This window comes from Nocardia shimofusensis NBRC 100134, assembly GCF_001613125.1.
GTDB lineage: Bacteria > Actinomycetota > Actinomycetes > Mycobacteriales > Mycobacteriaceae > Nocardia > Nocardia shimofusensis.
Genome location: NZ_BDBT01000013.1, coordinates 114,724 through 157,011 on the forward strand (window position 1 = coordinate 114,724; position 42,288 = coordinate 157,011).

Annotated in this window: 46 protein-coding genes and 1 riboswitch (1 of these 47 only partly in view); of the genes, 20 read left to right on the forward strand and 26 right to left on the reverse strand. The window is 70.0% G+C overall.

Translation table 11 applies throughout. The annotated features are described in order from the left end of the window. Positions 1–81, reverse strand: the 5' end (the start) of a protein-coding gene (locus tag NS3_RS16510) for a M20 family metallopeptidase (RefSeq protein ID WP_067860573.1). 1,134 nt of this gene lie to the left of the window's left edge; the window shows 81 of its 1,215 coding nt (coding positions 1–81); it begins with the start codon at positions 79–81; its stop codon lies beyond the left edge, outside the window. A gap of 104 nt (positions 82–185) precedes the next feature. Here NS3_RS16510 and NS3_RS16515 point away from each other — a divergent pair, with 104 nt between their 5' ends. Then, positions 186–965 (forward strand): purine-nucleoside phosphorylase, encoded by a 780-nt coding sequence (locus NS3_RS16515; RefSeq protein WP_067860575.1) that lies wholly within the window; start codon positions 186–188, stop codon positions 963–965. Next, the gene (locus NS3_RS16520; RefSeq protein WP_067860577.1) at positions 966–2,480 is read left to right on the forward strand and encodes a phospho-sugar mutase; all 1,515 of its coding nucleotides are present in this window, start codon (positions 966–968) and stop codon (positions 2,478–2,480) included. Between the two features lie 10 nt (positions 2,481–2,490). Here NS3_RS16520 and upp read toward each other — a convergent pair whose 3' ends face one another. Continuing rightward, positions 2,491–3,114 carry a uracil phosphoribosyltransferase gene (upp, locus tag NS3_RS16525; protein ID WP_067860579.1) on the reverse strand — a complete coding sequence of 208 codons (624 nt, stop codon included), beginning with the start codon at positions 3,112–3,114 and terminating at the stop codon, positions 2,491–2,493. 217 nt (positions 3,115–3,331) lie between these two features. Here upp and NS3_RS16530 point away from each other — a divergent pair, with 217 nt between their 5' ends. The 5 genes from NS3_RS16530 to NS3_RS16550 are packed head-to-tail and all read left to right on the forward strand — an operon-like array spanning position 3,332 to position 6,740. Continuing rightward, entirely contained in the window at positions 3,332–3,649 is a 318-nt protein-coding gene (locus NS3_RS16530) for a hypothetical protein (RefSeq protein WP_067860581.1), read from the forward strand. Between the two features lie 4 nt (positions 3,650–3,653). After that, on the forward strand, positions 3,654–4,775 hold the full coding sequence (locus tag NS3_RS16535) for a C40 family peptidase (RefSeq protein ID WP_067860583.1): 1,122 nt from the start codon (positions 3,654–3,656) through the stop codon (positions 4,773–4,775). Beyond that, positions 4,772–5,113, forward strand: a complete 342-nt coding sequence (locus NS3_RS16540) for a hypothetical protein (RefSeq protein WP_067860585.1) — start codon at positions 4,772–4,774, stop codon at positions 5,111–5,113. Before NS3_RS16535 ends, NS3_RS16540 begins: the two co-directional genes overlap by 4 nt. Beyond that, entirely contained in the window at positions 5,110–5,457 is a 348-nt protein-coding gene (locus NS3_RS16545; RefSeq protein ID WP_067860587.1) for a YbaB/EbfC family nucleoid-associated protein, read from the forward strand. The genes NS3_RS16540 and NS3_RS16545 overlap by 4 nt, the downstream gene beginning before the upstream one ends. Positions 5,458–5,483: 26 nt before the next feature. Continuing rightward, positions 5,484–6,740 carry a SatS C-terminal domain-containing protein gene (locus NS3_RS16550; RefSeq protein ID WP_067860589.1) on the forward strand — a complete coding sequence of 419 codons (1,257 nt, stop codon included), beginning with the start codon at positions 5,484–5,486 and terminating at the stop codon, positions 6,738–6,740. A 26-nt stretch (positions 6,741–6,766) separates the two neighbouring features. Here the strand turns inward: NS3_RS16550 and NS3_RS16555 are convergent, their stop codons facing one another. From NS3_RS16555 to NS3_RS16565, 3 genes are all read right to left on the reverse strand, one after another. Then, entirely contained in the window at positions 6,767–7,867 is a 1,101-nt protein-coding gene (locus NS3_RS16555) for an adenosine deaminase (RefSeq protein ID WP_067860591.1), read from the reverse strand. 160 nt (positions 7,868–8,027) lie between these two features. Then, positions 8,028–9,311, reverse strand: a complete 1,284-nt coding sequence (locus NS3_RS16560; protein WP_067860594.1) for a thymidine phosphorylase — start codon at positions 9,309–9,311, stop codon at positions 8,028–8,030. Between the two features lie 78 nt (positions 9,312–9,389). After that, positions 9,390–9,791 carry a cytidine deaminase gene (locus NS3_RS16565; RefSeq protein WP_067860672.1) on the reverse strand — a complete coding sequence of 134 codons (402 nt, stop codon included), beginning with the start codon at positions 9,789–9,791 and terminating at the stop codon, positions 9,390–9,392. A 294-nt stretch (positions 9,792–10,085) separates the two neighbouring features. On the opposite strand from NS3_RS16565, the gene sdhC reads away from it, so the two are divergent. From sdhC to NS3_RS16585, 4 genes are read left to right on the forward strand one after another with little or no spacing between them, the layout of a single operon-like run. Beyond that, a complete protein-coding gene (gene sdhC, locus NS3_RS16570; RefSeq protein ID WP_084495615.1) occupies positions 10,086–10,484 on the forward strand; it encodes a succinate dehydrogenase, cytochrome b556 subunit in 399 nt (132 codons plus the stop codon). 5 nt (positions 10,485–10,489) lie between these two features. Further along, entirely contained in the window at positions 10,490–10,921 is a 432-nt protein-coding gene (locus NS3_RS16575; protein ID WP_067860596.1) for a succinate dehydrogenase hydrophobic membrane anchor subunit, read from the forward strand. Positions 10,922–10,937: 16 nt separating this feature from the next. Beyond that, positions 10,938–12,737 carry a succinate dehydrogenase flavoprotein subunit gene (gene sdhA, locus NS3_RS16580; RefSeq protein WP_067860598.1) on the forward strand — a complete coding sequence of 600 codons (1,800 nt, stop codon included), beginning with the start codon at positions 10,938–10,940 and terminating at the stop codon, positions 12,735–12,737. Continuing rightward, positions 12,737–13,510, forward strand: coding sequence for a succinate dehydrogenase iron-sulfur subunit (locus tag NS3_RS16585; RefSeq protein ID WP_067860600.1), 774 nt, complete (start codon positions 12,737–12,739; stop codon positions 13,508–13,510). The genes sdhA and NS3_RS16585 overlap by 1 nt, the downstream gene beginning before the upstream one ends. A 143-nt stretch (positions 13,511–13,653) precedes the next feature. Here NS3_RS16585 and NS3_RS16590 read toward each other — a convergent pair whose 3' ends face one another. Next, entirely contained in the window at positions 13,654–14,337 is a 684-nt protein-coding gene (locus tag NS3_RS16590; protein ID WP_084495617.1) for a JAB domain-containing protein, read from the reverse strand. A gap of 344 nt (positions 14,338–14,681) precedes the next feature. On the opposite strand from NS3_RS16590, the gene NS3_RS16595 reads away from it, so the two are divergent. Continuing rightward, positions 14,682–15,410, forward strand: a complete 729-nt coding sequence (locus NS3_RS16595; RefSeq protein WP_067860602.1) for a DUF998 domain-containing protein — start codon at positions 14,682–14,684, stop codon at positions 15,408–15,410. Between the two features lie 113 nt (positions 15,411–15,523). Beyond that, positions 15,524–16,834, forward strand: a complete 1,311-nt coding sequence (locus NS3_RS16600; RefSeq protein ID WP_067860604.1) for a D-alanyl-D-alanine carboxypeptidase family protein — start codon at positions 15,524–15,526, stop codon at positions 16,832–16,834. Between the two features lie 98 nt (positions 16,835–16,932). Here NS3_RS16600 and yhjD read toward each other — a convergent pair whose 3' ends face one another. The 3 genes from yhjD to NS3_RS16615 are packed head-to-tail and all read right to left on the reverse strand — an operon-like array spanning position 16,933 to position 20,036. Further along, positions 16,933–17,955 (reverse strand): inner membrane protein YhjD, encoded by a 1,023-nt coding sequence (gene yhjD / locus NS3_RS16605; RefSeq protein WP_084495637.1) that lies wholly within the window; start codon positions 17,953–17,955, stop codon positions 16,933–16,935. 46 nt (positions 17,956–18,001) lie between these two features. Then, the gene (trpS, locus tag NS3_RS16610; RefSeq protein WP_067860606.1) at positions 18,002–19,033 is read right to left on the reverse strand and encodes a tryptophan--tRNA ligase; all 1,032 of its coding nucleotides are present in this window, start codon (positions 19,031–19,033) and stop codon (positions 18,002–18,004) included. Between the two features lie 22 nt (positions 19,034–19,055). After that, the gene (locus NS3_RS16615; protein ID WP_245649652.1) at positions 19,056–20,036 is read right to left on the reverse strand and encodes an oxygenase MpaB family protein; all 981 of its coding nucleotides are present in this window, start codon (positions 20,034–20,036) and stop codon (positions 19,056–19,058) included. 110 nt (positions 20,037–20,146) lie between these two features. Between NS3_RS16615 and NS3_RS16620 the strand changes: the two genes are divergently transcribed. Next, positions 20,147–20,785 carry a TetR/AcrR family transcriptional regulator gene (locus NS3_RS16620; RefSeq protein WP_067860608.1) on the forward strand — a complete coding sequence of 213 codons (639 nt, stop codon included), beginning with the start codon at positions 20,147–20,149 and terminating at the stop codon, positions 20,783–20,785. A gap of 48 nt (positions 20,786–20,833) precedes the next feature. On the opposite strand, the gene NS3_RS16625 is transcribed toward NS3_RS16620, so the two are convergent. From NS3_RS16625 to NS3_RS16640, 4 genes are read right to left on the reverse strand one after another with little or no spacing between them, the layout of a single operon-like run. Beyond that, on the reverse strand, positions 20,834–21,307 hold the full coding sequence (locus NS3_RS16625) for a barstar family protein (RefSeq protein WP_067860610.1): 474 nt from the start codon (positions 21,305–21,307) through the stop codon (positions 20,834–20,836). Continuing rightward, complete coding sequence (locus tag NS3_RS16630) at positions 21,307–21,810, reverse strand: guanyl-specific ribonuclease (RefSeq protein ID WP_067860612.1); 504 nt, start codon at positions 21,808–21,810, stop codon at positions 21,307–21,309. The genes NS3_RS16625 and NS3_RS16630 overlap by 1 nt, the downstream gene beginning before the upstream one ends. After that, entirely contained in the window at positions 21,807–21,992 is a 186-nt protein-coding gene (locus tag NS3_RS16635; RefSeq protein ID WP_067860614.1) for a hypothetical protein, read from the reverse strand. The genes NS3_RS16630 and NS3_RS16635 overlap by 4 nt, the downstream gene beginning before the upstream one ends. After that, positions 21,989–22,771 carry an exodeoxyribonuclease III gene (locus NS3_RS16640; protein WP_084495621.1) on the reverse strand — a complete coding sequence of 261 codons (783 nt, stop codon included), beginning with the start codon at positions 22,769–22,771 and terminating at the stop codon, positions 21,989–21,991. The genes NS3_RS16635 and NS3_RS16640 overlap by 4 nt, the downstream gene beginning before the upstream one ends. A 69-nt stretch (positions 22,772–22,840) precedes the next feature. Here NS3_RS16640 and ephH point away from each other — a divergent pair, with 69 nt between their 5' ends. Continuing rightward, positions 22,841–23,821, forward strand: coding sequence for an epoxide hydrolase EphH (gene ephH, locus NS3_RS16645; RefSeq protein WP_084495639.1), 981 nt, complete (start codon positions 22,841–22,843; stop codon positions 23,819–23,821). Positions 23,822–23,890: 69 nt separating this feature from the next. Here ephH and NS3_RS16650 read toward each other — a convergent pair whose 3' ends face one another. The 4 genes from NS3_RS16650 to NS3_RS16665 form a co-directional block, all read right to left on the reverse strand. After that, positions 23,891–24,742, reverse strand: a complete 852-nt coding sequence (locus tag NS3_RS16650; protein WP_067860618.1) for an SDR family oxidoreductase — start codon at positions 24,740–24,742, stop codon at positions 23,891–23,893. Between the two features lie 30 nt (positions 24,743–24,772). Then, positions 24,773–26,029: an acyl-CoA dehydrogenase family protein gene (locus NS3_RS16655; RefSeq protein ID WP_067860620.1), complete on the reverse strand. Its 1,257-nt coding sequence runs from the start codon at positions 26,027–26,029 to the stop codon at positions 24,773–24,775. A 210-nt stretch (positions 26,030–26,239) separates the two neighbouring features. Further along, a complete protein-coding gene (locus NS3_RS16660) occupies positions 26,240–26,866 on the reverse strand; it encodes a TetR/AcrR family transcriptional regulator (protein ID WP_067860622.1) in 627 nt (208 codons plus the stop codon). A gap of 179 nt (positions 26,867–27,045) precedes the next feature. Then, complete coding sequence (locus tag NS3_RS16665; RefSeq protein WP_067860624.1) at positions 27,046–28,263, reverse strand: NADP-dependent isocitrate dehydrogenase; 1,218 nt, start codon at positions 28,261–28,263, stop codon at positions 27,046–27,048. A gap of 298 nt (positions 28,264–28,561) precedes the next feature. Next, a riboswitch (SAM riboswitch) is annotated at positions 28,562–28,673 on the forward strand. 82 nt (positions 28,674–28,755) lie between these two features. Between NS3_RS16665 and metX the strand changes: the two genes are divergently transcribed. After that, a complete protein-coding gene (gene metX / locus NS3_RS16670; protein WP_067860684.1) occupies positions 28,756–29,859 on the forward strand; it encodes a homoserine O-acetyltransferase MetX in 1,104 nt (367 codons plus the stop codon). Between the two features lie 19 nt (positions 29,860–29,878). Here the strand turns inward: metX and NS3_RS16675 are convergent, their stop codons facing one another. Further along, positions 29,879–30,193: a DUF3017 domain-containing protein gene (locus tag NS3_RS16675; RefSeq protein ID WP_067860626.1), complete on the reverse strand. Its 315-nt coding sequence runs from the start codon at positions 30,191–30,193 to the stop codon at positions 29,879–29,881. Here NS3_RS16675 and NS3_RS29150 point away from each other — a divergent pair. Both NS3_RS29150 and NS3_RS16680 read left to right on the forward strand, forming a co-directional pair. Then, positions 30,174–30,434 carry a hypothetical protein gene (locus tag NS3_RS29150; RefSeq protein WP_157101380.1) on the forward strand — a complete coding sequence of 87 codons (261 nt, stop codon included), beginning with the start codon at positions 30,174–30,176 and terminating at the stop codon, positions 30,432–30,434. The two genes, NS3_RS16675 and NS3_RS29150, sit on opposite strands and share 20 nt — an antisense overlap. A gap of 57 nt (positions 30,435–30,491) precedes the next feature. Beyond that, positions 30,492–30,956 carry a tRNA (cytidine(34)-2'-O)-methyltransferase gene (locus NS3_RS16680; protein ID WP_084495623.1) on the forward strand — a complete coding sequence of 155 codons (465 nt, stop codon included), beginning with the start codon at positions 30,492–30,494 and terminating at the stop codon, positions 30,954–30,956. 12 nt (positions 30,957–30,968) lie between these two features. Here the strand turns inward: NS3_RS16680 and NS3_RS16685 are convergent, their stop codons facing one another. Genes NS3_RS16685 through NS3_RS16705 form a run of 5 tightly spaced genes read right to left on the reverse strand, consistent with a single transcriptional unit; the run spans position 30,969 to position 36,922 of the window. Then, positions 30,969–31,202 (reverse strand): DUF167 domain-containing protein, encoded by a 234-nt coding sequence (locus NS3_RS16685; protein ID WP_245649653.1) that lies wholly within the window; start codon positions 31,200–31,202, stop codon positions 30,969–30,971. Then, positions 31,156–32,172 carry a DUF4349 domain-containing protein gene (locus NS3_RS16690; protein WP_067860630.1) on the reverse strand — a complete coding sequence of 339 codons (1,017 nt, stop codon included), beginning with the start codon at positions 32,170–32,172 and terminating at the stop codon, positions 31,156–31,158. Before NS3_RS16690 ends, NS3_RS16685 begins: the two co-directional genes overlap by 47 nt. Positions 32,173–32,220: 48 nt before the next feature. Further along, positions 32,221–33,084 carry a M48 family metalloprotease gene (locus NS3_RS16695; protein WP_157101381.1) on the reverse strand — a complete coding sequence of 288 codons (864 nt, stop codon included), beginning with the start codon at positions 33,082–33,084 and terminating at the stop codon, positions 32,221–32,223. Positions 33,085–33,138: 54 nt separating this feature from the next. Next, complete coding sequence (locus tag NS3_RS16700; RefSeq protein WP_067860634.1) at positions 33,139–36,456, reverse strand: error-prone DNA polymerase; 3,318 nt, start codon at positions 36,454–36,456, stop codon at positions 33,139–33,141. Positions 36,457–36,466: 10 nt separating this feature from the next. Continuing rightward, positions 36,467–36,922, reverse strand: coding sequence for a hypothetical protein (locus NS3_RS16705; RefSeq protein WP_169811652.1), 456 nt, complete (start codon positions 36,920–36,922; stop codon positions 36,467–36,469). A 254-nt stretch (positions 36,923–37,176) separates the two neighbouring features. Between NS3_RS16705 and NS3_RS16710 the strand changes: the two genes are divergently transcribed. Together NS3_RS16710 and NS3_RS16715 are read left to right on the forward strand one after the other, a co-directional pair. Continuing rightward, positions 37,177–38,112: an SDR family NAD(P)-dependent oxidoreductase gene (locus NS3_RS16710; RefSeq protein ID WP_067860636.1), complete on the forward strand. Its 936-nt coding sequence runs from the start codon at positions 37,177–37,179 to the stop codon at positions 38,110–38,112. A gap of 75 nt (positions 38,113–38,187) precedes the next feature. Continuing rightward, entirely contained in the window at positions 38,188–38,988 is an 801-nt protein-coding gene (locus NS3_RS16715; RefSeq protein ID WP_067860638.1) for a DUF1460 domain-containing protein, read from the forward strand. 138 nt (positions 38,989–39,126) lie between these two features. Here NS3_RS16715 and NS3_RS16720 read toward each other — a convergent pair whose 3' ends face one another. The 3 genes from NS3_RS16720 to NS3_RS29525 all read right to left on the reverse strand — a co-directional run. Next, positions 39,127–40,062: a ferredoxin family protein gene (locus NS3_RS16720; RefSeq protein ID WP_067860640.1), complete on the reverse strand. Its 936-nt coding sequence runs from the start codon at positions 40,060–40,062 to the stop codon at positions 39,127–39,129. Positions 40,063–40,064: 2 nt separating this feature from the next. Further along, positions 40,065–40,823, reverse strand: coding sequence for an alpha/beta fold hydrolase (locus NS3_RS16725; protein ID WP_373865316.1), 759 nt, complete (start codon positions 40,821–40,823; stop codon positions 40,065–40,067). A gap of 124 nt (positions 40,824–40,947) precedes the next feature. Beyond that, positions 40,948–42,288: DNA polymerase Y subunit UmuC family protein (locus NS3_RS29525; protein WP_067860644.1), on the reverse strand; the 1,341-nt coding region annotated here is incomplete at its 5' end.

Genomic DNA, 42,288 nt, shown 5'->3' on the forward strand with positions numbered 1-42,288 from the left:
CGGTCCGGCCGCGAGCACCGCCGCGTCGGCGCGCACGGCGGCGTCGAGACCGGCCGGGTCGGCGGGACGCGGTAGTGGCATGGCACACAGTCTGGCACTGCGGGCGGTGCGCGGCGCGGTACGCCCGGCAGGCGGGTCGCCGCCCCGGCGCGACAAGGCGCCCGGCGGGTGACGATACTGGTGTCATGCTTGCCGAACAGGCCGCCGAAGCGATCGCCGAACGGACCGGAGCGCCGCGCCATCGCGTCGCGGTGATACTCGGGTCGGGGTGGCAGGCCGCCGCCGCCGAACTCGGCACTCCCACCGCCTCGGTACCGATGCCCGACCTGCCCGGCTTCGGGACGCCGACGGCGCAGGGTCATGTGCCCGTGCTGCATTCGGTCCCGGTCGGCGACAACCAGGTGCTCGTGCTGATGGGCCGTCAGCACCTCTACGAGGGGTACTCCCCCGCCGAGGTGGTCCACCCGGTCACCGCGGCCGTGGCGGCCGGTGCGGAGATCATCGTGCTGACCAACGCGGCGGGCGGCATCCGCCCCGGCCTGAGCGTCGGCGAGCCGGTGCTGATCGCCGATCACCTGAACCTGACCGGCCGTTCCCCGCTGGCGGGGGCCGCGTTCGTGGATCTCGTCGACGCCTGGGACCCGCGGCTGCGGGCACTGGCACGCGAGGTCGACCCCGGCCTGACCGAAGGGGTGTACGCGGGACTGACCGGCCCGCAGTACGAGACACCCGCCGAAATCCGCATGCTCGCCACCCTCGGCGCCGACCTGGTCGGCATGTCCACGGTGCTCGAGGCGATCGCCGGTCGCTCGCTCGGGGTGCGTCTGCTCGGGCTCTCGCTGGTGACCAACCTGGCCGCGGGCGTGACCGGTGAGCACCTCTCGCACGCCGAAGTGCTGGCCGAGGGCGCGGCCGCCGCGCCGCGCCTGGGCAAACTGCTGCGCGGCGTGCTGGAACGGCTGTAGATGCTGCGCTTCGGCACCGCGGGCCTGCGCGGTCCGCTGCGCGAGGGCCCCGACGGGATGAACGCCGACACCGTCGCCCGCGCCACCGCCGGGGTGACCGCCTGGCTGCGCGAGCGTTGCCTCGGCGGCGGCCGGGTGGTGGTCGGGCGCGACGCCAGGCACGGCTCGGCGGAGTTCGCGACCGTCACCGCGGAGATCTTCCATGCCGCGGGCTTCCCGGTGACGCTGCTGCCGCAACCGATGCCCACCCCGGTGGTCGCCTACGCGGTGCGCGCGCTGGGCGCGGTGGCCGGGGTGCAGATCACCGCCTCGCACAATCCCGCCTGCGACAACGGCTACAAGCTGTACCTGGACGGCGGCTCGCAGCTGATCGCGCCCGCCGACGCCGAGATCGAACGCTGCATCGAGGCCGCGCGGCCGCCCTTCGCCCGCAGCCCCGTCCAGCCCGCGGACGACACCCTGCTGCGCGACTATCTGGAGCGGGTCGCCGAACTGCCGTCGCGCATCGGCGGCGACGGACCGCGCGCGCCGATCCGGATCGCGGTGAGCCCGCTGCACGGTGTGGGCGGTGAGGTAGTGCTGCGAGCGCTGTCGGCGGCCGGCTTCACCGATGTGCACGTCGTGGCCGAACAGTTCGACCCCGACCCGGATTTCCCGACCGTGGCCTTCCCCAACCCCGAGGAACCCGGCGCCGCGGACCTGCTGCTGGCGACCGCGCGACGGGTGGACGCCGACCTGGCCATCGCCCTCGACCCCGACGCCGACCGGTGCGCCCTCGGCGTGCCGGGCCCGGGCGGATGGCGGATGCTGCGCGGGGACGAGACCGGCGTGCTACTCGCCGACCGGGTGCTCGGCACCGCGGGGCCGGACGCGCTGGTGGCCACCACGATCGTCTCCTCCCGGCTGTTGTCGAAGCTGGCGGCGGCGCGGGGCGCCCGCTACGCCGAGACGCTGACCGGGTTCAAATGGCTGGCCCGCGCCGGTGACGGCCTGGTCTACGCCTACGAGGAGGCGATCGGACACTGCGTCGACCCGTCCGTGGTGCGCGACAAGGACGGGATCTCCGCGGCGGTGCTGGCCGCCGACATGGTGGCCGCTGCCAAGGCCGGTGGACGCAGTCTGCTCGACGACCTCGACGACTACGCGCTGGCCTTCGGTCTGCACGCGGGCGGGCAGGTCTCGCTGCGCCTGGCCGACGCGGATGCCGCGGTGTCCGTGGTCGCCGGCCTGCGCGCGGCCCCGCCGGAGGTGATCGCGGGCGAACGGATGCGCTTCACCGACCAGCTCCTGGTGCGCGGCCGGATGCGCACCGACGCACTGATCTTCGAGGGCGAGCGGTCGCGTGTGGTGATCCGCCCGTCCGGGACCGAGCCGAAACTCAAGTGCTACCTGGAGGTCGTCCTGCCGGTGTCCGGCCGCACGGGCTTGCCGGAGGCCGCAGATGCGGCGCGGCAACGGCTTTCGGAGCTGGCCGCGTTCTGCCGAGCACTCCGACCCGCTCCGGCGCGGGGGTGAGCTCGGGATCTCAGCGCGGCCCGAACTGGCGGTCGCCCGCGTCGCCGAGACCGGGCACGATGTAGGCGTTCTCGTTCAGCCCGTCGTCGATGGCGGCGGTCAGCAGCCGCACCGGCAGCCCGCTGTTCTCCAGGAGGGCGATGCCCTCGGGCGCGGCGACCACGCACAGCGCGGTGATCTCGGTGGCTCCCCGGGCGACGAGCAGTTCCAGGGTGTGGCGCATGGAGCCGCCGGTCGCCAGCATCGGATCGAGCACGAAGACCGGGATATGGGCGAGGTTGTCGGGCAGCGACTCCATGTAGGGCACCGGCCGATGGGTGGACTCGTCGCGGGCGATGCCGACGAAACCGACTCTGGCCTCGGGAATCAGGCCCGACGCGGTGTCGACCATGCCGAGGCCTGCCCGCAGTACCGGCACCAGCAGCGGCGGAGTCGCCAGCCGGATGCCGACGGTCCGGGCGACCGGGGTGGTGATCTCGTAGGTGGCCACCGGGGCGTCCCGTAGTGCCTCGTAGATCAGGATTCCGGTGAGATCGGCGAGCGCCGCGCGGAACGCGGCGTCACTGCTGCGCTCGTCGCGCATCGTTGTCAGCAGAGCAGCGGCCAGCGGGTGATCCACGGTGTGGGTGCGCATGATGGAACGATAAGGTTGTTTGCGATTCACGGCAGGCCATCCGAGGCGGACCGGCCGGGTCGGACCGTCCGGAGCAGGCCGGCCGGGACAGGTCGTCCGCGACAGGCCGAAGGCGTGAATCTTTTTCCAGGGGTGTGGAACCACGCGGCGGGACGGCGCGTCGAAATAGGTGGATGACGTACTCTGCCTGGGAACGAACGGATGGGGGAAGCACATCATGACCAAGATGTCGGCGGACACCGAGGGCATCGTCGCCTATGGCGCGACCGCCGGTGTCATGGCGGGTGAGATGGCCGGAATCGCGGCGGGGGCCGCGGGCGCGTCGCCCGCGTTGCTGGGCCCGATCATGGGTCTCATCGGTGGTGACTTCATGGCCGCCTATGCCGCGGCGCACGCCGGGCACGTGGCCTCGATCGCCCAGCTGTCGGCGGTGCTGTCGAGCATGGGCGGCGCGGCCGCGGCCTCGGCCACCGTCCTCACCGAGACCGACCTGAACAACGCTGCGGCCCTGCGCTCCACAGACTTGGGCGGGTGAACCGGTGATCGACATCAACGTGCTGGTCAAGCCCCTGCTCGACCTGCTCAGCAGCTTCGGCACGGGTGTGCAGCCCAGCGGCGGGCCCGGCGACGCGCTGGTGTCCACCTCCACCGCGCTCGATCAGCTGCACCAGTTCGGCAAGGCGAGCATCAACCAGCTCAATACCGCGTGGGACGGCGTCGCGGCCGACTCGGCCACCTCCAAGGCGCTGCGCGTGCAGACCTCCGCTGCCACCATCTCCGACCGGAGCACGGAGATGGCCACGGTCGTGAATCAGGCTGCCGCGGAAGTGGAAACGGGCCAGAAGGACCTGAACACCATCGTGCAGTCCTTCGTGAACACCGCCACCGCACTCGGCCCCACGGTGGCCACGCCCCAGGGCTTCACACTGCTGGTGGGCTCGGCCATCGATCACCTGAACCAGGGCATCGGTGTGGTCGGGCGGGTGCGCAGCGAACTCGACACCCAGACCGCCGCGATCACCCAGCTGACCCCCGCGCCGTCGAGTCCGGCCGTCGCGAGCCTGCCGGGGGCGATCACCAGCCAGGCGGGCTCCGGCCTGCAGAGTCTGCTGGGCATGGCCGGGCAGGCCGGTTCGCTGGTCACCTCGATGGCGAGCACGCCGTTGAAGCAGGTCTCGCAGGCCGCTACCTCGACTACGCCGGCGGCGACCACGCCGAGCGGTCAGAACTCGAACACCTCGGACTCGTCGAGCGCCACCTCCGACGGCGTGAAGATCACCCTGCCCGACGGCAGCGTGGTGGAGGCGCCCAACGAGAAGGCCGCCAAGGCGGTCACCGCGGCGATCAGCGCCACCGGCACGCCCTACGTCTGGGGCGGCAACACCCCCGGCTCCGGCATCGACTGCAGCGGCCTGACCAAGTGGGCCTACGGCGAGGCCGGCGTCGAGCTGCCTCGACTGGCGCAGGAACAGCACATCGGTCACCCGCAGGTCTCCCCCGGCGAGCTGATGCCGGGCGACCTGGCGGTGTGGGACGGCCACGTCGCCATGGTGGTCGGCAACGGTCAGCTCGTCGAGGCGGGTGATCCGGTCTCGATCAGTAACATCCGAACGGAGAACATGGGTATGGAGTTCTACGGCTTCTACAGGCCCACAGAATGAGCGAACAGCAGATCCCGAACGTCACCGTCGCGGTCAGCCAGAACCGGTCGGGCACCATCGCGGTGCGCGCGACCGATCAGGGCATGCCGGTGGAGATCAAGTTCGAGCGCAGCGAATACCGTTACGGCGCACAGGCTCTGGCCAACGAGATCCTGCGACTGACCCAGCGCTCGGCCATCGCCGCGCGGGCCAAGCGCCGTGAGTTGCTCGCCGAGACGGGCATGCCGGCCGACATGCTGGACAAGCTCGGCCTGCCGACCCGGCAGCAGGCGGTCGACGAACTCGACCGGATCGACGACGCCGACACCGGACCGACCACCTGGATGAGGCCACTGTGAGTGCTGAGATGGACGCCCTGGTCGCCAACGCGACCGCCAAACTGGAGGCACTCGAGGCCGCCCTGTACGGCCTCGGCCAGGTCCGCGGCAGCTTCACCAGCGAGGACGGCGCGGTCGGCGTGGAGGTCGACAGCAACGGCGCGCTGGTGGGTCTGCGGCTGTCGGAGTCGGTGACCACGATGGCCCCGGCCGATGTCGGTCAGCTGATCATCTGGGCGTGCAGGCAGGCCGCCGAGGACGCGGGCGAGCAGCGTTCGAAGGTCGTTGCGACGCTGAACGAGTCGTTCGCTTCGGACACGAAATCGGGTCCGGGCCCGCTCGGGGGCAGGCCGGATAGTGCCTGAGCCGGAAGCTCGATAGGCTTCCGCTCATGGCTTCTGGAGACATCGTCCCGATCGAGCTCGGCCTGACCGACGGCGATCTCGTCACCTTGTGGGCGCCACGCTGGCGTGACGGTGACGACGAGTGGATGGCGTTCCTCGGACACGAGGACACCCTCTACGGATTCGAGTCCGTCGCTGAACTGGCGGCCTTCGTCCGCACCGATACCGACAACGACCTGGTGGACCATCCCGCGTGGAAGGTCGTGGTCGGACTGTCGGCGGTGGAACTGGAGCCGCAGGAGCACCACAGCTTCGACCTCGTCGGCGTCCCCGAGCTCGCCGCGGGCGACCCGGAGCCGGAGGTCGTCGCCGAACTCGAGGACACCCTCGACATGGTGCGCAACCTCGGTGACGTGTGCGAGCTCGACGTGGTCACCAAGTTCTTCAGCTCACACCCGGTGCTCGGCGCGCTGCCGGGCGGGGCGAGCGCGTTCGTCGGACGCGACGGCGAGGAGCTCTGGGACCAGATCGGCGCCGCCATCGCCAAGGACTGGGACGATGTGCTCGACGCCGTCGACTCGGTGGTGAGCACCCCCGACGTCGACGCCACGGCGGTCTCCAACGCCGAGGCCGAACTGCTGGCCGCCGAGGAGAACATCGTCGACGCCGACGACGCGGCCGAGAGCGAGGAGGAGGCCGAGTTCGAGCCGGTCGACCTCGACAAGACCGAGGACGACGCGCAGGATGAAGACGACGACTCGTTCTGGCACGAGGTCGGCATCGACCCGGTGAAGATCATCACCAGCGAGGGCACCCACTTCACGCTGCGCTGCTACCTCGACGACGAGCCGATCTTCCTGGGCACCGAGGGCGCGATCCTGACCTTCGCCTCCGAGCGGGCGCTGGCCCGCTACCTGGCCGACGACCATGAGCACGATCTGGCCCGGGTGAGCACCTTCGGCGAGGTGCAGACCGCCGCCATCGACGGCTCGCTCGAGGTCGAGGTCACCGACGAGAACGTCTACGTGCTGCCCGGCCTGGCCGACGATCTGGCCGCGGGACCGGATGCCGTCGACATCGATCAGCTCGACCTCGCCGTCGAGCTGTTCACCGACGCGGCCGACTACGCCGACGACGATGTGGTCGAGGTCGCGCTGGCCAAGTCCACCCCGCTGGGCTGGTACGTGTCCTACCTGCTCAACCCCGACCCGACCCGGCTGGCCCCGAACCCGCCGTTCCACGCCGAGGCGCAGGCCTGGCGGGAGCTGGAGCGCGCGTTCGAAGCCCGCCTCACGTCCGAGTAGCAGCCCGGCTGATCGGCGGAAGCCGGTCAGCCGATCAGGACCGCGTAACCGGGCTTGATGATGTCGTCGATGATGCGCAGACGTTCCGGGAACGGAACGAACGCCGACTTCATGGCATTGATGGTGAACCGTTCCAGATCGCTCCAGCCGTAACCGAACGTCCGCGACAGCTCGAACATCTCCTTGCTCATGCTGGTGTCGCTCATCAACCGGTTGTCGGTGTTGACGGTGACACGGAAGCGCAATCGGGCCAGCAGGTCGAAGGGATGCTTGTCGAGCGAGGGCACCGCGCCGGTCTGCACGTTCGACGACGGGCACAGCTCCAGCGGAATGCGCTTGTCCCGCACGTAGGAGGCCAGCCTGCCGAGTTCGGCGTCGGCGATCTCGCCGCCGGGCACCCGGATGTCGTCGATGATGCGCACCCCGTGCCCGAGCCGGTCGCATCCGCAGTAGGCCAGCGCCTCGTGGATGGAGGGCAGCCCGAACGCCTCGCCCGCGTGAATGGTGAAGTGGGCATTGCTGGCGCGCATGTACTCGAAGGCGTCCAGGTGCCGGGTGGGCGGGTACCCGGCCTCCGCGCCCGCGATGTCGAATCCGCCGACGCCGCGGTCACGCCAGCGCACCGTCAGTTCGGCGATCTCGCGCGAGCGCGCCGCGTGCCGCATGGCGGTCAACAGGCAGACCACCACGATCGGCTGCCCGGCCGCGGCGGCCTCGGCTTCGCCCTCCCTGAATCCGGCCAGCGTGTGCTCGACCACCTCGTCGAGGCTCAGCCCGCGTTCCAGATGCTGCTCGGGAGCGAAGCGCACTTCGGCATAGACGACGCTGTCGGCGGCCAGATCCAGCACGCATTCGCGGGCGACCCGGCGCAGACCCTCGGGCGTCTGCATGACGGCGACGGTGTGGGCGAAGGTTTCCAGATAGCGTTCCAGCGAGCCGGAGTCGGCGGATTCCCGGAACCAGGCCTCCAGGTCCGCCTCGTTGTCGGCCGGTAGCTCGTCGTACCCACAGTCGGCGGCGAGCTCCAGCACCGTCGCGGGCCGCAGACCACCGTCGAGGTGATCGTGCAGCAAGACCTTGGGCGCTCGGCGGATCGAAGCGAGGGTCGGTGGCGTCGGTCCTGTCATAGCAATACGTTAGCCGCGGTCCCTCGTTTCGGCAGCGGACCGAACCGCTGACACCGAACGGTCACCGCCGCGACCGGATCCGTCCACCTTCCCTGATTGTCACCGACTGCCCACGACGGCACGCGAGCCCCGAAATCGGCCCGGCGTTCGGTGCGACTGGTCATCCGATGCGATCGAGAACGAGCGGCCCTGCGTCCGGCACCCGCTCCCCGATGTCGATCGCCTCCCGCAACGCCGACGTGGCCGCGGGGAACATACGCGGCGTGTCGGTGTGCATGGTGAACAGCGGGTCCCCGGCGCGCACCACCTCGCCGGGCTTGGCGTGCATCTCCACTCCCGCGCCGAACTGCACCGGATCGCCCTGCTTGGCCCGGCCCGCGCCCAGGCGCCAGACGGCCAGCCCCACGCCGAGTGCGTCCATTCTGGTGAGGACCCCGTCACGCTCGGCGCGCAGCGTCTCGGTGTGCGCGGCGCGCGGCAGGGGTGCGTCGGGATCGCCGCCCTGGGCGCGCACCATCGAACGCCAGTGGTCCATGGCACGGCCGGAGGCGAGCACCTGCGCCGGGTCGGCGTCGAGGCCGGCGAGGGCGACCATCTCGGCGGCCAGCGCCAGCGTCAGCTCGACGACGTCGGCCGGGCCACCGCCCGCCAGCACCTCCACCGACTCGGCCACCTCCAGGGCGTTGCCCGCGGTGCGCCCGAGCGGAGTGTCCATGGCGGTCAGCAGAGCGACCGTGCGGACCCCGGCGTCGGCGCCGAGTTCGACCATGGTGGTCGCCAGTTCGGTCGCGCTCGCCGGGTCCTTCATGAACGCGCCCGCGCCGACCTTCACATCCAGCACCAGCGCGGCGGTGCCCTCGGCGATCTTCTTGCTCATGATGGAGCTGGCGATCAGCGGGATCGATTCGACGGTGCCGGTGACATCGCGCAGCGCGTAGAGGCGTTTGTCGGCCGGGGCGAGATCGGCGCCCGCCGCGCACACCGCCGCACCCACGGCCGGGTCCGCGAGGATCTCGCGCAATCGCGCGGGCGACACATCGGCCCGCCAGCCCGGGATCGACTCCAGCTTGTCGAGGGTTCCGCCGGTGTGACCGAGGCCGCGGCCGGACAGTTGCGGCACCGCCGCACCACACGCGGCGACCAGCGGCGCGAGCGGCAGGGTGATCTTGTCGCCGACGCCGCCGGTGGAGTGCTTGTCCACGGTGGGGCGCGGCAGATCGGTGAAGTCCATCCGCTGCCCCGAGGCGATCATGGCGGCCGTCCAGCGCGCGGTCTCGGCGCGGGTCATCCCCCGCCAGAAGATCGCCATCGCCAGCGCCGACATCTGCTCGTCGGTGACCTCGCCACGGGTGAACCCGTCGATCACCCAGTCGATCTGCTCGCCGGACAGGGACCCGCCGTCGCGTTTGGTGGTGATGATCGAAACCGCGTCCAGAGCCGTCACGCGGCCAGTCTGGCACGCGGTGGGGTTTCGCGCGCCGGGGTCACGCGCGGCGGGGTCACGCGCGGCGGGGTTCGTCCGTCAGGGCTGCCCTGCCGCCAGATGGCCGGGCCCGAACGCCTCGGGAAGCAGTTCGCCCAGCGGGCGCGGGCGGTCGGGATGGTCGATCAGCAACTCGGCACCGCCATGTTCGAGCAACACCTGGCGACAGCGTCCGCAGGGGGTCAGAATTTCGCCCCAGGAATCGCAGACCGACACCGCGATCAATCGCCTGCCGCCGGTCACAATCAAGTTACCGACCAGTACACATTCGGCACACAGGGTCAGGCCGTATGAGACATTTTCCACATTGCATCCGCTCACAATTCGGCCGTCGGCACTGAGAGCGGCGGCGCCCACCGGGAACCGCGAGTACGGCGAATAGGCGTGCCGCATTGCTTCAAGAGCCTTGTCGCGCAATGCATTCCAGTCGATTTCGGGCACGATCGACCTCTCCTCGAACGGGTAGCGACAGCGCGCGCACACGACGAAACGCACCCCGTTGAACAGCAATGAAGGTAAACCTAACCCACCGGATGGGCGCGCAACGCACGGCACGCCGAATTAGTTCCGCGAATCGGAGAGGATTAGAGTCCGAGATAGATCGGTTCAGGTTCCCGACAGCGGGCACGTGCTAGAGGAGCAAGGCACAGCCATCTGGGGATTTCGCCCCATCAAGCGCGGTCGGCACCGGGCCTGCAACCGGGTCCATCGACGACGTTGGAGGCAGCGCACTCTATGACCACGATCGAAGCTCCGGCTCAGCCGAAGCGGAAGACGCTCTATCGAGGCGACCCCGGAATGTGGTCCTGGGCGCTGCACCGGATCACCGGTGTCACACTCTTCTTCTTCCTCTTCGTGCACGTGCTGGACACTGCCCTGGTCCGGGTCAGCCCGCAGATGTACAACGAGGCGATCGAGATCTACAAGACGCCCGTGGTCGCGCTCATGGAGATGGGCCTGGTCGTGTGCGTGCTGTTCCACGCGCTCAACGGCGTGCGGGTGATCCTGGTCGACTTCTGGTCGGAAGGCCCGCGTTTCCAGCGTCAGATGCTCTGGGTCGTGCTGGCCGTCACGATCGTGACCGCGGGCGCGGGCATCGGCCGCATGTTCTTCTACCTGCTGACGGAGCACTGATCACGATGAGCGCACCTGTTCTCGGCAAGTCCTACGACCGGCCTGCCAGCCTCGACCTGCCGCGCTCGCCGCGCGCCCGCTCGGGCAACAACTTCGAGAAGTACGCGTGGATGTTCATGCGCTTCTCCGGCCTGCTGCTGATCGTGCTGGTCTTCGGCCACATCTTCATCATGCTGATGATCGACGGCGGCGTGAAGCGGCTGAACTTCGGCTTCGTGGCCGGACGCTGGGCCTCTCCGTTCTGGCAGATCTGGGACCTGGCCATGCTCTGGCTGGCACAGCTGCACGGCGGCAACGGCCTGCGCACCGTGATCGACGACTACTCCCGCAAGGACTCGACCCGCTTCTGGCTCAAGGTCCTGCTGGCCGTCTCGATGATCCTGATCATGGGCGTCGGCACCTACGTCATCTTCACTTTCGACCCCAACATCAGTTAGGAACAGGCCACCTCGCATGAGTGAGTCCAGCGAACGTAACAGCGGCGCCGTCGCAGCCCGTCCTGTTCAGGAACATCGCTACGACGTCGTCATCGTCGGTGCCGGCGGCGCGGGTATGCGCGCGGCCATCGAGGCGGGCCCCCGTGTCCGGACGGCCGTACTGACCAAGCTGTACCCGACCCGTAGCCACACCGGCGCGGCCCAGGGCGGCATGTGCGCCGCGCTGGCCAACGTGGAAGAGGACAACTGGGAGTGGCACACCTTCGACACCGTCAAGGGTGGTGACTACATCGTCGACCAGGACGCCGCGGAGATCATGGCCAAGGAGGCCATCGACGCGGTGCTCGACCTGGAGAAGATGGGTCTGCCGTTCAACCGGACCCCCGAAGGCAAGATCGACCAGCGCCGCTTCGGCGGTCACACCCGCGACCACGGCAAGGCCCCCGTGCGCCGGGCCTGCTACGCGGCCGACCGCACCGGTCACATGATCCTGCAGACGCTGTACCAGAACTGCGTCAAGCACGACGTGGAGTTCTTCAACGAGTTCTACGTGCTCGACCTGGTGCTCACCGAGACCGAGCGCGGTCCGGTCGCCACCGGCGTGGTCGCCTACGAGCTGGCCACCGGCGAGCTGCACATCTTCCACGCCAAGTCGATCGTGTTCGCCACCGGCGGCTCGGGTCGCATGTACAAGACCACCTCGAACGCGCACACGCTGACCGGCGACGGCATGGCGATCGTGTTCCGCAAGGGCCTGCCGCTCGAGGACATGGAGTTCCACCAGTTCCATCCGACGGGCCTGGCCGGCTTGGGCATCCTCATCTCCGAGGCGGTCCGCGGCGAGGGCGGCATCCTGCGCAACGCCGACGGCGAGCGCTTCATGGAGCGCTACGCCCCCACCATCAAGGACCTCGCGCCCCGCGACATCGTCGCCCGCTCGATGGTGCTCGAGGTGCTCGAGGGCCGCGGCGCCGGACCGAACAAGGACTACGTCTACATCGACGTGACCCACCTCGGCGAGGACGTGCTCGAGGAGAAGCTGCCCGACATCACCGAGTTCTCCCGCACCTACCTGGGCGTGGACCCGGTCAAGGAACTGGTGCCGGTGTTCCCGACCTGTCACTACGTGATGGGCGGCATCCCGACCCGGATCCGCGGCGAGGTGCTGCGCAACAACACCGACGTCGTCCCCGGCCTCTACGCCGCGGGCGAATGCGCCTGCGTCTCGGTGCACGGCGCGAACCGCCTGGGCACCAACTCGCTGCTCGACATCAACGTCTTCGGCCGTCGCGCGGGCATCGCCGCCGCCGAGTACGCCGAGCGCAGCGAGTTCGTCGAGATGCCGGAGAACCCGGCGCAGATGGTGCAGGACTGGCTGGCGCTGATCCTGTCCGACCACGGCAACGAGCGGGTGGCCGACATCCGCACCGAGCTGCAGCGCTCGATGGACAACAACGCCTCGGTGTTCCGCACCGAGGACACCCTCAAGCAGGCCCTCACCGACATCCACGCGCTCAAGGAGCGGTACACGCGGATCACGGTGCAGGACAAGGGCAAGCGCTACAACAGCGACCTGCTCGAGGCCGTCGAGCTGGGCTTCCTGCTCGAGCTGGCCGAGGTCACCGTCGTGGGCGCGCTCAACCGCAAGGAATCGCGCGGCGGCCACGCCCGCGAGGACTACCCGGACCGCGACGACGTGAACTTCATGCGGCACACGATGGCCTACAAGGAGGGCACGGATCTGCTGTCCGACATCCGGCTCGATTTCAAGCCGGTGGTGCAGACCCGCTACGAGCCGATGGAGCGTAAGTACTGATGACTGCCGTACTCGAGAAGACCACTCCGTCGAATCCGGCCCCGGTGCCGGAGGGCTCGGTGATGATCACCGTCAAGGTGGCGCGCTTCAATCCCGAGGACGACAAGGGTGCGCACTGGGAGTCGTTCCAGGTTCCGGTCCTGCCCACCGACCGCTTCCTGAACGTGCTCATCTACATCAAGTCCTACCTGGACGGCACGCTCACCTTCCGGCGCTCCTGCGCCCACGGTGTCTGCGGCTCCGACGCCATGCGGATCAACGGTGTGAACCGGCTGGCCTGCAAGGTGCTGATGAAGGACATGCTGCCCAAGGACGGCAAGTCCGTCACCGTCTCCGTCGAGCCGATCCGCGGCCTGCCCGTGGAGAAGGACCTCGTGGTGGACATGGAGCCGTTCTTCGACGCGTTCCGCGCGGTGAAGCCCTACCTGATCGCCACCGGCAACGAGCCGACCCGTGAGCGCATCCAGAGCCAGGCCGACCGCGCCCGGTTCGACGACACCACCAAGTGCATCCTGTGCGCCTGCTGCACCACCTCCTGCCCCGTGTACTGGAGCGACGGCAGCTACTTCGGACCGGCCGCGATCGTGAACGCGCACCGCTTCATCTTCGACAGCCGTGACGAGGGCGCCCGCGAGCGTCTGGACATCCTCAACGATGTCGAGGGCGTGTGGCGCTGCCGCACGACCTTCAACTGCACCGACGCCTGCCCTCGCGGTATCGAGGTCACCAAGGCGATCCAGGAGGTCAAGCGGGCTCTGCTCTTCACCCGCTGATCCCGCTTCTTCGCGACGAAGGCCGCTCGTGTCCGCCAGGACGCGAGCGGCCTTCGTCGTTCTCGGATGCCGGTCGGTCCGGGCGGTGACAGGCTCGGCAGCCCGGCCGCCCAGGACCCGCACGAGCCACGGCGGTTCCGGGTTCAGCTGTCGTCGAAGGACAGCGGTGCGGCGCTGGCCCAGCGTTCGCCGGCCAGCACCACGTGGTCGAGGAAGCGCAGGCCGACGGTGTCCGCGGCGGCCTGCAGCAGTGCGGTGGCGCGGCGGTCGTCGACGCTGGGATGGGGGTCGCCCGAGGGGTGGTTGTGCACGACGGCGAAGCAGCGCCCGTCGTGGCGCAGGACGGTGTTGAGGATTTCCCGGACCGGGACGGCCACCCGGTCGATCGCGCCCTCGGCGACGAAGACGGTGCGGCGCAGCCGATGCTGGGCGTCGCAGATCAGGACCAGCATGCGTTCCACCCGGGCGCCCGCGAACAGCGGTAGGGCGACTCGGGCCAGGTCCTGGGCACCGAGCAGGCGCGGCGCCTGATCCTGTTCGACCCTGGACCGGCTGGCGAGGTGGAAGGCAGCGACCAGGGCCGCCGCTTTGGCCGACCCGACGCCGGTCCGGCGGGCGAGTTCTTCCGGCCGCGCCGCCGCCAGCCCGGTGATCCCGCCGTGGTCGGCGAGCAGTTCGGCGGCCAACTCCAGTGCGCTCGCACCACGCCTGCCCTGCCCGAGCAGCAGTGCCAGCAGTTCGCCGTCACTGAGAGCCTGCGGCCCGAGCGTGAGCAGTCGCTCCCTCGGCCGCTGCGCACTGGGCATCCGCGAGATCGGCACCGACATCCCAACCCCCTGTCGCACACGATGATTCGCCGATCATGCCAGCCCCCACCGACACCGTCGGCGCGCACTCGGTGGCGGACGATCCCCGACGGGCCTGCCGCCCGCTTCGCGCCCGACAGCGTCGAGCCGGCGCGTTTCGCATTCGCGTGACCATCCGCGACACCCCGTTCATCGAAGTCGTGGGGCTGACGCTGCCCGGCTCGTGCGGCATGTCGACCACCGGCACCTACCGACAGCGCGGCTGCCGCACTGCTCCCCGGCCGATGCGAAGGACCTTCGCCTCTCCTGCGCGCTCTGCCCGCAAGCGGACACTGGTCTCGAACACGACGATACGGAGGTGCGCCATGCCGACACCTGTCGGTGCCGAGTCGTCCGACGAGGTCGTTCAGCGGGCATGGCGTGGGGAGGCGACCCGGCAGCCGCTGTTACTCGCCGGGATCGCGGCGGTGGTCGTCTACGTGGTCGGCGACCTGGTCTCCGGCGTGCTGTACGACGGTTACAGCTTCAGGGACCAGGCGATCAGCGAACTGTCCGCCTACGGCTCTCCGGTGCGACCGCTCGCGGTGACGTGGATTGCCCTGCACGGCCTGCTCGTACTCGCGTTCTGCGTAGGTATCCGGTGGTCGGCGGGTGGGAGCGGGGCCCTGCGGTGGACGGCCGGGTTCCTGTTCGCCGCGAGCGTGGTCACCGCGCCGACGCACCCGTTCTTTCCGATGAGTTCGCGCGGGATGGAGACCGGCTTCAACGACACGATGCACATCGTCACGACGATGGCGTTCGGCCTGCTCGTCTTCGGCGCGGTGACCGCCTCGGCCGTGGCGTTGCGCGGGTGGTTTCGGTTCTACGCGATCGCTTCCCTGGTGGTCGTCGTGGTGTCGGCCGGGCTGACGGGACCGCTCATGAGCGATATCGCGAACAACGCACCGACGCCTCGGCTGGGCGTGTTGGAACGCGTCAACGCCTACACCACTTTCGCCTGGATGGTGGTGCTGGCCCTCGTCCTGCTACGGCGCCCCGTCAGCCGGCGGGTACCCGAGCCGGTGGAACCGTCCCGACAGCAGCCGTCCCGGTAGCAGCCGCCGTCATCGGAGCGCGGCCCCTTTCCGGACGCCCGGTCCCGGCCGCCCTCGACGTCGCGATGATGGCACCGGGGTCCGCCCGAGACGCACCGCTAGGCTCGCTGTCGATGAGATCTCGCTCCTGCGCTCCGGCTCACGGGTCACGCGCCGCCCTCACCGTCGCGGCCGTGCTCGCGATGACAGTCCTGGCGGCCGCCGCGCCGGTCGTGGCCGATCCGGCCGAACCGACGCCGCCGACCTCCACCTCGACACCGTTCAGCACGCCGAACACCGACACCTGCCCGCAGAAGAACCTGCCGCGCCCGCCGATCGACGCCTCCGAGGTGCCCGCCCCCGGCGAGCCCACACCGGGTCCCCTGCCGGTGCCGGTGCCCGCGATCGGCGGTGAGCGGATGAGCGAATGCGGCGTCGTGGTGCCCGACGACGCGCCGGAGTTGCCCGCCGACATCTCGGCGACCGCCTGGCTGGTCAGCGATCTCGACACCGGCGCGGTACTGGCGGCCAAGGATCCGCACGGCCGCTACCGGCCCGCCAGCACCATCAAGGTGCTGCTGGCCATCGTCGCGCTGCGCACCCTCGACATGGACCGGGTGGTGGTCGGCACGCAGGAGGCCGCGGACGTCGAGGGCTCCCGAGTGGGCATCGGCCCCGGCGGGCGCTACACCAACCGTCAACTGATGCAAGCGCTGGTCATGGTGTCCGGTAACGACGCCGCGCACATGATCGCCGCGCAGCTCGGCGGCGACGAAGCGGCCGTGGCGAAGATGAACGAGGTCGCGAAGTCGTTGTCCGCCTTGGATACTCGCGTCGCCACACCCTCCGGACTCGACGGGCCGGGCATGTCGACCTCGGCCTACGACCTGTCGGCGCTGTGGCGCGAGGCGATGAGCATCCCGCTGTTCGCCGAGCTGATCGCTACCGAGCAGATCGAATTCCCCGGTTACCCCGCTGATCCGCGCATCCCGGACGACACCGACCACCCCGGCTTCCCGATCGCCAACGACAACCACCTGCTGTTCGACTACGAGGGCGCGCTGGGCGGCAAGACCGGATTCACCGACGACGCCCGTCAGACCTTCGTCGCCGCGGCCGAACGCGACGGGCACCGCCTCGCGGTCACTCTGTTGCAGGCCGACGTGCGGCCGATCCGTCCCTGGGAACAGGCCGCGCGCCTGCTCGACTACGGTTTCGCGCTCTCCGAAGACGCCGAAGTCGCCGCGGTAGGTGCGCTCCCCGGCGCCGAGGTCTTCCTCGACGAGCCGACCGTGGTACCCGCGGCACCGCCGCTGGAAGGCGACCTCGCCGCCCCGCACACCGTCTCGCACGCCGACACCCGGGCGCTGCTGGTGATCGTCGGCAGCGTGGCCGTCGTCGTGCTGTTGCTCGGCGCGTTCCGGGTCAACCGCCGCCACAGGTGATCCGCCCGCCCCAGGCGCCGCGCCGTCCCGGCGGACAGCGAGCCGCTTGCCCGCACTGTGGGGCATTGCCACGGCCCGACGCCGGAACGTGCGCGAATCTACCTGCGCCGTAACCGTGTCAGTGCCAGCATCGTCAGCGCGCCCGCACCGAACGCGGCCGCCCCGATACCCCCGGACGGCCTGACGTCGACGCCCCTCGGCCGGATGACCGCCGGTGCGGGCGGCTCGATCTCGGCGGGCAGTTCGTTCTCCGCCGTGGTGGCCGCCCAGGCGGTCGCGAACAGGATGATCCGATAGGTGATGTAGCTGAACACCATCAGGCCGATGATGGAACCGAAGGTCGCGCCCGCCGGGCTCTGCAGCACCGAGCGCAGATAGATCGAGCCGACGTACTTGAACAGCTCGAAGGCCACGGCGGCAAGCAGACCCGCTTTGGCGGCGCTGGCCAGGGTGACCTTCGTCCGGGGTAGACGGGCGATGATCCAGACGTACACCGCCCAGGTCGCCAGTACCGCCAGCACGATCGAGAGCAGGCGCAGCAGCACGCCCATGCCGAACACATCACCGAGTCCGATCGCCTCGACCACCCGGGCGCCCAGGCCACCCGAGCCCACCGCCGACAGAGCGAGCGAGAGCACCAGCGCGAGACCGAGGCCGATCAGCGCGCCGAGGTCGGAGAGCTTGGTGGTCAGGAAGTTGCCCTCGTCGGGCGGGTCGCCTTCCCACTGGTCGGTGAGCGCCGCGCGCAGGTTCGCCATCCAGCCCAGCCCGGTCCACAGACCGGTCAGCAGGCCGAGGACGCCCACCGTGCCACGCGATTCGACCGCCTGGTCGACGAGATCGTTGATCTGCGTGCCGAATTCGCCGGGAACGTTCTCGACGATCTTGGACTGCAACTCGTCGAAGAGCTCCTGGTTACCCGCCAGCACGAAACCGGCGATGGCGAAAGCCACCATGAGCAACGGGAAAAGCGACAGCACCGTGAAATAGGTGATGCCCGCGGCGTAGTGGTCACCTCGGCTGGACCGGTAGCGGCCCGCCGCCCGGATCACGTGGTCGAGCCAGGGCCGCCGCCCGACGACCCGTTCGATACGGGCCTTGACGTTGTCGATCATCTGCACCGCGCTCACCCCTTCGAGGCCCGCTCCCGCACACGTCGTACCCGGGCTAGCGAGGCAGGAAACCCACCCGGTCGTAGACCTGTGCGAGAGTGTTGCCCGCGATCTCCCGTGCCCGCTCCGCGCCCGCGGCGAGAATGCGGTCGAGTTCACCCTGATCGGACAGGTACTCCTCCACCTGAGCGCGCAGCGGGGTGACGAATTCGACCAGCGCGTCGGCGACGTCGGTTTTCAGGTCGCCGTAACCCTTGCCCGCGTAGTCGCGTTCGAGGGTGACGATCGGGGTCGAGGTCAGCGCCCCGAGAATCACGAGAAGATTGCTGACGCCGGGCTTGAGGTCCGGATCGTAGCGGATCTCGCGTTCGGTGTCTGTGACCGCCGAGCGGATCTTCTTGGCGCTGATCTTCGGGTCGTCGAGCAGGTTGATCAGACCGGCGTCCGAGGCCGCCGACTTGCTCATCTTCGAGGTCGGGTCCTGCAGGTCGTAGATCTTGGCGGTGCCCTTGACGATGTGCGCCTCGGGCACCACGAAGGTCTTCTTGAAGCGGGTGTTGAAGCGCTGAGCCAGGTTACGGGTCAATTCGAGATGCTGGCGCTGATCCTCGCCGACCGGCACCTGATGGGCACGGTAGAGCAGGATGTCGGCGGCCATCAGCACCGGGTAGGTGAACAACCCGACGGTGGCGTTCTCGGCGCCCTGCTTGGCGGACTTGTCCTTGAACTGCGTCATCCGGCCCGCTTCGCCGAAACCGGTGATGCAGCTCAGCACCCAGGCCAGTTCGGCGTGCTCGGGCACCTGACTCTGCACGAACAGCGTCGAACGCTTCGGGTCGATGCCGATCGCCAGCAGCTGGGCCGCGGCCGCCCTGGTGCGGGCACGCAGCTGCTTGGGGTCCTGGCTGACGGTGATGGCGTGCAGATCGGGGATGAAGTACAGCGCGTCGTAGCTGTCCTGCATCCCTACCCAGTACTGCAGCGCCCCCAGGTAGTTCCCGAGGTGGAAGGAGGCACTGGTCGGCTGGATCCCGGACAGCACACGCTGCTTGCGCTCCGCGGCCGGGGCTGATGCAGGACTGGACATGCCTGCGATCTTTCCATGCCACTCAAGCGGAATTCCGCTCCGCCCAGGTGCGCGGATCCACGCCGGGCATGCTCTCCTGTCCGGTCCGCTGCAGACCGGCCTCTCGCTTGGCGGCGACCTGGTACAGCGGCGCGCTCGGACCACGCAGGGCGGTGCGCAGCGGACGCACCCGCCGGATCGGCGTCCGATGCGCGGCCCGCACGCCACGGGCGACCAGCTCGAACTGACGCTGCTCGCGCGCACCCCATTCCAGGCCGTACATCGCCCGGACCGCGGGCGGCAGGCTGCCCTGCACCAGCCGGTAGTACCCCACGCTGACCTGCTGGGCCGGGATCGGCAGCGGATACGGGATGCGCGCGCCCATGAGGTAGGAGCCGACCAGCTCGGCTTCGTCGGTCAGGTGCGGTTCGAGCGAGGCGATGTAGCCGTCGAAGCGCGCACGGAATCCGGCATAGGTGTCCGGGGCGGCCGAGCGCGGCATGCCGAACAGCACCCCCCAGGTGACGTAGTCCTGGTAGAGGCCTTCGCGCTCGCCATCGGTGAGTTCGCGAACGAGGATGTCGTGCATGACCTCGGCGGAGTCCATGGTGAAGGCCATCGTCCAGAACATCAGTTCCGGATCCAGCGCCGAGTAGGGGGTGCCCGCCGGGTTGTGCGCGCCCGCGTCCTCGGGTAGCTGCCCCTTGACCTTGACGTGCCGCTTGCCGGTGTAGGCGAGCGCGCGATCGGCCTCGGCCTTGCTGCCGAGGAACACCGCCTCGAACAGCTTGCCGGTGATCGCCAGCCGGGTGTACGGCGTGGTCCGGTGGTGGGTGTTCTCAGCGGTTCCCACATACAGCAACGGGTGCACCGCGCCGATGACCAGGGCACGCAGGCCGTAGGTGATGCCCACGGCGCGCTTGCGCATCACCCGCCGGATCATCGAGTCATCGGTGAAGTAGCCGGGCTCCGGGGAGCTCGGCGTATCCGACATGAGCTTGTCGGACCTGGGCGCGTGGGACATGGGTGAGCCTCCTCGTCGAGTCATCTGGAAATAGAATCCACCAGATAGCCAATTCTGGCAATACCCCATGCCAAACATGCGCCGAGCGAAAACGTGCCAGAATCGGACGCGTGACTGCGCAGCGGACCTATGGCGGCGTCTCCGCCGAGGAGCGCAGGGCCGCGCGGCGGACCGCGCTGCTCGATGCCGCGCTCGACATCATCGGCACCGAGGGCCTGGGCAAACTGACCGTCTCCGGCCTGTGCGGCCGGGCCGGGCTCAACGAGCGCTATTACTACGAGAGCTTCGACAGCCGCGAGGCCGTGCTGTCGGGGCTGTTCGATCGCATCGCCGAGGAACTGGCACTGACCATCCTGGATACGCTGCGCGACACCACCGACGAGACGACCAGGGGCAAGGCGCACGCCGCCATCGCCGCGGGCATCCACGTGCTCACCGACGACCCGCGCAAAGCGCACGTCGCGCTGGTCGCGGGCATGGCCACCCCGGAGCTGCGGGCGCGTGGCAACCAGACGATCCGGGCGTTCGCGCGCATGGTCGCCGCGCAGGGCGTCGGCTTCTACGGCATCACCGATCCGCTGCCCGACGCGGTCATCGACTTCCGCGCGACCTACCTGGTCGGCGGCCTGGTGCACACGCTGACCTCGTGGCTGCAGGGCGAGATCGACCTCACCCAGGACGAACTCGTCGAGCACACCACCGACGTGTTCGTCCTGCTCGGCGAGGATCTGGCCGGCCGCCTGCGCTGAGCCGCGCGAGCGGCGCCCGCGTCGACGTCGCGCTCGGACCGGGGGCCGTCAGTCCAGAGTCAGCGCGACCGTGCCCGCGACGGGATCGTCCTGCAGGACCACCAGAAAGGCGACGTCACGACGGCGCCAGTGGTCGGCGCAGTCGCGCATCGCCTCGACGAACCACTCGCGCTCGGTGACCTGCTCGGCCAGCAGTTCGGCGGCATCGCGGACCACCGCGACGTAACCGGCGGCCTCGCCGAGAGAATCGTCCAGGTCGCGCAGACATTCGTCGAAGGCGTCCTTGTTCCCGCCGAAGTAGTAGGGGAACTGGAAAGCCGCCGCCCACTCGTCGAAAACCCCGGCGACGGTGCGCATCCGCTCGCCGCGCAATTCCCGCACCAGGAATCCGGCCGGTGCGCGGTAGCGCACCTCCGACAGCTCCGGCGCGGTCACCGGCAGTGCTCCGAGCACCGGATGCGCGCCGGAGTCCGGCTCGGCGTCGATCGGGCGGGCGAGAAACTGCGAGAGCGGTATGGGCATCAGCGCATCCTGGTGAAGGTCTCGTAGTGGTCGCCGGTGTACCAGGCCGAACCGTCGCTGCCGGTGACGATGCGTTCGGCATCGCGGGAACGATTGCGCTGCTTGGGATTGACGTCCCACTCCTGATAGGCGATCTTGTTGCCCGCGCTGTCGGTGAGCGGCAGATCTTTGTCGCGGTTCATGAATCGCTCGCCGCCCTTGGTGCCGGGTGCGTTCGCCGAATCGGGCCAGCGGCCCGCGTCGATCTCGGCGAGGGTGTCGTAGGCGCGCTCCGGGACGCCCGCCACCCGCGACGGTGCGGTGACCGGGCCTGCCGCACCGGGCTTCGGCACCGCCGTCGCGCTCCCCGCGTTCGGCACGGCGGTCGAGACGGCGGTCGCGTTCGTGCCGGGGGCGGTGTCCGAAGCGGTATCGTCGCCGCCCCGGGAGGTCAGCAGCGACACCAACAGCACCAGCGCGAGCGCGCCCAGCGCCGCGACCGTTCTGAGAACCTTCGGATTCATCGTGCGCGGATCCTTCTGTCGGCGGAGAACTCGTAGGCGGCGGGCGTACCCGGCGTCCCCGCCACGGCGCTCACCGGCACAGCGGTATCGATCGGTATACAGGTGTCCATCGGTTCGGCGGCGCCCATCGATACGGCGGGGTTCTTCGGCACAGCGAGCACATGGACACCGGGCGAGTTCATCGGTACTGCACGGTGACCGGCGCATGGTCGGACCAGCGCTGATCGTAGGACGGCGCCCGTTCCACCACGGCCTGTTTCGCGCGTCCGGCGAGTTCGCCGCGCACCAACTGCAGGTCTATGCGCCACCCGGAATCGTTGTCGTAGGCGCGACCGCGATAGGACCACCAGCTGTAGGGACCGTCGACGCCGGGATGCAGGGCGCGCACGACATCGACGTATCCGGCGGCGATCAGCTCGTCGATCCAAGCGCGCTCCTCGGGCAGGAACCCGGCCGAATTGCGATTGCCCTTCCAGTTCTTCAGATCCCGCTCGGTGTGCGCGATGTTCCAGTCACCGCCCACGACAACATCACCCTCGCTCCTGCCCTTCAGGTAGGCACCCAATTCCGCCATGAACCGATACTTCTCGTCCTGGCGCGGGGTGCCCGCCTCCCCGGAGTGCACGTAGACACTGGCCACGGTCACCTCGCCGAAGGTGGCTTCGACGTAGCGGCCCGCCGCGTCGAACTCGGCGCTGCCGAACCCGATCCGCACCGACTCGGGCGTGCGCCTGGACAGGATCGCGACTCCCGCTCGCCCCTTGGCGCTCGGCTCGGCATTGGTCAGGATCCAACCGTCGTCGAGCGCGGGCGCCAGCGCGGCGCGGGTCTGCTCGTCGGTGGCGCGGGTCTCCTGCACGCACACGACATCGGCTTCGGTGGCCGCGAGCCAGGCGAGCATCCCTTTGCCCGCGGCAGCTCTGATCCCGTTCGCGTTGATCGTTGAGACAATGTTCGGCACCGTCCGACCGTACAATGCAGGTCAGATGTACCTGCCCCGGACCACGCGGTCCAGGAAGGGGTGCTGACGATGACGTCCGACACCTCCCGCCCGTCCGACAAGCCCCGCCCGGCCGATATCACCAGGCGCGCCGACGACTTCGACTCCGCCGACCCCGAGCCGACCACGGCGGAGGAAGGCGGACGGGACAGGTCCGTCGGAACGAACGACCGCCGAGCAGCCGAGCAGCCCGTCGCGCTGCGGGCGCTGCACATCGGCTCCGGCGACCCGCTGCTGTTGCTGCACGGCTTCATGCTCTCGCCGCACTGCTGGGAGCAGACCGCGACGCTGCTGGGCTCGCACTGCGAGGTGTTCGCCCCCGCGCTGGCCGGACACTGGGGCGGACCGGAAGTCACCGGCGACACCGTCGACATCGCCGCGCTCGCCGACGAGGTGGAGCGGCAGCTCGACGAGATGGGCTGGCGGACCTGCCATATCGCGGGCAACTCGCTGGGCGCCTGGGTCGGCGTCGAACTGGCCAGGCGCAACCGGGCCCGCACGCTCACCCTGATCGCGCCTACCGGCGGCTGGAACGTGCCCTCGCTGACCCAGATCCGGGTCGCGCTGAAATTCCTGTCCCTGGTGCCGCTGGCGCATCTGGGCAGGCGGCTGGCGGGTTTCACCGCGGGCAATCCGTTCGCCCGGCGGGTGGCGTTGTTCGTGGTGGCCAAGAATCCGGCGGCGGTCTCGCGCCGCGACGCGACGGCCACCATCACCGCGGCGATCAACTGCCGGGCGATGATGCCGCTGATCCGCGGCAGCCTGCGCGCCCCGGTCCCCGGCGACCTGTCGGAGCTGATGACGCCGGTGCGGCTGCTGCTGGCCGAGTACGACCGGTTCATCCCCAACCGGGTCTACGCGCAGCGATTTCTGAAGGAGCTGCCCGACTCGGCCGACCGCATCCTGGTCAACCGGGTCGGACATGTCCCCATGCTGGAGGCGCCGGACCGGATCGCCACCCTGATCGCCGAGCACGTCTACGCCAGCCGCAACAGGCTGCGCGCGGTCTGACGCGTCCGGCTGTCCTGGAAGAGGACTCGTCGGCTCACCCCGATCGAGATCCGGGTGAGCCGACGAGGATCAGGAGCTCGCCTGGTCCTCTTCGCCACGGGCGCGGCGCTCGTAGGCGGCGCGGGCTTCCTGGTCGACGTCACCGAGGAAGGCTTCCTTCATGCCGAACTTCTCGCCGAGCGCGTCGAGCAGCTTGTTCGGCACGTAGTACTGCAGGTTCGCCAGCCTGCCCGCCAGTTTGGTGACCGCGACCCTGCGCTGCGGCTTGACGATGAGCCCGGCGACCGCGTCGGCGATCTCCTCCGGCTCGGCGTTGCGCACGCCTTTGGCGCCCTTGGTGCCCGCGACCAGCTCGGTATTGGTGAATGTCGGGGACACCGAGGAGAACTCGAGGCCGGTGCCGCGATACTCGGCGTAGAGCGCGTCGGTCATGGTGAGCACCGCGGCCTTGCTGCCTCCGTAGGTGGCCAGGCCCGGGGTGGCGAGCACGCCGGCCAGCGAGGCGATGTTGATGACGTGTCCGGAGCCGCGCGGCAGCATCCGCTGGGCCGCCAGCTTGCTGCCGAGCACCACGCCGTAGATGTTGATGTCGATCATGCGGCGGGTGACGCGGTCGGGCTCCTCGTGGAAGTGGCCGACCGGCATGATGCCCGCGTTGTTGACCAGGACATCGATCGGTCCGAGCGTGCGCTCGACCTGATCGAGGAAGGCCTCGAAACTCTCCGGGTCGGTGACGTCGAGCTTGCCGTACACCTCGAGTCCCAGCTCGGCGCCGGACTCCTTGACCTTGGCCTCGTCGATGTCGCCGATGGCGACCTGCGCGCCGAGGTCACGCAGCTTGCGCGCGGTGGCGAAGCCGATGCCACGCGCGCCGCCGGTGATGACGACGACCTTGCCCGCGATTCGTGCGGCTGAACTCATTGTGTGTGCCTTTCTCAATGCTCGTCGTGCTCAGCGGCCGAGCAGGCCTTTGGCGATGTGGGTCACCTGGATCTCGTTGCTGCCCGCGTAGATCATCAGCGACTTCGCGTCGCGGGCGAGCTGTTCGACGCGGTATTCGCTCATGTAGCCGTTGCCGCCGAAGAGCTGCACCGCCTCCATGGCGACGTCGGTGGCGGTCTCCGAGGAGTACAGCTTCATCGCCGAGGCCTCGGCCAGCGAGAGCGGCTTGCCCGCGCGGGTGCGCTCGATGACGTTGAACACCATGTTGCGGACATTGACCCGGGCGATCTCCATCTTTGCCAGCTTGAGCTGCACCAGCTGGAACCGGCCGATCTCCTGGCCCCACAGCTTCCGGTTCTTGGCGTAGTCCACGCAGAGCCGGTGGCATTCCTCGATGATGCCCAGTGCCTGGAAGGTGACGCCGACGCGCTCGGCGACGAAGTTGGTGCGCGCCGACTCGCGGCCGTCGCCGCCGCGGTGCTCCTCGGTCTCGCCGAGCAGCCGGTCGCGGCCGAGGCGGACGTTGTCGAAGAACAGCTCACCGGTGGGCGAGCTGTGCAGGCCCATCTTCTTGAACGGCTTGCCCTGGGTGAGGCCCTCCATGCCCTTGTCGAGCACGAAGGTCAGCACCTTGCGGTCGCGCTTGTCCACGCTCGCGTCGCCCTCGTCGAGCTTGGCGTAGACGACGATGACGTCGGCGAACGGGCCGTTGGTGATGAAGGTCTTCTGTCCGTTGAGGATGTAGTCCTCGCCGTCGCGGCGGACGTAGGTCTTCATGCCACCGAAAGCGTCGGAGCCGGAGTCGGGTTCGGTGATCGCCCAGGAGGCGACCTTCTCCATCGTCACCAGCTCGGGCAGCCAGCGCTTCTTCTGCGCCAGCGTGCCGCGCGCCTGGATGGTCGCCGCGCCCAGGCCGGTGCTCACCCCGAGCGCGCTGACCAGGCCGAGACAGACCCCGGACAGCTCGCTGACCAGCACGGCCATCATCGACTGCTGTTCGGCGTTGGCGGCGGCCGCGCGTTTGCCCGCCGCTTTGCTCGCCTCGTCGGCCGTGCCGTCGGCCTCGGCTTCTTCGGCGGCCAGCTGCTTTTCCAGCGCGTCGGTGGCCATCGCCGCGATGCCGAATTCGGCGAACAGCTTGGTCAGGATGGGGTAGGGCAGCATCTCGCCGCTGTCGAGGGCATCGAGGTTCGGCCGGATCTCCCGGTCGATGAAAGCGCGCACGGCGTCGCGGACCATCAGATCGGTCTCGGACCATTCGAACATCGTCGTTCTCTCCTGTCGCAAATGCCGCCGGCGCAAGGCAGCTCGGCCCGCGGGGCGGGCGCGCCGGGACCGTGACGGCACCGGATGACCCGGACCACATCGTCCGGTTCGGCGTATCGAGCTGCAACAAACGTACAGAGCTGCATGTAACTGTGCAACGGTTCGCCCGATTCGCCCGGCATTCGCCGAGGCCGGGCGCACCACCGCCGATCAGCCGCCGATCGCCTGCGCGACCATCCGCAGCATCGCCGAGGCGCGCTGCCAGCGCCGGTGGGCACGTTCGGAGTCGGGGTCACCCCAGGCGGCGATCAGGATGCCGCGCAGGGCGTCCATGGCGGTGAAGACGAAGTCGCGGGCGTCCTTGCGGCGCACCTCGTCGGGCACGAAGCGCTCCACCGCGGTCAGCACCGCGTTGTTCACGAACGGCTCGACCTGGTCCATCGCCGCGGCCAGCACCGGGTCGGTGCGACCCGCCACCCACAGTTCCACGGTCGCGACGAACAGCCGGTCCTGGTGCATTTCCCACAGGAAGTCCAAGGTGGCGTCGACGCGTTCGACATCCGGCGGCACCTCGGAGATCCCCCGAAGCACCGCCTGCACCCGACGCTGGGCGAGATGATTGATCGCCGCCACCACCAGATCGGTCTTGGACCCGAAGTGGTGCACCTGCGCGCCGCGCGTGACACCCGCGCGCTCGGCCACCCGAGGCGTGGTCGTGCCCGCGTAGCCGTAGTCGACGAGGCAGTCGATGGTGGCGTCGAGCAGGCGGGTGCGCATCTCGCTGCTGCGCTGCTCCTGGGTGCGCCGCCGCGGCCTGCCGGACGCGGTCGTGGTCATCCGGCGATCCTACAGCTTACGTACACATCTGTAGGTAAATGCGGTCTCGGACCGGGAAACGGCTCGGGCACCCGTGCCACCGTGTCGACGGTGGGGCGGGTGCCCGGTTCATCCGGCGCCGGGTCCGTGTGCCCGGCGCCGGCCGGAGCGGGACCGATGAGGGCCGCTCCGTGGTCGGCTCAGCGCAGGGCGCGAGCCAGGTTGGTGTCCAGCGCGCCGAGGAATTCCTCGGTGCTCAGGTACCCCTGATCCCCGCCGACGAGCAGCGCGAGGTCCTTGGTCATCTGGCCGCCCTCGACGGTCTTGATGACGACATCCTCGAGGGTCTGCGCGAAGCCGATCACCTCGGGGGTGTTGTCCAGCTTGCCGCGATGCTCGAGGCCACGCGTCCAGGCGAAGATCGACGCGATCGGGTTGGTCGAGGTCGGCTTGCCCTGCTGGTGCTGGCGGTAGTGCCGGGTGACCGTGCCGTGCGCGGCCTCGGCCTCACAGGTGCGGCCGTCCGGGGTCAGCAGCACCGAGGTCATCAGACCCAGCGAGCCGAATCCCTGCGCGACGGTGTCGGACTGCACGTCGCCGTCGTAGTTCTTGCAGGCCCAGACGTAGCCGCCCTCCCACTTCATGGAGGAGGCGACCATGTCGTCGATCAGCCGGTGCTCGTAGGTCAGGCCGGCCGCGTCGAACTGGCTCTTGAACTCGGCGTCGAACACCTCCTGGAAGGTGTCCTTGAACATGCCGTCGTACGCCTTGAGGATGGTGTTCTTCGTCGACATGTACACCGGGTAGTTCTGCTGCAGGCCGTAGTTGAACGAGGCCCGCGCGAAGTCCTCGATGGACTTGCGGAAGTTGTACATGCCCATCACGACGCCGCCGTCCTCGGGCATCTTCACGACCTCGTGCACGATCGGCTCGCTGCCGTCGTCGGGGGTGAAGGTGAGGGTGACGGTGCCGGCCTGGAAGACCTTGAAGTCGGTGGCGCGGTACTGGTCGCCGAAGGCGTGGCGGCCGATGATGATCGGCTTGGTCCAGCCCGGAACCAGACGCGGGACGTTGGAGATGATGATCGGGGCGCGGAAGATCGTGCCGCCGAGAATGTTGCGGATCGTGCCGTTGGGCGAGCGCCACATCTTCTTGAGGCCGAATTCCTTGACGCGAGCCTCGTCGGGGGTGATCGTGGCGCACTTGACGCCGACGCCGTGACGCTTGATGGCCTCGGCCGCGTCGATGGTGACCTGGTCGTCGGTCTTGTCGCGGTACTCGATGCCCAGGTCGTAGTACTCGAGGTTCACATCGAGGTACGGGTGGATCAGCTTGTCCTTGATGAACTGCCAGATGATCCGGGTCATCTCATCACCGTCGAGTTCGACGACGGTGCCTTCAACCTTGATCTTGGACATGGATCTTCGTGTCCTCCTAGGATGGTGCCCTCATTGCACGGCCAGGCGAACACGCTTGTGAGCGGACCCCAGCTGTTCAACAGACAACGTATATGCCCCGCCTTGTCTGCGGGACACGTGGTGCAAACAAGACGAGCGTACTGCTTCCGGGAGTCTCACCGCGCGGGGAGGGGGCTTTGTGCGGACACTGTGACGGTTACCGGCAAGTAGCTTCGAGGTGATTCAGCACACATCGTCCATGATGGCACCCAGGGGTGGATTTCGGCCGCGAACCGATTGCCCGTTACCATGACGATCAGGTCATGAGCGCCAGCGTCAAGCCCCGGCTCGCTGGTCGGCAACCCTCCAGCCCGCGGTGGGGTGCTCCGGGTGATGACCGGGTTCCCGAAGGACGGGAGCAAACGCCGGCAGGAGGTCGCACGAGATGAGCGAGTGGTCCACGTGACCGTGCGCACCGACCGCCAGCCCTGCCCGCCCGCCACCGGGGCCGCCCTGTTGCCGCCCCCGGACGGCACCCTCGGCGTGATCCCCATCGGCGATGTCACGCTGGAGAGCGGCGCCGTCATGCCCGACGTGCGGCTGGCCGTGCAACGCTGGGGCGAACTCTCCCCCGCGCTGGACAATGTCGTGCTCGTCGAGCACGCGCTCACCGGCGATTCGCACGTCGTCGGCAATCCCGACGCCATCCACAAGCTGCCCGGCTGGTGGGACGGTATGGTCGGTCCGGGCGCGCCGATGGACACCGGCGAGTGGTGCGTCATCGCCACCAATGTGTTCGGCGGCTGCCAGGGCAGCACCGGCCCCTCCTCCATCGCTCCCGACGGCAAGCCGTGGGGCTCACGTTTCCCCGCCATTTCCATCCGCGACCAGGTGAGCGCCGAGATCGCGTTGCTCGATCTGCTCGGCGTCGGGCGCCTGGCCTCCGCCGTCGGCGGCTCCATGGGCGGCATGCGCGTGCTCGAATGGATGGTCGGCGCCCCCGATCGCGTCGCCTCCGCGCTGGTCCTGGCTGTCGGCGCGCGCGCCACCGCCGATCAGATCGGCACCCAGACCACCCAGATCGCGGCGATCACCTCCGACCCGGACTGGCAGGGCGGCGACTATCACGGCACCGGCCGAGCCCCGCTGACCGGCATGGGCATCGCCCGCCGCATCGCCCACCTGACCTACCGCACCGAGGGCGAACTCGACGCCCGGTTCGCCAACAAGGCCCAGGACGGCGAGGACCCCTACGACGGCGGCCGCTGGGCAGTGCAGAGCTACCTCGACCACCAGGCCGCGAAACTGGCCAAGCGCTTCGATCCGGCCACCTACGTGCTGCTCACCGAGGCCATGAACCGCCACGATGTCGGCCGCGGCCGCGGCGGCATCGAAGCCGCCCTCGCCGCCACGCCCATGCCGTGTGTGGTCGGCGGCGTCGACTCCGACCGCCTGTACCCGCTGTACACCCAGCAGGAACTCGCCGACCTGCTGCCCGGCTGCGACGGTCTCGAGGTCGTGCTCTCCCGCGACGGCCACGACGGTTTCCTCACCGAGACCGAAGCCGTCGGCGAGCTGCTCGTCGAGACGATGCGATTGGCCCGCGCCAACCGCTGAGCCCGCTACCGGCCGCCGATCAGCCGACGCCGAGCGTGTTGATGGTCACCGCGAGGAACACGATCGACGACCCGAGCAGAGTCAGCGCCCCCACGTCGAACGGCTTGCTGCGCACCGCCAGCAACCCCACCCGCACGGTCGGCAGGAACAACCGCAAGGCCGCGCCCAACAACGCCGCCCCGCCGAAGATCAGCGCACCGCGTCGCCACCGATCCGAGGCCACGAACACGACAGCCACCAGCACCACCAGCACCACCGCCACCATCGGCAGATTCCGGCGCAGGAACCGCCCGGCCCGGCCGCCCTGGGATTCGGTGGAAGCGTCGACGTCCATCACGCCGAAGATTCTTCCAGACGAGGCTTCGTCCCGGCATCGGCGGAACACGGCCCGCGCGCCCGGCCGGTTCCCGCCACCCGCCATCGGCAACGGCGGCCTCCCCGCGGGGCAGATGCACGTGCGCGGCGCCTGCGCCTGGGAACGCCCCGTCGGCGATCCCCGCCACGGCGACACGGCCATGACCGACATCATCATTGTCGAGGTGATCGGTAAGCCCGCGACGGGCAGCTTCGGCTGAGCCTGCGCTGGGCGATCCCGGCGGCCCGGCGGTAGCGCCGCCTGATTGACTTGGTCGGTGTTCCATCTGATGTTCCACGAGCCGTGCATTCCCCCGAACACCGGCAACGCGATCCGGATGGTGGCCGGGACCGGATGCGAACTGCACCTGATCGAGCCGCTCGGCTTCGATCTGTCGGAGGCCAAGCTGCGGCGGGCCGGGCTGGATTACCACGATCTGGCGAGTGTCACCGTGCACGCGAGCCTGGCGGCGGCGTGGGCGGCGCTGGCGCCGCGGCGGGTGTTCGCGTTCACCACCTCGGGGACCTCCCGGTACACCGATATCGCCTACGAGGCGGGTGACGTGCTGTTGTTCGGGACCGAACCGACGGGCCTGCCCGAGGAGGTGCTGGCCGATCCACACATCACCGAACAGGTGCGGATTCCGATGCTGCCGGGGCGGCGGTCGATGAACCTGTCCAATGCCGCGGCGGTCACGGTGTACGAGGCGTGGCGGCAGCACGGGTTTCCCGGCGCGGTCTGAGAGCGGGCTCGACTAGTCGTCGATCTCGAAGCGCTTGAAGCGTGAGGTCGCGCCCGCGGTGAGGCGGACGGACGAGCGGGAGACGCCGAAGTGGGCGGCCAGGAGTTCGACGGCGGCCTTGTTGGCCTTGCCCTCGACGGCGGGGGCTCGGACGTAGAGGGTCAGCGTGCCGTCTTCGGCGGTCTCGACGAGCGGGCCCTTACGGCTGTTCGGTTTGATCGTCGCGCGCACCACGGTCGGCGGCACCGGAACCTCCTGTCGTTTCGGGCTCTTCGACGGTCGTGGCCTTGTCGGCGGCGTCGGGTGCGGTCTTTCCGGGCGTCGTCGAGTTCTCGATCCGGGCGGCGGGCCGGTGCGCGGCGGGCCGGGGACCGCGGACCAGCCTGCGCACCAGCCACCACAACGCGCCGAGCACGGCCAGGAAGCCCAGCCACGGAATCGCCCTGCCCACGAACACGATCGCGTCCTGCAGCCAGTCGATCAGCGAGTTCCAGCCCGCCACCACGCCGTCGAGGAAGGTGTCGGGGCCGTCGCCGCCGGAACCGTTGTCGGGGGCGGTGATCGAGATGGTGAGGGTGGACAGCGCGACCTGGTCGTCGAGGCGGCGCTGCTGGGCGGTGAGGCTGTCCAGTTCGCCCTGGCGGCTGCCGAGCGCCTCTTCGGCGTCGATCAGGTCGGCGGTGCTGCTCGCGGTCGCGATCAGCGCGCGCAGGCGGTCGACGGAGGCCTGCAGCGCCTTGATGCGAGCGTCGAGGTCCTCCCACTGCATGGTCACGTCGTCGCGGTTGGTGCTGACCCTGGTGACCTCGCCGACGCCGCCCAGGCCGTCGACAAAAGCGTCGGTGCGATCGGCGGGCACTCGGACGGTGAGCGTGGCCGAGGGGTCGGTGTCGTCGGTGTCCGGCTGTTCGGTGCGGCTGTCGATCCGGCCGTCCACGGCCCGCACCTGATCGGCGACCCGGCCCGCGGCGGCGACCGGGTCATCGGAGGTGATGTCGACGCTGCCGGTGATGACTTCCTTGCGTTCCACCGTGTCATCGGGGGCGCTGTCGGACGGCGACGGAGCCTGCTCGCGCAGGCCGGGGGAAATCGCGGGCGCCGCGGTGCCCATGTCCGGTCGGTAGGGCGCGCCGCCGCTGCCGCCCTCGTCGCTACCGCAGGAGACGAGCAGTACAGAACCGAGCAGGGCGACACACAGGACCGCGAGCTTGCGCATGCCTCGAAGCGTAGCGGCCGGATCGCGAAAGCCGAATCACTCGACTGCTCACGCCACCCGTTCGATCGCCCGCACCCGGATCGTCGGTGACCCGCGGTGACTCAGCAACCGCCGCGACAACGGTGGCACGCGCGGTTCGTGGCGGGCCGACCAGGCGCGCAAGGCCTCGGCCAGCGCCGGGCCGTAGCCGATGGTGACGGCGTACCGATCGGCCGCGGACTCGGCCCCGCGCGAATATGCCGCGCGCGCCAGGGGTTCGACGGCCAGCACCACCGCGAGTACGACGACGCCGGGGAGTCCCAGCCGATGTCCGAAGATCAGCAGCAACGCGGGCAACAGCAGCGAGGCGAGCACGGCGCGCACCGGCATGGCGTAGGCGCCGAGTACGTCGAGCGGTTTACCGAGCAGTCCGAGCAGCCGCCACAGCACCGTGCCCGGCCAAGCGCACCACTCCCGACACAACCGCAACCGCGGGTCCGCGCCCGCGTGCTGACCGAGCGACTGGGCGAGCAGCGCCCGGATCTGCGGTGCGGGCAGATGCTCGAGCGCCCAGGTGGTGACGGCCAGGGCGCGGGCGGGGGCGGCCTGCGCGCTGACCCGGTCGGTGTCCTGCACCCAGAGCGGATAGTTCTCACCGGGCACGCCCGAATCACCGGCGACGGTGTGCCATTCGCGATCGAGCCGCAGGGCTTCGGCGGTGTCCGGGCGGCGGCAGTCGTGCAGGATCGTGGCGACTTTCTCCCGCTCCGGCGCGTACCAGGCGACCCAGACCAGCACGACCCCGTACAGCAGCCACGCGCCACCCACCGCCAGCACGGCCCAGGAGCCCCACAGGGCGCCCGCCGTACCCGCGATCAGCAGGCTGAGCAGGACGGTCGGCAGCGTCAGCACCGACGCGACGATCACAGACACGAGGGATCATCGTACGGATCGCCGCACCATGTGAGCACCGAGTTCGAATTCGGGTCAACGGAAATCGCGTGAGGTCGAGGCCGTGCCGAGCCGCAGTTGCGCCACGTGGTCGGCGAGCACGCTGACCGCGCCCTCGGCGTTCTGTACCCGACCGCGCACCAGCAGCGCCGAAGACCCTTGCGCCAGTGCGCGATACCGCTTCCACAACCCGGGCGAGCAGACGACGTTCACCATTCCGGTCTCGTCCTCCAGATTGAGGAAGGTGACCCCACCCGCGGTCGCCGGGCGCTGCCGGTGGGTGACCGCGCCGCCGACCAGGACACGGGAGCCGTCGGGGACATCGAGCAATCCGGCAGCCGGGACCACCCCGAGATCGTTCATCCGCGCCCGCAGGAACTCGGTCGGATAGCTACCGGGCGAGACACCCGTGGCCCACACGTCGGCGGCGGCCAGTTCCAGCGCGCTCATGCCGGGCAGGGCGGGTGCGACGGTGGCCGCGCCGGTGCCGGGCAGGCGGTTCGCGCGTTCCCCCGCCGCCGCGCCCGCCGCCCACAGCGCTTCCCGCCTGCTGATGCCGAGACTGCCGAGCGCGCCCGCGGTGGCCAGCGATTCCGCTTGCGCGACGGTGAGTTCCACGCGGCCGGTGAGGTCGAGGAACGAGGTGTAGGGGCCACTCGCCCGAGCCGCGACGATCCGTTCGGCCAGGTCGTCGCCGAGGTGACGGACCGCGGCCAGTCCCAGCCTGACCTCGGTGCCGCCCGCCTCCAGATCCGCCTCGGCGCGACTGGCGTTGATATCGGGACCGTGCACCCGGACCCCGTGCCTGCGCGCGTCGGCGACCAGCGATTGCGGCGAGTAGAAGCCCATCGGCTGCGCGCGCAGCAGCCCGGCGCAGAACGCGGCGGGATGGTGCAGCTTGAACCAGGCCGAATAGAACACCAGCGCCGCGAAGCTCTGCGAATGACTTTCCGGGAAGCCGAAATCGGCGAAGGCGTAGAGCTTGTCGTAGATGCGGTCGGCGACCGCGCCGGTGATGCCGTGCAGGTCGGCCATGCCTTGGTAGAGACGGTCCTTCAGACGGCGCATCCGTTCGGGCGAGCGCTTGGACCCCATCGCACGACGCAATTGGTCGGCTTCGGCGGCACTGAAGCCGGCGATGTCGACGGCCATCTGCATGAGCTGTTCCTGGAACAGCGGCACGCCGAGGGTGCGGCCGAGCGAATTCGCCAGCGCCGGATGATCGTAGGTCACCTCCTCGGCGCCGTTGCGGCGGCGGATGTAGGGGTGCACCGAGCCGCCCTGGATGGGGCCGGGGCGGATCAGCGCGACCTCGACCACCAGGTCGTAGAACTCGCGCGGCTTCAACCGGGGCAGGGTCGCCATCTGCGCGCGCGACTCCACCTGGAACACCCCGACCGAGTCCGCGCGCGAGAGCATCTCGTACACGGCGGGCTCCTGCAGATCGAGTTCGTGCAGCCGTACCTCGATGCCTTTGTGCTCGCGCACCAGGTCGATCATGTAGTGCAGCGCCGAGAGCATGCCGAGCCCGAGCAGGTCGAACTTCACCAGCCCTACGGCCGCGCAGTCGTCCTTGTCCCATTGCAGGACGCTGCGTCCGGGCATGCGCGCCCACTCCACCGGGCAGACGTCGGCGATGGGCCGGTCGCAGATCACCATGCCGCCGGAGTGGATGCCCAGGTGCCGGGGCAGCCCCTCGATGTCGGCGGCCAGGCGCAGCACCGGTTCGGGGATGTCGGTGCCGGTCTCGGCGCCCACCCCGCGCCAGCGGCTGACCTGCTTGCTCCAGGCGTCCTGCAGGCCGGGCGGGAAGCCGAGCGCCTTGGCCGCGTCGCGCACCGCCGACTTGCCCCGGTAGGTGATCACATTCGCCACCTGCGCGGCGTACTCGCGCCCGTAGCGGGCGTAGACGTGCTGGATCACCTCCTCCCGGCGATCGGACTCGATGTCGACGTCGATATCGGGCGGTCCGTCACGCTCCGGGGAGAGGAAGCGTTCGAACAGCAACTCGTTGGCGACCGGGTCGACATTGGTGATGCCCAGCGCGAAGCAGACCGCGGAGTTGGCGGCCGATCCCCGGCCCTGGCACAGGATGGCGTGGCGCTCGCAGAAGCCGACGATGTCGTGCACGACCAGGAAGTACCCCGGGAAACCCAGGGTGGTGACGACCTCGAGTTCGTGTTCGATCTGCCGGTAGGCGGGCGGGTTGGTGTGTGGGGGGCCGTAGCGGCGGGCCGCGCCGCGCATGGTCAGCTCGCGCAGCCAGGAGTTCTCGTCGTGCCCCTCGGGCACCTCGAAGGGCGGCAGTTGCGGGGCGATCAGGCGCAGGTCGAACGCGCATTCGCGGGCGAGCGCGGCGGCTTGCGCGACCGCGCGCGGGCATTGCGCGAACAGCCGGGCCATCTCCGCGCCGGACCGCAGATGCGCGCCACCGACCGGGGCCAGCCAGCCCGCCGCCTCGTCCAGGCTGCGCCGGGCCCGGACCGCCGCCAGCGCCATCGCCCGGTGCCGCTGGTCCGGGCCGGCGAAATGCGCGCCGGTGGTGGCCAGGACCGGCAGGCCGAGGCGGTCGGCGAGCGCGATGAGCCCGGCGTTGCGTTCGTCGTCCTCGGGGATGCCGTGGTGGGTGAGCTCCACGCTCACCCGATCGGGGCCGAACCGGTCGACCAGATCGCGCAGCGCCGCCTCGGCTCGGGGCAGACCGGTGTCGGCGGCAGTCAGGTCCGCGGCGAGCGCGGAGCGCAGGTGGCCTTTGCGGCAACCGGTGAGGATGTGCCAGTGCCCACCCGCGGCGGCGGTGAGCCGGTCGTAGTCGTAGCGGAGGATGCCCTTCTCCCCCGCCGCCAGATGCGCGGCGGCGATCTCGCGCGAGAGCCTGCGGTAGCCCTCCTGACCTCGGGCCAGCACCAGCAGGTGCGGGCCGGGCGGGTCGGGATCACCGGTGCGCGGGGCGGAGTCCGGAGCCGATTGCGCACCGAGGGACAGTTCCGCACCGAAAACCGTGGCGATACCCCACTCCTGGGCCGCTTCGGCGAAGCGCACGGTGCCGTAGAAACCGTCGTGATCGGTGAGCGCGATGGCCTCCAGGCCGAGCCGCACCGCCTCCTCGACCATTTCCTCCGGCGTGCTCGCGCCGTCGAGGAAGCTGTAGGCCGAGTGCGCGTGCAGTTCGGCGTAGGCGACGGCGGGACTCTCGGCGGCGGCGATCGGCGCGGGCCGGTAGGGCTCGCGGTGGTGGGACCAGGCCGGGCTGTCGCCGCCGTCGCCCGGGGTGTCGGCGGCGCGTGTGCCGGGGCGCCCGGAGAGCACCCGTTCCAGCTCCGTCCACGAGGGCGGGCCGGAGTCCCAGGCCACGGCCGCGCTCCTACGCGCTGCGCAGGCGCTGGGTCGCGCCCGCGTGCACGGCTTCCTCGACCCGGTCCAGGCCGGTGCGGATCAGCTCGCCGTAGTCGTCCTCGGCGAGGATGCGCAGGTGGCCGCGGGCGATCGCCAGTTGCATGCGCGCGGCGTCGAAATCGCCGACGCGGCGATGGCTGTCGGCCAGGTTCAGATACAGCGAGGGCAGGAAGCAGCGCATCCCCTCGTCCAGGGCGACGCCGGGGCTGAAGATCGCGGCGAGAGCGCGCTGATCCCAGGCCAGCGCCTCGAAGTCGTCGTCCTGGAGAACAGCCAGATGATGGGCGACCACGCAGCGTTGTAGTGGCGCCGCGACGGGATCGAGCTCGTCCCACAGCGCCCCGAGCGCCTTGCGCGCTGCCTCCGGGTTATCGCTGCCGAGCCGCACCGCGGCAAAGATGTCCGCCATCCGATCGTCCGCCATGCGCACGAGTATCGCACATATGTTCGAAGGTTTCGAGCCGCATTCGACAGCGTTCTGCTGCCGCCCTTCCGGGGCGACAGCAACGAAACAGCAAGCCTCTGGGCGAGTTCCCGCCGACCGGAATCTCCCGAGGCCGGAGCGGGTGTCGGCACAATGAAGGAGAGGCGAACCTCTTGGCCTCGAACTTACTTTGGAGTAAGTTCGGACTCGGCGGGCAGCCGTTCGGCGCCCCATCCGTTCATCGAGGAGCGACCATGGCCCCAGCTGCGCAGCACCGGCGAGAACTCGCGGGCAGGCATGTGCTCGTCACCGGCGCCTCCTCCGGTATCGGCCGGGCCGCCGCCGTGATGATCGCCGAGCACGGCGCCACCGTATTCCTGCTGGCCCGTCGCGGCGAGGAACTGGTCACCGTCGTGGATGAGATCCGCGCGGCCGGTGGCGCCGCGTACGGCTACCAGTGCGACATCACCGACGACGAATCCGTCGAGCACACCATGAAGACCATCCTCGACGAGCACGAGCGCGTCGACATGCTGGTCAACAACGCCGGTCGCAGCATCCGCCGCGCCATCCACCGCTCCACCGACCGCCTGCACGACTACGAGCGCACGATGGCGGTCAACTACTTCGGCGCGCTGCGGGTGACCTTCGCGGTGCTGCCCGGCATGCGCGAACGCCGGTTCGGCCACATCGTGCAGATCAGCAGCGCGGGCGTCCAGGCCACCACGCCCCGGTTCTCGGCCTACCTGGCCAGCAAGGCCGCGCTGGACAAGTTCACCGAGGTGGCGGCGGTCGAGACGATGGCCGACGGGGTCACCTTCACCACCATCCACATGCCGCTGGTCCGCACGCCGATGATCGCCCCGACCGGACGGCAGGGACCGTCGCGTTCGCCGGAATGGGCGGCCGCGCTCATCGTGCGCGCCCTGGCGGAGCGGCCCCGCCGCATCGACGTGCCGCTGGGCACCATCGCCGAGTTCGGGGCGCTGTTCACCCCGAAGCTGCGCGACTTCGTCCTACACCGGTACTACCGCGCGATCCCCGATTCCCCCGCCGCCAAAGGCCTCGCCGACATCGAGCCGCAGACCGAGATCCCCGCCACCCGCCCGGCCGGCCGCTCCCGCGCCCGCCGGGTCACCGGCACCGCGTTGCGTCGTGCGGTCAATCTGGTACCCGGCGTCTACTGGTAGACCGGCTCCGGCCCGCGCGGGTCACCCGCACCGCTACGGTGGGGTGTCCGAGTACCCCGCTCCACCGGAGGCGTCTTGCGGATCGTCGTTCGCGTACTGGCCGTTGTGATCACCCTGCTCTGCGGGATCGCGCCGACGGCGCTCGCCGCGCCGGAGCCCGCCCTCGACGAGACCACCGCCCGCCGCATCGACGAACTGCTCGAGGTACGCGCGGCCTCGGTCGGCCTGCCCAAGGGCGAACTGCTCGAAGCGTTGTCGCGGCCGTTGCTCGGCACCCCGTACGGGGCGAACATGCTCATCGGCTCGGCCACCGAACCCGAACAGCTGGTGATCGACCTGCGCCGGGTGGACTGCTTCACCTACCTCGATTACATGGAGGCGCTCAGCCGAGCGAGCAACCGCGAGGAGTTCGTGCGCGCCCTCGTCGAGACCCGCTACACCGGCGGTCGGGTCGAATTCACCCACCGCAAGCACTTCTTCACCGACTGGGCGCACACCGACCGGATCGCCGCGACCGACATCACCGCCACTCTGAGCCCGAACGCGGTGACCGTCACCGAGCACCTCAACGCCAAGGCCGACGGCGGCGTCTACCTGCCGGGCCTGCCGGTCGTCGAACGCGACCTGACCTACATCCCGTCCGGCGCCGTCGACCGAGACGTCCTCGCGGGGCTGCGCACCGGCGACTACCTCGGCGCCTACGCCGACACCCCCGGTCTGGACGTCACCCACGTCGGCATCGTCGTCCGCACCCCCGACGGCGGCCTCTTCTTCCGCAACGCGTCCTCGCTGGCGGCGAACAACGCGGTAGTCGACAGCCCGCTGACCGACTACCTCGCCACCGTCCCCGGCATCATCGTCCTGCGTCACCGCTGATCTCCCGCACACCGACTCGACGACGCTCGGCGGTGCGAGCCGGGGCGGTGCGGGAGTTCAGCCCGGGACGGTGCCCGGTCGGGCAGGTGGATCGCCTGCCGGCCCCGCAATGCGTTACGGCGCAACGGGTGTTTCCGCTCAGTTCTGGACGGCCGGCTCCGCGACGGAGTCCGCGACAAGAGACGTGACCGGTTTGGGCGCGGCATCGCAGCTCGCCTGACGCGGTGCGTGGGCGGCCGATCGGACGGCGACCCGCCACCTGCGACCGTCACGATGCGAGACAACCGCCGTCCCCGCGTATCCGGCTCCCGACTCGGCGGGAGCGTCCGGCTCGGTCTCGACGGTGAGGTCGTCGAGACCAGCGCAGAGTCGTTCCCGTACAACCAGTTCGGCGACCTGTTCGATCGGTGCGTGACCGCTGCGTCCCCGCAACCCGGCCGTGGACACCGTCCCGCGGTCCAGGGCTTCCACCGCCGCCGCGGCCGATTCGGCGTCCACCCGCCCGTAGGTCAAACCGCTCGGCAGCAGGACCATCGCAGGCGCGAACCGGTGACCGCCGGTGTGCGAGCACTCCCACACCCGATCGGGATGCGCCGCGGCCAGACTCGCGGCGATCGGGCGGCCGAGGCGCGCGCAACACCGATCGCGCTTGCCGTGCGCGCACACGAGCACCGGCGCCTCGGTCACCGGCTCGCCCAGGCCGGGCGGCGGTCCGTGGAACACCGACAGGTCGATGTCGAGCAGTTCTTCGAGGTCGTCGATGCGCATCCGCTCGCACCAGGCCCCGGCCGGAGGCGAGGCGGCCAGCAGGACGGTGCGCGCGCCGGTGAACTCGTAACGGCCGGGACGGCGGATCAGGGTCGGACGGATCTTCAGATCAGCGGATGCCGCCGCCGAGATGCGCGCCGCGAGTTCGGCGGTGATGCGCGGGCCGAGCACCTCGTCGCCGAGGACATCGCGGCCCCACGCGCCCGGATGCTCCACGCACAGCCACCCGTCGGCCCGTGTGGCGGTACCCGGCAACGGCACCTGCGCCGATGCCGTCGAGCAGGGCAGTCCCGCGAAATCGTTCATCGTCACGCCGCCGAGCCGGCCAGGAACGGCAGCACGACCTCGGAGAATTCCCGGTGCCGGTCACGATGGATGCTGTGCCCGCAGGCGAAGGCGGCGACCGTGCAGTCCGGCACCTCCTCGATCAGCATCGCCAGGCGCACCGGGTCCACCATGCCGCCCCGGCCGCCGCGTAGCACCAGGGTCGGCGCGGTGATGCCGGAAAGCCGTTCCCACCATTGCGGATTCGGCTTGCGGAACTGTTCGAGCGCGGTCCCGGTCATCGACCGGTCGAACGTCCACACCGTGCGGGGACGGCGCGCCAGGCTCGACGCCGCGTGCCACAGTTCGGCGGCCGTGGGCAGGCGGCGGGTCGTCGACACCTGCTCGTCGCCGGAACGCAACGGCAGCGGGCATTCCTCGAGCACCAGCCTGCCCACCGATTCGGGACGTTGCTGGGCCACGCACGAGACCGCGTAACCGCCCAGTGAATGACCCACCAGGTCGACCCGCTCCAGTTCGAGGTGATCGCACAACGCCGTCAGGTCGGCGCCGAACTCGTCGAAACCGTAGGTGTCGGCGCGGGCGCTGCGGCCGTGACCGCGCAGATCCGGAACGATCACCCGGCGGCCCGCGGCGAGCAGGTGTCGAGCGAAGCGGCCCCAGGTGTGGCCGTCGCCGCCCATGCCGTGCACCAGCACCACCGGTGCGCCCGAGGCGGGCCCCGAGTCGCGATAGGCGATGCGGACGCCGCCTGCGGTCATGTGGGCAAACGTCGAGTTCACGAGTGAAGTTTACGGTGCTCACCGGGCACCGCCCCCGCAGCCGGCGTACCACCCAGGCCGGCCGCACACCCCGGACGCCGACCGCACCCGCCCGCGGCCCGCACCGGGTGCCCGCCGCCCAGAGCTAGCCGTACACGCCCTCGGCCCGCCACACGCCCTCGCGGCAGATCAGCAACAGCACCCGCTCGTCCTCGCCGGGGGCGCTGATGCCGACCTGTGCTCGGGCGACCGGCGCCGATCCCCCGCCCCGCCGACAGTCGCCACCCCGCCGATGCTCCCCACCCCGTGCGGAATCACCTCCCCGCCAGGGATCGCCGTCCTGCCGGTGGCCGTTGCCCGGCCGACGATCGTCTCCCCGGTGCCGATCGCCCTCCTGGCCCGACCCGTGATCACCGTCCCACCAGTGGTCGTCCACCACCCACGGCCCGGCCCAGCCGGTCAGCCGCCAGCCGCGGGTGCCCCAGGACAGCCGGACCGGATCGGCGGAGAACAATCCGCGGTCGGTGACCTCGACGGGAGCGCCGTCGGCGTCGAGCAACCGCACCTCGGGGCGATCCACCAGCAGGACCGAGGGGGCCGGTTCGGGCAGCCGACCCGGCCACGGCTGTCCGGGATCGGCCTCGGGCACCTGCTCGTCGCCCAGCGCGACCAGCGTGACGCGCTCGCTCGGCCCCCGCCCGCCGCTGAGCACACCGACCCGCACGGCCTCCCCGCCGAGCAATCCCTGCACCCGGACCAGGGCGCGCCTGGCCCGTTCGTCGTCTTCACCCGTGCCGCCCCACAGCCCCAGTTGCAGCGCGGCCGCCCGCACCACCTCGACCGGGACCAACCGCAGTGCTGTGACCGGGGCGGCCCGGCGATCGGGACGGGTCAGCCAGCCGTCGAGCTGCCAGCGCACCCGATCGGCGGTGTCGGCCGGGGTGAGCGGCTGGGCACACCGCCAGATCCGGGAAAGTTGTTCGCCCGCCTCGGTTTCGGCGATCACCTCGAGCCGGGTACAGGCCAGCGACGCGGCGGCCAGCCCGGCATGCAGTTCGGTGGCGAGCAGCCTGCCCGCGAAGGCCGCGGCATCGACCCGATCGATCGGCGGATCGCAGCGCCGCTCCACCGCCAGTTCGGGCGCGGGCGTGCGCGCGGAGGGCGGACGTTCCGGGACCGCGCGGGCACACCGGTGCGCCAGCACGGCGTCGGCGCCGAAGCGGGAACCGACCTCGGCCGGACGCAACGCCGCGAAATCACCCACCCGGCGCAACCCGAGCCGGTGGAGCAGATCGACCAGTTCGGACCGGTCCGGCCCGGCCAAGCTCGGCTCCACCGCCAATTCGGCGATCGGCAGCGGCGCCAGGAAGGCCGCGCCCGCACCCGGCGTGACCAGCACTCCGCGCCGGGCGGCGAGCACCGCGGTGGACAGTTCGTCGGCCACCCCGGCCTGGGCCTCCACCCCGGCCGCGGCGACCGCGTCCAC

Coding starts and splice junctions, on each gene's coding strand:
- NS3_RS16515 (WP_067860575.1), top strand. CDS start 186: ATGCTTGCCGAACAGGCCGCCGAAGCGATCGCCGAACGGACCGGAGCG.
- NS3_RS16520 (WP_067860577.1), top strand. CDS start 966: ATGCTGCGCTTCGGCACCGCGGGCCTGCGCGGTCCGCTGCGCGAGGGC.
- upp (WP_067860579.1), bottom strand. CDS start 3,114: ATGCGCACCCACACCGTGGATCACCCGCTGGCCGCTGCTCTGCTGACA.
- NS3_RS16530 (WP_067860581.1), top strand. CDS start 3,332: ATGACCAAGATGTCGGCGGACACCGAGGGCATCGTCGCCTATGGCGCG.
- NS3_RS16540 (WP_067860585.1), top strand. CDS start 4,772: ATGAGCGAACAGCAGATCCCGAACGTCACCGTCGCGGTCAGCCAGAAC.
- NS3_RS16550 (WP_067860589.1), top strand. CDS start 5,484: ATGGCTTCTGGAGACATCGTCCCGATCGAGCTCGGCCTGACCGACGGC.
- NS3_RS16555 (WP_067860591.1), bottom strand. CDS start 7,867: ATGACAGGACCGACGCCACCGACCCTCGCTTCGATCCGCCGAGCGCCC.
- sdhC (WP_084495615.1), top strand. CDS start 10,086: ATGACCACGATCGAAGCTCCGGCTCAGCCGAAGCGGAAGACGCTCTAT.
- NS3_RS16575 (WP_067860596.1), top strand. CDS start 10,490: ATGAGCGCACCTGTTCTCGGCAAGTCCTACGACCGGCCTGCCAGCCTC.
- sdhA (WP_067860598.1), top strand. CDS start 10,938: ATGAGTGAGTCCAGCGAACGTAACAGCGGCGCCGTCGCAGCCCGTCCT.
- NS3_RS16585 (WP_067860600.1), top strand. CDS start 12,737: ATGACTGCCGTACTCGAGAAGACCACTCCGTCGAATCCGGCCCCGGTG.
- NS3_RS16590 (WP_084495617.1), bottom strand. CDS start 14,337: ATGTCGGTGCCGATCTCGCGGATGCCCAGTGCGCAGCGGCCGAGGGAG.
- NS3_RS16595 (WP_067860602.1), top strand. CDS start 14,682: ATGCCGACACCTGTCGGTGCCGAGTCGTCCGACGAGGTCGTTCAGCGG.
- NS3_RS16600 (WP_067860604.1), top strand. CDS start 15,524: ATGAGATCTCGCTCCTGCGCTCCGGCTCACGGGTCACGCGCCGCCCTC.
- trpS (WP_067860606.1), bottom strand. CDS start 19,033: ATGTCCAGTCCTGCATCAGCCCCGGCCGCGGAGCGCAAGCAGCGTGTG.
- NS3_RS16615 (WP_245649652.1), bottom strand. CDS start 20,036: ATGTCCCACGCGCCCAGGTCCGACAAGCTCATGTCGGATACGCCGAGC.
- NS3_RS16625 (WP_067860610.1), bottom strand. CDS start 21,307: ATGCCCATACCGCTCTCGCAGTTTCTCGCCCGCCCGATCGACGCCGAG.
- NS3_RS16630 (WP_067860612.1), bottom strand. CDS start 21,810: ATGAATCCGAAGGTTCTCAGAACGGTCGCGGCGCTGGGCGCGCTCGCG.
- NS3_RS16635 (WP_067860614.1), bottom strand. CDS start 21,992: ATGAACTCGCCCGGTGTCCATGTGCTCGCTGTGCCGAAGAACCCCGCC.
- ephH (WP_084495639.1), top strand. CDS start 22,841: ATGACGTCCGACACCTCCCGCCCGTCCGACAAGCCCCGCCCGGCCGAT.
- NS3_RS16650 (WP_067860618.1), bottom strand. CDS start 24,742: ATGAGTTCAGCCGCACGAATCGCGGGCAAGGTCGTCGTCATCACCGGC.
- NS3_RS16655 (WP_067860620.1), bottom strand. CDS start 26,029: ATGTTCGAATGGTCCGAGACCGATCTGATGGTCCGCGACGCCGTGCGC.
- NS3_RS16660 (WP_067860622.1), bottom strand. CDS start 26,866: ATGACCACGACCGCGTCCGGCAGGCCGCGGCGGCGCACCCAGGAGCAG.
- NS3_RS16665 (WP_067860624.1), bottom strand. CDS start 28,263: ATGTCCAAGATCAAGGTTGAAGGCACCGTCGTCGAACTCGACGGTGAT.
- NS3_RS16675 (WP_067860626.1), bottom strand. CDS start 30,193: ATGGACGTCGACGCTTCCACCGAATCCCAGGGCGGCCGGGCCGGGCGG.
- NS3_RS16690 (WP_067860630.1), bottom strand. CDS start 32,172: ATGCGCAAGCTCGCGGTCCTGTGTGTCGCCCTGCTCGGTTCTGTACTG.
- NS3_RS16705 (WP_169811652.1), bottom strand. CDS start 36,922: ATGGCGGACGATCGGATGGCGGACATCTTTGCCGCGGTGCGGCTCGGC.
- NS3_RS16710 (WP_067860636.1), top strand. CDS start 37,177: ATGGCCCCAGCTGCGCAGCACCGGCGAGAACTCGCGGGCAGGCATGTG.
- NS3_RS16720 (WP_067860640.1), bottom strand. CDS start 40,062: ATGAACGATTTCGCGGGACTGCCCTGCTCGACGGCATCGGCGCAGGTG.